Below are 57,671 nucleotides of genomic sequence, written 5' to 3' on the forward strand. Positions count from 1 at the left end.
GAAAACAATATTTTATTGGCATGAAATTGGTACAAAGAGTGCCTCATATTTCTTATTTACCGATTTCATTTTATTTTTAGGTTAGGTTCACGGATTCAGGTTCCTCGTCAATCGCAAGAAGATAACGGAACCACCCGGCAATCGCAACCGGGATACCGTTCAGGCGTGCCGCGTCCCCGAACTTCGCCACATAGGATTTGATCGTCTCTCCGAAACGGATCCCGATTCCCTGGGACACATCCACCGAAAGTCTCTGGGTGGTATCGCCCAGGTAAGGGTTGGGAAAACGTTCGTTGATCACCTCGTCCAGAAATGCTTTCGGGGAAAGGATGCCCGGATCCGAAACCACCTCCATGCCTTCCACGTACCCGACCTGCCGCGCCAGCTCCAGCATGTCGGGATCTTTCATTTCATCGGAAAACAATTCATACCCCAACACACATCCATAGGGCCCCAATGCGGTGTGGATGGGATTGAGACAGGCCGTCACCTTCATTTTCTCGGACTTGTTGACCGTATCCCGATCTGTCATGTATACCCCTGCCTTCTCCAATGCCGGGCGGCCGTTTGGAAAGCTGTCCTCTACCACCAGATACTGGGGCCCCTCCGCATTGACAAAGGGTGCGATATAAGTTTTTCCGGACGTGATCACCGGCTGCATATTTTCCACTCCGATCTCATCCAGCTCGTTCGCGATCTTCTCGCTGGGCCGGGGCGTAATCTTGTCGATCATTGTCCACGGGAATGAAACTTGGCTTTCGTCTCGAATATAATGAAGAAATCCCTCCTCCACAAGACCTCGTTTCTTCCATTCCTCTGCGATTTCCAATACAGAATTTCGGAATTTCTGCCCGTTTTGAGAACAGTTATCCATGGATACCAGGGCAAGCGGAAGTTTGCCGCCGTGGTAACGCTCCAGCAGCATGGCCGTTACAACTGCCATGGCACTCGACGCTTTCTCCGGCCCGTTTTCAATGTCTGCTCTTATAAAGTCAAAATAGGTTCCGTCCGCTCTGGTCAGCGCATATCCCTTTTCCGTGATCGTAAATGAGATCATCTGCAGGCCTGGGGCGCGGAAAATTTCTTTTAACCGATTCCACTGTTCAGGATTGGAATGCTGTGCTTTCACTGCTTCTGTCACAGAGCCCAGCACCTTTCGGTCCGTTGTGCCGTCTCCGTGAAGCGTAATGGACAGGATCAGGTTATCAAAGGGCTTGTATATCTGCTCCACCACATCATAATCAAAGGTCTCAGCACCGATGATTCCCCGGTCCATCAGGCCTTCTGAAATCAGCTGATCCGCAATCCCGCCGATGAAGATCCGGAAAATATTTCCCACACCGAAATGTACCCATACCGGGGCTGTTCTGGTTCTGGCCGCAAGTGCCCCGGCATCATAGGACGGGAGCCCGATTCCGGCCTGCTCCCAATCCTGTCTGTCTTTTATACCATTCAAAGTCAGTTTCATGGTCATTCCTCCTGCTCTCTTTTTAGCGGATAAAATTAGTCCTGCAGGCCGTTTCCTTCTCCGGCAGGCCGTACCGTTCTTTTCCGAGGGCGATGCTCTTCATCAGAAATGCCATATTCACCGCCAGCGTCCGCATGATCTGCAAACCCTCCGCATCCTGCGCGGCCTCGTCCGCGTTATTTCCATGAATGCTGTTCCAATACTGGCCGGATGCCACCGGCATTCCGCAGATTGTAAAATATTTATTCAGTTCATCAAAGGTCGCTGACAGCCCGCCTCTTCTGGCAGACGCCACAGCCGCTCCGACCTTCATCGTTTTGTCAAAGTGCGTGCTGTAAAACAGACGATCCAGAAACGCAACCAATGTGGCATTGGCGGACGCATAGTAGACCGGGCTTCCGACTACCAGTCCGTCGCAGGCTTCAAACTTTTGCGCGGCTTCATTTACCACATCGTTAAAGGCGCATCTGCCGTGCCCTCCGCAGAATCCGCAGGCAACGCAGCCTCTGATGTCCTGATTGCCGATGTGCAGGATCTCCGTCTCCATTCCTTCCCCGGCAAAAACCTGCTCCATCTCATGCAGCGCCGTATATGTACTTCCCTTTGCATGCGGGCTCCCGTTAATCAGTAATACCTTCATCCTTTTTCCTCCGTTGATATTCTATTTTTATTAAAGATGATACCACTTTTCAGCAGAGGAAACAACTGTTAGTACTACGTATCTATCGATTTATGTTTCTTTCCGGCTCTTTATATCTTTCAACAGTCCCATCTATACAAAACCCGGTATGCTGCTTTTCCGTACCGAACTCTTTATAAACAAATTGTTCGGCAACAATCAGTTACATGTTTGTTACTTTTTTCAAGTACTCCCGGATGCTTCGGTTTGGAGCATTGCCGCAAAATTCCGCAAGCCACTGCCACTGCTTGTGTATATCCTCTTCATATTCTGATGAATGGAACGGAGTACTCTTTGATTCAAAGGAGAAATTGAAGTACTCTAACTGCTTCTGAAACTGTGTGGAATATTGATTCCATATTTTCAAATTATAATGGATTAATCCGAAAAAGGCAGTAATATATATCAGCCTTTCAAAATCTGAAAAAGTCATTTTCTCCCTTCCTGACAGCAGTCTACGATCCCTTGCTCCGCATAAATATAAAAAAGCAAACTGCTCTATTTCTTCACGATGCATATGAACTCCTTCTTTCTCTTGCCGGACAAAGTCCGTTCCACAGGTACATACGCTGTGGTATGCCCCTTAGGTCCAGGATTTTGCACTTACGAAACCTTATATTTATGCCATTGATCTCGATATGTAAGTGTCTGTATCATTTTTACAACCAATTTTACACACATATTCAGAAGAATGCAACAACAATTTGCCAAATATACATCCAGAAACATTTTGTTTATTTTTGTACTGACCAGAGAACTATAAAAACTCTATATCACCAGCTTCATCGCCCATCCCGGGACATCCGCATCCCTGTAATCCTCTTGCATGAATACAAATGCCGTCTGATATCCCGGCGCCTTCCTCGGATAGATTCCGTATCCATCCGTAAAATAGATCAACCCCCGGAGCTCTGTAAACTCCCCCTGCCTGATCTTCTCATTCACATATTCAAATGCCGGACGGAAGTCGGTCCCGCCTTCTCCGTACAATGTCAGATTGTCCATATACGCTTTCAGCTCCTTCTCGCTGCTGATCTTCACATCAGACCTCACATCCTCATCACACTGAATGATATGCACATTGATCTTTCGGAAGAAGCTTTCGTTTTGGCTCAATACATCATAGGTTTCTTCCAGGAATCTGCGCACCAGCTCCCCAGAGCATGACATGGAGGTGTCCACCACCACTGCAAATTCTTCCACTTTTTTGACTTCCCTTGTCTCCTGCGGCTCGATCAGCGGCATATTTCCATATAAGGACAGTCCATAGCTGTAAAATGTGTAATCAAAGGTGTCTGTATCGACTCCCAGTTCTTCTCTCAATACGGAAAACTTTCTCAGGAAAGAGCGGTAATCGTGTCTCTCCCTGTTCTCGATCTTCATCTGGCCCAGCAGGTCTCCATTCTGCTCGGATGCCTCTTTGGAAAAGCTCTCCAGATCTGTTTCCATCTGCTCATCGATATCCTGCCACTTCTTCTGCATACAGGAATCCGCATCAGGCTTCCTGTCCGGCTGGTGAGCCGCCCAGTATTGATGGTCGTCTACGTAAAATTCCTGTTCCAGCTTTGCCAGCCTCTTTTCGTCCAGTTCCCAATCCAGCAGCAGCTTAAAAATCCGTTCGGCATGCAGTGTTTTCCCTTCCTGTTCCAGTTTCCGATAAGTTTCCCTTCTAAGGAGGCTTCTGGAATATCGGACCGAACGGTGATAGCTTCCATCAATCAGATGTTCCGCGGCAATGTCGCAGCTCAGGTTCCATAGCCTAGCACCGGGATCTGTCTCCTGGCGTTTTGCCTCCGGAATATCCTCCTTGGATCCTGCCCGATATTCCTTCCATATATGCCGGAAAATACAGTGATACACCATATGCAGATACCCTCGGTTCACCAAGATCCGATTCTGCCGGTACAATCCGCCAAGCTGCTGAGGATGAAAGTACAGCACAGCCCCGTCGGTTCCGAATGGGCTGACTTTGGTATCCATCTGATGCACAAAGCTGTTCAGCGCAACATCCAGAAAACGCATTCCAAGATACAATTCATCCCTGGATGCATTCCATATTTTTTCTCCGAGCAGCTCCAGACGCCCGGCCGCTTCTCTTTTTTCCATACTATAGTTTCCCCGCTTCCTGCCAATTCACCGTTTTTATCTATCCATTTACTTTAATCAAAACTGTGACTTCCTATTCTGAATACGTCTATCTTATCATACTTTTGCCGCAAATTATGACAGTTTTCTACATTCTAAACTTTTTCTTTATAATTTTTCTACTTCTTTTATAAAATGAAAACACTTTGGACACATTTTTCTTTTATACTAAATGTCAGATAGTTGATAAAACAACTATCTCCCCCCTCATAAAGTTAAGACATCCGGGGAGAGATTCCTGGATGTCACACTTTACTCTCATTCCTTTTTAGATAACTATAACAAGAAATCCGCTAACCGTGAGGTTAGCGGATTTCTTTGTCTTTTTTATTATTACGGTTCTACCGTAAAAACCTCCTCAATCGTAACCTGAAATACCTTTGCGATATTCCATGCCAGAACCAGCGAAGGATTGTATTTTCCTTTTTCCAGATTCCCGATCGTTTCCCTCCGCACACCGACCAGCTTTGCCAGTTCCTCCTGCTTCATATCATATCTGGCCCGGTATTCTTTTATTCTGTTTTTGATCATTCCTTCGCTCCTCTTCGCTCTCTCCACTCCAATCCTGTCAGCACAAATGTAAACGCAAGTGTTGATACCACAAAGCTCAGTGCAAACGCCATAGGGATTGCCGCAGAGATATTGTAGAATACAGAGCAGGAAAACATAAGCGGGACAAGGGAAACCATGCTCAGCATAAATGCGATGGTCGCGGATTTCTGCACATTCAATAGAAACATTTCATCCGGAATCATCCAAAAATAGCGGAGAAAATAGATAAATCCAAAAAATCCATACAGTCCTGTGTTGCCGCTCTTCCATCCCAATATGGAAATCAGGGAGAGCAGAGATAAAAATCCCAGATAATTAATCTTTTTCATTCGTAATCCTCCTTTTTATATGTGGTGTTTTTCGCTCTTTATGTTATAAATATACCGCATTCCAAGATGAATGTCAAGAATATATTGTGCTTTTTGAAGCACCGGGGTTACTATTCACAGTCAGATAAAAAATGGCAGTCAGATTCGTCAAGAGAAGCTTGTAAGAAGCCGATTGACAGTTTTTATCTGACTGGTAGAAAATTTAGTTTTTTCATAATAGAATTTCATTTTCATCCTACACGCCTATAAATTGTATTGCCAAATCACATAATATATGTAAAAATAGATTACATCATGCCGTGTCTTTACTGCACGGCTGCATAAAATCAGAAAGGAACAACACTATGATTCTAAAAAACGGCTTGATTATGGATCCAGGTACCAACGCATCGTACAAAGCTGATCTTCACATCCGAGACGGCGTCATTGCCAAGATCGGCCCGGACCTGAGTGCCGCTCCCGGTGAGGAATGTCTGGACGCGGAAGGCTTCATCATTGCTCCGGGGCTGATCGACACCCATACACATTTCCGGGATCCCGGCTTTCCCCACAAGGAGACACTCCACACCGGCGCACTCGCGGCGGCAAGAGGCGGATTCACCTCTGTAATCTGCATGGCAAATACGTCCCCTGCGGTGGATTCGGTTCCCGTACTGCAGGATATCCTGGAGCGGGCAAAGCAGGAAGATATCCGCGTCTTCCAGGCCGGAACCGTATCTCAGGGGCTGAAAGGCCAGGTGATGACAGACATGCCGGCGCTTAAGGAAGCGGGCGCCTGCGGGTTTACGGATGACGGGATTCCCATCACCAATGCCGCATTCTGCTATGAGGCCATGAAGGCCGCAGGGGCGCTTGGCGTTCCTATCAGCCTTCACGAAGAGGATCCTGCCTTGATCCGGAATAATGGAATCAATCACGGAGAGGTCTCCCGACAGATGGGGCTCTATGGCTCTCCGTCCATCGCCGAGGAGTCTCTTGTGGCGAGGGATTGTATGCTGGCGCTGCGCTCCGGCGCCCATGTGGTCATTCAGCATATCAGCTCTGGATATTCCGTAGAGCTTGTACGGTCCTTCCGGGCGATGGGCGCGAAGCTCCATGCCGAGGCGACTCCGCATCATTTTACCCTGACGGAGGATGCTGTACTCACCCATGGCACCCTGGCAAAAATGAACCCTCCTCTGCGCACAGAAAAGGACCGGCAGGCCATTATCCGGGGACTGTCCGACGGCACCATCGACATCATTGCAACGGATCATGCCCCCCACAGCGCTGCGGAAAAAGCGAAGCCGTTCCCGGATGCACCCAGCGGCATCATCGGGCTGGAGACTGCCCTTGCTCTTGGGATCACGTCGCTTGTCCGCCCCGGCCATCTCACACTGATGCAGCTATTGGAAAAAATGACCATAAATCCGGCCCGGCTCTACCATCTGCCTTATGGAAACATAAAGCAGGACAGCCCGGCGGACCTAGTAATTTTTGATCCGGATGAGTCCTGGATCCCGGACAGCTATCATTCCATGTCCTCCAATTCTCCGTTTACAGGCAGGAAATTATATGGAAAGGTGAAATATACCCTGTGCAATGGACGGATCGTATATGCAGATTCCGCAGAGTGAAAAGCTAAGACTCTATGAAGTCTTTTGATTTCCTTTTTGATTTGTTTATAATTTTTCGAGTTCTTTTATGAAATGAAAACACTTTGGACACATTTTTCTATTATACTAAATGTCAGATAGTTGAAAAACAACTATCTCCCCCCTCATAAAGTTTTGGACATCCGGGGCGGTAACCCCGGATTCCGCACTTTTACTCTCATTCCTTTTTAGATAACTATACGGAAGAAGCTCCTGACGGAGCTTCTTTCTATGTGTATAGGAAAAATTCCCCTATTGATATATCTGCGCTCTGAACCCACTTCACACAATAGACATCAGGAAGTTAAAATTGCCGTTAACTGATTTCCTGAACCTTTACTTCAATCCTGTATTGAGCAGTTCTTCCACATCATCCATCTCCCGCACGATCGACTGATGGCGTTCCTGGAAGAGAAGCCCCTTGTTATAACGATAATACTGGTCGCAGCCGTATTCGTTGATAAACCATACACTGTAATAATTGGCATTCAGCTCCGTGATCAGAGCCACCATTTCCTGGCTCTCCCCGAACGCATCCTCCATAAAATCAAATACATGAGTCAGTGTTTCCGAAGTCTGTTCAATCAGCGCCTCCCGGGCATCCACTTCTTTTTGGAACAATGCCTTGACCGCTTCAAATTCTGTATTTTCCGCAGCCAGTGTCCCCTTGACGCTTATTGTAAACCGTTCCAATGCGGCGATCACCCTTTTCAGGATGATCTCCTCCTGCCGGGTCAGCAGTTCCTTTTGTTCCAGCTCTTCCAAGTCCTTCTCCGCACGATGGAGCTCATCTCCGATCGATACCGGAATCCTGACACTGCCGCTTACTTCGGGAACCTGCCCGGTTCCGTTTCCTTCCGCTGCCTGCTCCCCTGCGGTTCTTTCTGTTTCCGCAATCCGGCTTTTGTCAATCTCTTCCGCCGCCTGCCTGTCTCCGGCTCTTTTCTCCTGCCCCTCCCGGTAATGGAGCAGATATTCATACAGCCTGGTTACATAGGCATCGGACAGGAAGCATTCCGTAAAGAGCTGGCTCAGTTTCCCGTTAAACAGGCTGACGATCTTCAAATGCTCGTCAAACGCTGCTGCCTTCACCTTCTGCAGAACCGCCGTATTCCACTTCCCATGCAGGATCTCCTCCACGCCGTAATCTGCTTTATATTTATGATAGAGCTCCAGATAATTCGCAAAATCCCTGGCAATCTTCTGATGCTGGATATACTGGGATATGACCTCCCGGTCCGTCTTTTTTCCCAGGCTTTCATAAACCTGGATGAGCTGGGACAGATCCTCCCAGCCCCTGGCCGTGGCAAAGCATTTTCCATCTACCGTTGTCTCCACCTTATAAAAATTCTGCTTCCGCAGTTCCAGGTAAGAAATGACTGCCGGGTGAATCCCTTGCCTGTATGCATACTCCTTCCACACGCCGAAGTTCTCCTCCACATCAATCTTTTTCAGCCTGTCCAGCGTCACCACGTCAAAGTCCCGCACAGACCTGTTGTATTCCGGAGGGTTTCCCGCAGCAACAATGATCCAGCCCTCCGGCACCTGCTGATTGCCGAAAGTCTTTCCCTGGAGGAACTGCAGCATGGTGGGTGCCAGCGTTTCCGACACACAGTTGATCTCGTCAATAAACAAAATCCCCTCCCGGATGCCGGTCTGCTCGATCTTGTCATACACGGAGGCTATGATCTCGCTCATCGTATATTCTGTGATGGAAAATGTCTTTCCGCCATAATTTTTTTCCCGAATAAACGGAAGCCCCACCGCACTCTGTCTGGTATGGTGAGTGATCGTATATGCCACCAGGCCGATGCGGCATTCCTTCGCGATCTGGTCCATGACCTGCGTTTTACCGATTCCCGGCGGTCCCATCAGAAGGATCGGCCTCTGACGAATAGCCGGGATCCGGTACGCGCCGAACTCATCCTTAGCCAGATATGCCTCTATGGAATCCTTGATCTCCTGCTTAGCCCTTTTAATATCCATCTGTCTCAGCTCCTTTATCCTCTATTGCCGGTAGTCCGAATTGCAGATCTCATCGACCGTGAGTATATTATATGTGAATCTTCAAAAAATAGCAAACCCGATAAAATGATTGACTCTACCTTTTATTTTCTGTTATAATATCAAAGGTTAAAGTATCTTTAATATCTTATATCAACTTTAAAGAGGTTTTGTCTATGTATTATACGATCGGAGAAATGGCGAAAAAGCTGCATGTAGCGCCTTCCAAGCTGCGCTATTATGACAAGGAGGGGCTTCTCCCCTTTGTGGAGCGTTCCAAGGGCGGAATCCGCATGTTCAGTGATAATGATTTTGAATGGCTGTCCATCATCGAATGCCTGAAAAAGACAGGCATGTCGATCAAGGATATCCGGACCTTCATCGGCTGGTGTATGGAAGGAGATTCGACCATTGAACAGCGGCTGGAGCTGATCGAACGCCAGAGAGACGCGGTGCTCCTGCAGATGGAGCAGGTTCAGGAGACACTGGATACACTGAATTATAAAAAATGGTATTATGAGACCGCCCGGGATGCCGGCACCTGCTCCGTACACGATACACTCACAATGGAGGAGATTCCGGAAAAATATCGGACGATCAAGGAACGGCTGGAGGGATAGTCCCTTCCAGCCTGGGCCGTCTACAGTTCAAACCGCTTTTTCCTTTTTTCCGGAAAACGCTGATGCTTCTCATTCATCAGGAGGCTGAGCACTTCCGCTTTTCCTTTTTCCGCGGCCTCCCTGATCGCTTCCTCCAGCCCTTCCCGGCTCCAAAGTCCCCGCTCGGACATGCATTGAAAATATTTCGGATTTTCCCGGCTTACCAGATACTGCGCCGCATCCCTGGGATGCTCCCGCACATAGGCTTCGTATATCGCCCGATGCTCCGCCGTCAGCCCGCATGGACCTGTCAAACGTGAGAACGCCATGTCCGCCAGCACCTCCGGCTTCTCCTGGGCTGCTGCCAGCGGAAATAAGCTGTCATATTTCCGGAAATCCATCTCCCGGCTGTAAAAACACTGGCGATAGTTGTTCCCGGTCCCATGATGCTGGGTAAATAAGATCCGGGCAGGCGTATTTTCCACAGCCTCCTCATAATGCTCGGGAAAAACCAGTCTTACCGCCTGTACTTCTTCCTGCGCATTGGAGCCTTCGTGAAGAAAAAGCACATCCATCCGCTGCCACAGATCACCCAGGATCTCCTTCACACAGGATTTCCTTCCGCGCTTCAAATGAACCTTCAAGGTGTCAAGATTCCCGCATCCGGTAAACGCGCCGCTCCCAAGATATACCAGGGAATCCGTAAATTCCAGCTTTTTCAGCATTTTGCAGTTATAAAAAATGTAGTTTCCAATCTCTTCTACCGTGTCAGGAAAAACAACTTCCTCAACCGCGTCCCCCGCTAAAAGCCTTTCATTTTCTTCAAACAAAACCTCCTCCGGACTCTCATAGACAAGTACGTCCGGATCCTCCTCCCCCTTTTTTGCGGAAAATGCATAGGCAGCAATCTTTTTTACCGGATATCCGGCGATCTGCTCCGGCAGCACGATCTTTGAGACCGACCCCCGGCAGCGGATGATCTCCGCAAAATTGTCCCGGATCTTATACTCTATTTTCATAATATAGATTCCTTTCCCACGAAAACTGTTTTTTTATCTGCAAGACAGTGTCAATTATATTACACTGAACGCCAGATAAATCGGCCGTAAGTATAGTTTACCAGTAAATGCTCAATTTGTCTGTGAAAATTTTATTTTGTCACCTTCCTGTCACTTTCATTTGTTACTATAACCGCAGTCACAGGTCACACCCCGATTAGACGTAATCGGCTACAGACCATGGCCACCAGTCTGACAAATTTTCAGGCCAACAGCATTAGCAACTGCAGAAAGGAGAGTTACATTTTATGGAAATACTGCGCTGCAGCCATTTAACAAAAACATACAAAACCGGTTCGAATCAGGTCGTCGCATTAGACAATGTAGACCTGGCGCTGGAAAAGGGGAGCTTTACCGCCATTGTCGGCGCGTCCGGCTCCGGGAAATCCACACTGCTCCACCTGCTGGGCGGGGTGGACCGTCCCACCAGCGGAAATATTTATATCGAGGATACCGATATTTCCACGCTGAATATGGAAGAGCTGGCGGTCTTCCGCCGGCGCAAGGTGGGTCTGGTGTATCAGTTCTACAACCTGATCCCCACCCTGAATGTCCGGAAAAATATCCTTCTTCCCATACTCCTGGACGGACGGAAACCGGACGAGGCCCGTTTTGAACAGATCGTAAACACCTTAGGGCTCTCGGACCGCCTGTCCCATCTTCCAAGGGAGCTCTCCGGCGGTCAGCAGCAGAGGGTGGCCATTGCCCGCAGCCTCATTTACCAGCCTGCCATCCTTCTGGCCGATGAGCCCACGGGTAATCTGGACCGTCGCAATTCCGAGGAGACCATCGAGCTTTTAAAGCTGTCCAACCAGAGATACGGCCAGACCGTGCTCCTGATTACCCATGACGAAAAGACGGCGCTTATGGCGGAACGGATCCTGACTTTGGAGGACGGGAAAATTGTCAGAGATGAGGTGATGTCCTGATGCAGGTGATACGTGAATATGCGTTCGAAAGTCTCCGCAGAAATAAATACACCAGCGCTGCCATCCTGGTGGCTCTGTTTTTGATGACCACCCTGATGTCCTGCTTCTGCGGCATGGTCTATACGATGTGGGCGGACGATGTATTTCTGAATCAATGGTATGACGGAAACTGGCACGGCGAGCTGTTTGATAACAGCTATGGAAGGGATCTGGAAAAGATTGAAAACTACGCTTCTGTTTCCGCCGTTATGATCAAGGGCTCCTGGGAGGTGGCAAAGATCAGCGACAGCGGACGGCGCAGGTACATCATCCAGCGGCCCGCCACACAAGAATACTGGGATTCCATGCCGGAGAAGCACAGCATTCTGGAAGGTCGTCTGCCAGAAAAAGATTCGGAGCTGGTTCTGTCCAAACAATATTTTGAAGATCATCCTGATGTCAACGTCGGGGATACACTGACGCTTCCTGTCGGGGAACGCATTTATAACGGAGAGGTCTGTATGGAAACGGATACCTGGCGGGAAGGGGAAACCTTCCGTCCGACCGGCACCAAAACCTATACGCTGGTGGGGATCATGGATGTCACCACTTCCTCCGCGGTTCCGGCTTATACCGGCATGAGCTATATGAGCCGGGAATCCATCGCGCCGGAGGATTCCATCACCGTCTATCTGCGGTTTGATCCGATGCGCGGCACTTACCGGGAGCTTCCCGCGCTGGCCGAATCCATAGGTTATAAAAAGGATGAATACGGAAATTATCTTCTGCGGTACAATAGCAGGCTTTTGGCCGACTATATGATCCTGCCGCCGGATCAGTCCTTTTCCCTGGAAATGCTGGCGGTTCCGCTGATGATTCTGGTGTTAGCCTTGCTGATCGTAGGGGTATTCGTCCTGATCATCCACAATGCTTTTGCCCTGTCGCTGAATGAAAAAATGGCCCAGTTCGGCACCCTGTCCTGTGTCGGGGCGTCGCCTGGGCAGATCCTGACAGCTGCCGTCTCGGAGGCTCTGATCCTGGTGATCCCGGTCCTGCCCTTCGGTCTGGCCGCAGGGTGGTTTGTCAATATCCAGTTGTTTGCAAATATCAATGCCCACAATGACATCGGACGGGCCGCGCCGGATATCATACCGGTATTCGGGCTGCCCGCCGTTCTTCCCGCCCTCCTGCTCTCTCTGCTCACAGCCTGCCTGTCAGCGAGGATTCCGGCAAAGAAGCTTGCCAAGGCGCTGCCCATCGAGATCATAAAGCAGGAGGAAGGGCTTCGAAGCTCCGGGAAGAAAAAGGAACGGAAGCATAAAGGGGAAGCTATGAGCATATCCCGCTCCCGGAGGTTTTTTTGCCGTCTGAAAGCAACGGTTCCCAAGCCTTCGCGTACCTCATCCGCATCGCCGTTTGGAGGGATCATCGGGGAACTGTCGGCGCTTTCTCTGTCCCAGAGAAAGCGCTCCTACCGGACTGCTGTCATTTCCCTCTGCCTGTCCTTTCTTTTGCTGACCACCTTCCTGTATGGTTTTTCCATCAATGACGCATCCAGTACCATGCTGCGGGATCAGTCCATGCAGGAGGAACACATCCAGTTGTCCGTCAGTGACGGACGGGAACCGGATCCGGAATTTCTGGAAGCGCTGGTTGAGGTTCCAGATCTCGGGCAGGCTGCGGTTTATAACACTCTGACCTGTGCGGTCTGGGTTTCGGCCAAGGATGCCTCCCCGGATATCCAGGAGCGTTTCGGTGGCTTTGACGGAGTGGTCAGCCGAAATAAATATTCCCTCATTGAGCGGGACGGACGCTACCGGATGCAGACCGAACTGATCGGTCTGGAAGCGCACTGCTTCCGTGAATACTGCGAGAGACTTGGCATTGACCCGGAGCCCTATTTTGAAGATCCGGGCCAGGCGCTGATCTACAATTTTGCCCGGGATCCGGACGCAAGCACACGGAGGCATCCGGTAGACTGCGGACTTTTGGATCTAAAGCAGGGGCAGACACTGGAATTTACGGAGCATGCCTACGACGAAGATACCGGAGATTATACGTTTTCCCTGCGGGCCGGGGATCTGGTGGATACCCTTCCCTGCACAGGCCTTTATGACAAATCACATTTTACGCTGACTGCCGTCATGCCCATGCGGCATGTCCTAGATCTCAGCACACACTGCAGTGAGAGGCGGCATAACAGCACGCAGAATCTCAACGGAAGATTTCAGGTCAGCAGTGAGGGCGGCCTGTCGGATTCCCGGATCGAGAAGGTCTCCCGGCAGATGAAGGAGATTGTTTCCTACTATTACGGAAGCGGAGATTATGTGTTTACAGATGTCATCGACTACAAAAAAATGATTGCGGATATGAAGGAATCCTGGAATCTGATCATCGCCTTCCTGACCGCGTTTCTGGCGGTGATCGGCCTGTCCAATGTGTGGGCGGCCATTTCCGGAAATCTGAGGCAGCGCAGCCGGGAGTTCGCCATGCTGAAATCCGTCGGGCTGTCCAGCCGGCAGCTTAAGAGTCTGCTCTTCCTGGAAGGGGTAACACTGGGACTCAAGCCGTTGCTGTTAAGCCTCCCTTTCCAGATCGTATTCGTGGCCGTATTCCTGCGGCTCAGTGAAGTAACGCTGCTGGAATACCTGCCCTTTGCGCCGCTGGGAATCATCCTGGGATATACGGCACTGATCCTTCTGGCGGTCCTTGGGGCGTACCTGGTCGGGGGACGGAGAATCCGAAAGGAGAATATCATCACCGCAATCAAAAATGATACCTTGTGAAACAGCCGTATGGCCATAACGGGATGCCTTTGGGTATACCTTGCGAAATGACCGCATGGCCATGATGGGATAGAAAATCGAAGGAATCCGTGCGTCTGCGATTTTTACCGCGGCGTCCGAATTCCTTCTGTTTCCTGTCATAATTACCGAAAGAAGCGCAGGATAAAGCAGGCATGTCCATCCCTTGTATTTTCCGCATAGATATGCCCCTCCTGCTGTTCCACCACCAGCTTTGCAAGGGCAAGCCCGATCCCTGCACTGTCCTTTTGAGCGTTTTCTCCCCGGTAGAAGCGTTCAAAAAGATGGGGCAGGTCTTTTTTGCTGAATCCCTTTCCGCTGTCTGTGAAACGGATTTCCGTGTAAAGGGGATTTTTCTCCCACCGGATCTGAATCTGCCCGCCCTCCGGCGTATGCTCCGCACAGTTTTTAATTACATTGAGTATGGCTTCCTCCGTCCACTGCCTGTCCGCCCTGACCGACACCGGATCTCCGGAATATTCCAGCCAAATCTGCCGATTCTGCAGCAGTTCCCGAAGAGGCTCTGCCGCACTCTCTATCAGATCCTCCAGATCCAGGGTTTCCCTTTCGTACCGGATCGTATGGGATTCCAGCTTTGCCAGGGACAGCAGGGCATGGACCAGATTCTGCAGCCGATGGATCTGCAGAGTCAGACGCCGCAGGCATTCTTTTCCCTCCTTCGTCTCCTGCTCCCCCAGAAGCTCTGTCATCAGAGACATGGAGGTGATAGGAGTTTTGAGCTGATGGGCCACATCCGCAATCCTCTGAGAAAGGACCTCATGGCTGCGTACTGCCTCTTCCTTCGTGCCTTTCAGCTCCATGACCGCTTTGTAGACCGCATCCTCCAGATGGGAGAAGGCATCCTCCCTGCGCAGCAGTACCGCAGCTTCGCCGCGTTCTGCCGCCAGGAGATAACGGGTCAGCTCTTCCATACGCTGCTCCTGCTTTTTCCGCTCCCGTTCCTCTTTTCGGAATACACACCAGCCGGCAATCTCTGACAGCAGGATACAGATCCCCAGCGTAAAGGGAAGAAGTGTCCCCAGACGCCCCCATGTGTGATAACCGTATTCATGAAGAAATGCTTCTCCGGATTCCCTGTTCCCGCGGCTGCGGCTCTTTGCCGCGGCCGCAAGGATTTTTTTCGCTGTACGTTTCTGAGCGTCTCCCTCCTGTTTTTCCCGCGAAGATATCTCCGCGTCCCGGTCCCCCTGGTCCGTCTGTTCCCATACGCTCACATCCTGGTCCAGAACCGCGCCTGTAAATTCCGCGAAACAATGGTACTCCTGATATGTCACAGCCAGCGCAATGAAAAAACCGGCTGCCAGTCCGGGCAGAAGCCAGCATATCCATGTCCTGTGTCCCCATATTCCGCCGGCAGCCGCATGCTGACCGTCCCCTGCGGCAGCCGTCACGCCTGAATAGTCCGGATTCCGGTCCGCCGCCTTAAGGGAATCGCTTTCTCTGTCATCATATCCCATCTCCCGCCTCCTCCATCCGGTAGCCGATCCCGCGGACTGTTGTGATGCAGCGGGTATGATCCAGCTTTTCCCGAAGACGCTTGACCGTCACGGTCAGCGTATTGTCATTGACAAAATTCCCTTCCGAGTCCCACAGCTTTTCCAGGATCAGACTGCGGGGCAGAGTGCGTCCTTTATTTTCCATCAGGATCAGCAGCATGCGGTATTCCAGGGCAGTAAGCGTGATCTCCCGGCCACCCAGAAGAACCTGCATTTTTTCTTTGTTCAGGCGGATATTTCCGCAGGCAGCAGATCCGTCCGGCTCTTCCGGCACCCTCCGGAGCACTGCCGCGATCCGTGACTCCAGGACCGCAATGTGGAAGGGCTTTGTCACATAATCATCAGCGCCCATATCCAGTCCTCTCGTAATGTCACTCACTTCGTCGCTTACTGTCAGAAAGATAATGGGCGTATCACATCTGGCTTTTACCCAGGTACACAATTCATATCCCGTTCCGTCCGGCAGATTCAGGTCCAGAAGTACCAGCGCAAATGCATCTGAAAACAATTTTTTTGCACCTGCGAGACAGGTGCAGGCCGTGATCTCATATCCTTTTTTCTCCAATGAGGCACGGATCCCAAATGAGATCGTATCGTCATCCTCTACCAATAATATTTTTGCCATCTGCTTTTCCTCCTGACTTTCACTATAGCACGCGGCCGAAAATTACACAAGGAAAAGCTGCCTTTGGTGCTTTCACCGCAAGCCCAAAAATATATTATAAAATCTTTCCAATTTTCCTGCAAAAAAAATCAACATATGTTATAATGAATTGCGCTGAGCGCAAGCAGGTCATCAATTTTCGTTGAAAGTTGGTGACAAATTATAATAAATTGCATTTAAAGAGAAAAGGAGTGTATTGCAAATGGATATTACGAACGATATCAGATACGTAGGTGTCAATGACCATGAGGTGGATCTATTTGAAGGCCAGTATGTTGTAAAAAACGGCATGGCTTATAATTCTTATGTGATCCTGGATGAGAAGACAGCGGTCATGGACACCGTGGATGCCCGTTTCACCCATGAATGGCTGGACAACGTCGGGGCGGCTCTGGGCTCCCGCAAGCCGGATTACCTGATCATCCAGCATATGGAACCGGACCACTCTGCAAATATTGCCAATTTTATGCAGGTATATAAGGACACCAAGATCGTTTCCTCCGCAAAAGCCTTTGTCATGATGAAGCAGTTTTTCGGTACCGATTTTGAGGACAGGCAGATCGTTGTAAAGGAAGGAGATACTCTTTCTCTCGGAAAGCATGAGCTTTCTTTTGTTGCAGCGCCCATGGTACACTGGCCGGAGGTGATCGTGACCTACGACAGTTATGACAAGGTACTGTTCTCAGCAGACGGCTTCGGTAAGTTCGGCGCCCTGGATGTGGAAGAAGACTGGGCATGTGAAGCACGCCGTTATTACATCGGAATCGTCGGAAAATACGGCGCGCAGGTGCAGAATCTGCTGAAAAAGGCATCCGGACTGGATATTCAGACCATCTGTCCGCTGCACGGCCCCGTCCTGAAGGAAAACCTGGGCTATTATCTGGGACTGTACCAGACCTGGTCCTCCTACTCCGCGGAGACCGAAGGCATCATGATCGCCTATACTTCCATTTATGGAAATACAAAGAAGGCTGTAGAAGCTCTGGCTGCAAAGCTTACCGCAAAAGGCTGTCCAAAGGTGGTCGTTACTGATCTCGCCCGGGAAGACATGGCGGAGGCTGTAGAGGACGCGTTCCGTTACGGCAAGCTGGTGCTCGCTACTACAACCTACAACGCAGGAATCTTCCCATTCATGCGTGAATTTATCAATCATTTGACCGAACGGAATTTCCAGAACCGGATCGTCGGACTGATCGAGAATGGATCCTGGGCTCCGCTGGCTGCAAAGACCATGAAGTCCATGCTGGAAGGCTGCAAAAAGCTGACCTTTACTAAAACAACCGTACAGATCAAGTCTGCATTGAATGATGACAGCAACGCACAGCTGGAAGCTCTGGCAGAGGAGCTTTGCCAGGACTATCTGGCACAGCAGGACGAGACTGCGGATAAGAACGACCTGACCGCTCTGTTCAAGATCGGATACGGCTTATATGTGGTCACCTCCAACGACGGCAAGAAGGATAACGGCCTGATCGTGAATACGGTTTCCCAGGTGACCAACACACCGAACCGGGTTGCTGTGACGATCAATAAGGATAACTACTCCCACCATGTGATCAAGCAGACCGGCATCATGAACCTGAACTGCCTGTCTACGGACGCGCCGTTCAAGGTGTTTGAGACCTTTGGATTCCAGAGCGGAAGAACCGCGGATAAATTCGCGGACCTGAAACCGCTGCACTCCGACAATGGACTTGCATTCCTGCCGAGATACATCAACTCCTTCATGTCGCTGAAGGTCGAACAGTATGTGGATCTGGATACACACGGAATGTTCATCTGCACCATTACAGAGGCACGCGTGATTTCAAATGTTGATACGATGACTTATACCTATTATCAGAATAATGTGAAGCCAAAGCCGCAGACCGAAGGCAAGAAAGGCTTTGTGTGCGTTGTATGCGGTTACATCTACGAAGGCGACGAGCTGCCTGAGGATTTCGTATGCCCGCTCTGCAAGCATGGAGCTGCGGATTTTGAACCTATTGAATAATGCTGTTGCTTTGAGCGCCCGGTCAGGGTGTGAGTATTTCCATACGGTTCCTTAACATGGGGCAGGAACTTTGCATTTTTTGAGCAGGTTCCTGCTCTCGTTTTATCCCGCGGTTCTGGTACAAAACGATCAATCTGAATACAGATAGAGAATAACTGAGGTATACCTATGAAAAAAGAAACGCAACTCGCGAATCAGATTACGGAGGGGATCATCTGGAAACAGCTTCTGATCTTTTTCTTTCCGATTGTATTCGGTACTTTCTTTCAGCAATTATACAATACGATCGATACGATCATAGTAGGTCATTTTATCGGAAAGAGCGCCCTCGCCAGCGTGGGCGGCTCCTCTACTCAGATCGTGAATCTGGTAGTCGGATTTTTTACCGGGCTTTCCTCCGGTGCTTCCGTCATCATTGCACAGTTTTACGGCGCCCGGGATGAACGCTCGGTGCAGGAAAGCCTGCACACGGCCTATGCATTTTCCATTTTAGGAAGCATTGCCATCTCAATTCCCGGCATCCTGCTGGCTCCCCATCTGCTGAGATGGATGAACACGCCGGCTGAACTGGTCCGGGATTCGGCTTTGTATCTGCGGATCTATTTTGCTGGAATCCTGTTTGTCTTTATTTTTAACGTTGGATCGAGTATCCTGCGTGCCATCGGTGACTCCAAGCACCCGCTGTATTACCTGATGGTCTGCTGTCTGCTGAATATCATCCTGGATATTCTGTGTGTCGTCTGGCTTGATATGGGGGTTGCAGGTGCTGCCATCGCCACATTTTTTTCACAGGCGGCCAGCGCGGCGCTGGTGACGAGAAAGCTGATGGTATCCGGGGGGATCTTGAAATTATCCCTGAAACAGCTCCGTTTTCATGCAAATGTACTGAGATCACTGCTGCGCATCGGGATGCCTGCCGGATTTCAGTCCATCATGTACAGCCTTTCCAACGTCATCATCCAATCCGCATTGAACAGTTTCGGAACGGATACCGTCGCCGCATGGTCTGTATATGGTAAACTGGACGCGGTGTTCTGGATGATCAGCGGAGCGATCGGGATCTCCATCACCACATTTGTCGGGCAGAACTTCGGCGCCCGCAAATATGGCCGGGTGAAGAAAAGTGTCCGGGTCTGCCTGGGGATCGATGCTCTGATATCGGGTGTTTTAGTGATCTTCTTTTTGCTGCTGCGCAATCCGCTGTTCCGGATCTTTACGAATGACGCCGACGTCATCCGGATCGGATGTGAAATGATGGCATTGATCACGCCCTGCTATATGTTCTTCATTTGTATTGAAGTGCTGTCCGGTGCGCTGCGCGGGATCGGCGATGTGATCATTCCTACACTGATCACACTGGGCGGGGTCTGCCTTTTCCGGATCCTGTGGCTGTTCGGCGCGCTTCAGATCCGGCCGACAGTGAATGCGATCATTCTCAGCTATCCGGTGACCTGGCTGACCACCTCCATATTATTTATTCTTTATTATCTGTACCGTAAGAGGAGAACACTGGCTAGTACAACGAATAATAAATAACTAGCCATATCACTTGTCTGATTTTCCAGCTACTGCGTTAGATTTTCTAGCCGTAGCCACCGCTACGCCGTCGAAAATCTGCCTTGTATCTGAAAAATCATCCTGCGCGATATAGCCAGATACTTATTATTCGTTGTACTAGTTAGATAAAAATCCCATTTCACTGACACACGACTTAAATGATTGCCTGTTTCATGGAATTTTGCTTTTCGAGTTTTATTCGAGTGATTTTCAAATCTTTGATTTTTTCATTCGAATAAAACTCAATCATCAGCAAAATCCTCATCGTAAATTCTCTTATATCTATCATTACCCTAAACAATCGCTTCAATCACTGTTTTACCATCAATCACAATTTCCTGTATGCCGACCTGTTTTTTCTTATTAAAACAAAAACTCAGCATGTATCCCTTATTTTTGTGGTAATCGTTCAGATAGCCGATAATTTGCTGCTCCCCTCTGTTATGGTATTCCTTGCCCCTCCATATTTTTAACTCTATAAGGTATTGCTCTCCCCTATAATCAACAATCACATCTGTGCGTCCCATGTTTCTTGTCCGAGACTCTATATAATAATTTCCGCTCCCGTTTATAATTGGGCGAAGATATAGCAGAAATAATTTTCGGCCGGATTCTTCCACAAATTTTTCATCGCTGTCCCCATAAACATCAGTAAAATGCTGTACAAATCGTTTTAGTATCAGCCGCATATCTAGATGCCCGCCGACAATAAATTGATTCCTGTCCCAGAGAGACGCTTTATAAATATCATTTTCCTGCAGATCTTCCACTGAAAGGAATCGATTGTAAAGACGTGTTTCGAATATACGGTTGGAAATTGCGACATTTCCATCTCTATTTTTCACAAAGCCAAACATTGAGGCAAGACTAATGACTTCGGAATCTGCATTGTACGGAACCTCTTTTCCTACAAACAATAGTGTGTGGAGGATGCGTTCCAATTCTGGGTAGTTGTCCAGCTTTTCTGTCAAAGATTCAAACAGCGAGTTGCGTTCCGCAATCAGCATACGGACGGCGAGCAGAACCCCATCTTTCGTCCACGCCGCGGTTTTTCCCTCAAACTCCCTGCCTGATGAGATTTCTTCATCAACCAGCTTACAGATACGTGAAATCAGAAATGGATATCCTGATGTATAATCATAGATCAGCCGGGCAATAGCCTGTACATTCATACCTGTATGATAATCCTTTTCATAGTCCGTGAGCATTTGTCCGATTCCCTCAGCAGACAGGCTCATATCAATATTAAAATCTGCCGCAATATTCCATGGACTGTTGAATCTGTGCTCGCTTTCCGGTCGGAGTTTCATTTTCAATCTCCTGATATCATATACTCCGGCAAGAATTACAGAGTGAAATGTCGGCATATTCCTCTTTTCTCTTTCCAAATAATAGTATCTCAATTGAGCAAGAAAATCCAAAAAAACCTGATTGTTCGAAGCTCCGTCTATCTCATCGATCATCAATACGATCGGTCTTGGCGCAGTCCGGCAAATCGCGGTAAGATGTCCAAACAACTGAAATAAGACAAATTTATCATCTTTGCTCTGTATGGCAGAGTTTAATAAATCGCACTGCGCTTTTAGCTGCGGGGGATTCCCACAATCTGCCAACTGCAGTTCCCTGAAAAAATATTCTGCAAATGTAAGCGAAAAAATATTTTCATTTTGGAAGGACGCATTTCCCAATGCCTGAAAATCAAGGCTGATCACCAGATACTCTTTCTCCAGATGACGGGACAGCGCATGTAATGTGGTGGTTTTGCCATACTGCCTTGCACAGTAAATGGAAAAATAATTTCCTTCATTCACATATTCTTTTATCTTATGAAGGTGTTCGGATATGTCTGCCATATAATGCTTTTCCGGCATACATAAGCCGGTAGTATTAAATTTTTTCCTCATCTTGCTCCACTGTCCTTTCCTTACTTTTCATGTTCAATTATAAACCATATAGGAGGAAGGTGTCCAGATGAAACGGCACATTCGTAAATGTCCGGATGAAAAAAAGACTTCGGGTAAAGTACCCGAAGCCCTTATAAAATCCAATTTTTTTATCTCATCTTGAAGATTGGACGGATCTTCTTATAAATAATAAATACGATCAAGGATACCAGTGCCCCTTTCAGCAGGTTAAACGGAGCAACCGCAAATATCACGAATGTTGTCAGGCTGGTGATATTGGGGTTTACAGCCGTTCCCATCCCGACCAGGGCATCAATCGGCATTCCGAATGCCGCGCCGTAAGCCGGAAGCAGGATGAATGCATTGATAAAGCAGCCTGCCACTGCCATGATGATCGTTCCCGTGATCATTCCGATCAGAGCGCCCTTTCTTGTATGTTTCCTCTTATAGATGATCCCTGCCGGAACGCACAGCGCACATCCGATCACAAAGTTAGCCGCCTCGCCGACTCCTGCAGTTGCAGTTCCGTTGATGACCAGGTTCAGCAGGATCTTGACAAGCTCGATCACAGCCCCCGCCAGCGGTCCCATCACAAAGCATCCGACCATGACCGGCACTTCGCTGAAATCAATCTCATAAAATGAGGGAGCGAATGGGAGCGGAATCTCAAAGAGCATCAATACGATCGCAATTGCGGAAAGCATACCGATCTGCACAATCATACGGATATCTGTCTTTGATTCTTTTCTTACTGCTACGTTTGTCTGTGTACTCATGTTACTTCTCTCCTTTAAAATAATGATAGTCTGTGGTCATTCGGCCGGCCTGCCGTACCGATTGCCGCGATATTTTAAAAAGAAAGAACCTCTTCACGGAAATCCTGTCACGTTTTGCGGCATATAAAAACCCCGGAAAACAATCCGGGGTCTGATTCTATCCACGCTTTTATGGCATAAATTTCTTCTCTCATCCAGACTTTACTGTCGGTACTGGAATTCTCTGTTGATAAGAGTCACCAGTTCAGCCGCCTAAGCGGGTCGCGGACTATACCGCCGGTTGGGAATTACACCCGACCCCGAAGAATTCATTCTTTTTACAGAAAATATTATAACGCATTGGGAGATTGATTTCAAGACTTATTCACTTAAAAAATCCCGAATATTTTCTCCCGGAATGATTCATACAGTGAATCATAATCCGTATATCCGATCGCGCTGTCCTTAAATCTGCTCTTCCATTCAGCGCAGATCCGGTCTGCGAGCAGCCGGCAGTCTGCATGCTCTGTCTTAAGAATTGCCGGGAAGATATAGTAGATCATGAAAAAATTGATATCAGCCTGCATCCGGGAAGAGATCTTTTTCTTTTCTCCCTTTGCAAATCGACCTTCCACACAATCCGCCAATACCGCCGCAATCTCATCGGCCGCCTTTTCTTTATCCTGCGCCGCCTCCATATGATCCGTCATTTCCCGAAAATAGTGCTGGTTTTTTCCAAGGAATTGACGCATATTCTCTTCATACGATTTTTTCTTTAATTTTTTCAACATCAGATCCATATTATCAAACATTGTTTCCGCATTATCAAGCATATGATCCCTCCCACTGCCCTGATCCTGAAAAACTGCCGTAGCTACAGATCAGCAGATGGTCCACAGCATACATAAGCTTCTCGGCGCAGCCAGTCTTTTTATTTTTTTCTCACAGCCGATATCTTCCGGCGTTCCATATAACTATACAACAAAAGGCCTGCTGCTGACAAGCTTTCTTTAAAAAAAGGAATCGGAGTAGATCCGATTCCTTTTTTGCGCCTGCACACTTGCAGTCACCTTTACTAGCTGATCATAATCTGATCCTTTTACTTTTTGCGCCAGATATTCATGCCGACATATCTGCCCCATTCGAATCACAATTAGTCGTAAAGGTTAGGAGCGATGTTATCGTCTTCCATATTGTCCTTGCCATACCAGTAACCATCCATCGGGATATCAGCTACTTCTTCGCCGTCGCAGATCTTGGTCAGAGTCACAACTGCTTCATAACCCATCATCAGCGGAGACTGTGTTACAGAGCCGATGAGCTGATCGTTCATGATAGCTTCCTTCTGCGGTCTACCAGCGTCAAAGCCTGCGCCGATGATACCCTTTTCCGGATCTGTTGACAGCTTGTTCAGTGTCTGGTTCGCTGTTACAACACCTTCTGCTGTTGTCTGGTTGGAGCCGAAGATTGCGATCGTGTCGTCCTTGGACATGATCTTCTGAGCCTCTGTGGAAGCCAGGTCTACTGTTGTCTGAGCCGGAACGCCGACTTCGATGATCACTTCTGCTTCTTTCTCATCAACCTTGCCTTCTGTTCCGTTTACATAAAATTCGTTGCCAACTACTGCAACCTTCTTGTCAACGCCATTGCAAAGCTCAATCATCTTGTCGATGAATCCCTGTCCACGCTGCTGGATATTCAGCGCAGTTGCATCCTGGTTCACTTCACCGATACGAACCTGCGCGTCGGTTGTTGCAGCCTTGATCTTTTCCTCTATCACCGGGAAGATATTCTCTGCTGCTACAGCGCCAGCTGCTGCGTTGTCGGTTGCTACCGTTGCGTATACAGAACCTTCCGGAGCCTCATCAACGCCGGTATCGAAACATACAACCGGGATGCCGGCTTCCAGAGCCTTTGCAAGTGAATCCACTACAGACTTTGTATCACATGCTGCCAAAGCGATTCCGTCGGGTTTCTTCTGGATTGCACTGTCCAGCATCTGAACCTGGTCAGCGATATCGGACTCATTCGCCGGTCCGTTTGCTTCTACTTCCACGCCCAGTTCTGCTTTAGCCTGCTCAACGCCCTGGATTGCTGCCTGCCAGTATGTAGACTGGAAGCTCTTAACGATCATCTGGAAAGAATATCCTTTGCTTCCGCCTTCGGAACTTCCTGCGTCATCTGCTGCATCCCCAGCATCTTCCGTAGCTGCACCGCTGTCCGCGCTTCCGCTGTCGCCGCTGTCATTTCCACCGCTGCCGCATGCCGCCATGGAGATCACCATTGCTGCGCTGAGTAAAATAGCTAAAACCTTCTTTTTCATTTTTTTTCCTCCTTTTAATGAGATTTTTTTATATATGAAGTTCTTGCTCGAACAACATATTCTTGCTGTTTTAAAACAGATTCTTTTTCGTTTACCGTTTCTTATAAACTAAAGTTTTGGTTTCTTCTCAGTCTTTTTTCTTCTTCAATACATCTACCAATACTGCCGCGATCAGCACGATACCGGTAAAGATCTGCTGCCAGTTTGCCTGCAGGCCGATAAACGGAAGTCCGACCTTCATCAGACAGATGACGATAACTCCGAGGAAGGAACCCAGGATCGTTCCTACACCGCCGGATGCAGATACGCCGCCTACGATCGCTCCGCCGATGGCATCCAGCTCAAATCCCGCGCCGGCGCCCGGATAGATCGTTGCATAAGTCGCAGCGTATGCAACCCCTGCCATACCTGCAAATAATCCGGAGATCACATATGCCAGTACATGATAGAACTTGATGTTTACACCTGCAAGTCTTGTTGCCTCTTTATTACTTCCAATGGCAATCGTATAACGCCCTACCCTGGTATGATCTAATACAAAGGACATGATCGCTACCAGGATGATCATAAACACGATCCCGATCGGTATGACCGTTCCCTCCGCAGTCACGAACTTGAAGATCTTCCGGAAGCCTCCGTCCGCTGATATGGATGACGGCCAGGATACGCCGAAACCGCCGCAGAGCGCAGGTCCGAGTCCACGCGTGATCATGCAGGTACACAGTGTCGCCAGGAACGGCGGCAGGTCCATGATCGCAACCAGTACACCGTTAAATACACCGATCAATACTCCAAAGCCGATACATACGGCAATCGCAACCCCAACCGGCATTCCCTTCTGGAAGATCAGGAATCCTCCGATCAGCGCGTAAGAAACCAGTCCTGTACCTATGGAAAGGTCTACACCGCCTGTGATCAGCGGGAACGTAACTCCCAGTGCCATCAGCGTGATATAATAGGTATTATCCAAAACACTCACCAGAGTCGGATAGGTTCTGAACGTGGGGCTGAGAATACTGAACAGAGCGATCATCGCAACGATGATTGCCAATACCATGGCCTCTCGCCCTTTTAATTTACCAAAAGCTTTCTTGTTTGCCATTCTCCCGCCCTCCTCTATTCAATCTCTCTTGTCGCAAGATTCATAATTGTTTCCTGTTTTGCTTCAGAAATATCCAACTCGCCTGTCTTTTTTCCTTCGCACATTACCACGATCCGATCGCTCATACGCAGGATCTCCGTCATCTCCGAGGAGATCATGATAATGGATTTACCTTCTGCTACCAGCCTGTTCATCAGCTTGTAGATCTCGTTCTTCGCTCCGACGTCAATACCTCTCGTTGGCTCGTCGAAAATGAGGATGTCACTGTTTCGTGTCAGCCATTTTGCGATTACGACCTTCTGCTGGTTACCGCCGGAGAGGTTTACAACCAGTTCGTCCACACCCGGAGTCTTGGTTGCAAGCGCTTCTACATACTGGTTGGCAACATCAGTCTCTTTCTTCTTGTCAATAAAGATCCCATTCATGAAATCCTTCATGGAAGCCATCGTTGTATTTTCCGCAATGGTCTTCTGTACAACGATACCAAACCGCTTTCTATCCTCGGACAGATATCCGATCCCGCAGTTAACCGCATCCTGCGGATTGTTGATAGTGACCTTCTGTCCATTGATGTAGATGTCTCCGCTTTCCTTCGGATCAGCTCCGAACAGGGCTCTCGCCGTCTCGGTACGTCCCGCGCCCATCAAGCCTGAAAATCCGAGGATCTCGCCCTTGCGCAGTTCAAAGCTGACATCCTGTACCATCCTGCCCGCATTCAGGTGTTCTACCTTTAATACAACCGGCGCGTCCTTCGGAACCGCGCTTTCGGTCTTCGGATCCTCATAAATAACACGGCCTACCATCATGTTGATGATATCTTCCTTTGTACACTCTTCTGTGATCAATGTTCCTACATAGGTACCGTCACGCATGACTGTAACGCGGTCCGTGATTACCTTGATCTCATCCATACGGTGAGAGATATAGACCATGGCAATGTCTTTTTTCTTCAGGTCACGGATGATCTTGAACATCTCTTCGATCTCAGACTCCGTGAGGGCCGCGGACGGCTCGTCAAAGATGATGACCTTGGCGTCAAAGGAAACGGCCTTGGCGATCTCGCACATCTGCTGTTTTCCTACCGTCAGGTTGGACATGGTCTCTGTCGGATCAATATGCACGTTCAGTCTTTCAAAAAGCTTCGCCGCTTCTTCATTCATCTTCTTATCGTCGATCCGAATCCCTTTTTTGAATTCTCTGCCGATGAACAGGTTCTGCGCAACGGTCAGATGACCAAGCATGTTCAGCTCCTGATGCACGATTACGATACCCGCGTCCTGAGCTTCTCTTGTATTTTTAAATTCGACTTCTTTTCCTTCATATGTGATCGTACCGGAATCCTTTTTATAGATTCCCGTCAATACCTTCATCAGAGTTGACTTTCCCGCTCCATTTTCGCCCATGAGCGCGAGGACTTCTCCCTTTCTCACCTCTAAATCAACATGATCCAGTGCATGAACACCAGGGAAAGACTTGTCAATACCCTTCATTGTCAAAATAATTTCGCCCATTTTCTCACCTCTCCTTTCTTTTATACTATCACTAATTCCTTCTGCGTCTTGCGGAAACGTCCGAGTAAACTGCCGCAATAACGATCAAACCGGTGATAATATACTGATATTCTTTTGTAAATCCCAGCGCAAGAATACCTTGCTGTAAAAGAGAAATGATAAATACACCAATTACAGTACCACTGATGGATGCAAGCCCGCCGGCCATGGATGTACCGCCCATCACGCATCCTGCGATCGCTTCATTGTTATACTGGTCTCCATATCCGGGCTGTACGGTCGTGTATGCGGCTACGAAGAAGATTGATGCCACGCCGACCAGAGTTCCACAGATGATGTAAGCCAGCATTTTCCACTTTTTCACATTCACGCCTGAAAGCCTGACAGCCTCTTCATTGCTTCCAAGGCAGAGTATGTAACGTCCCCATTTTGTCTTATTCAATACGATCGCGCAGATGACTGAAATCCCCAAAAAGATAAACAGGCCGACCGGAATGCCGTTCATGTTGATAAAATTCCTGTACCATCCGTCATCTGTCGTTGACTGCGGCCAGCTTACGGACTGAGTCTTTGTAAATACGGCCGCGATTCCTTTTGCAATGTTCATGCTTGCCATAGACACGATAAACGGAGGTACCTTCCAGTATGCTACCAGATATCCATTGAAAACGCCGAACAAAACACCAATCAGGATACTCATGATCAGGCTGGGCGCCATGGGCACACCGTAGGTAGTCAGGCAATACCCTGACACCAGTGAACAGCAGAACATCACCGGCCCGATGGAGAAATCAATTCCTCCTGTCGCGATCACGAATGTTACCCCCAGCGAAAGAAATCCCAGAAAGTAAACGTAATTCAGGGTGTTCATGATACGCGAAAAGCCGAAAAAGCTTCCGCCGGTCAATGCCCCGAATGCCAGGTACATTAAAAGCAGTACAAAGATCAGGACAATTCTGTTAAACCCCACCTTCTTTACAAATGCATTTTGTTTGATTTTTTCCACTTTCATTCCTCCTCCATGAATGATTCCTCCGGAATACGTCCGTTTTTCCGTACAAGATACCGCTCTCGCGAACGCATCCAGCTCGCCACGCGTAACGCTTCGCTCTCATTCACCCCAAACGCTTTTGAAATGTTTTGAACATATTTCATGATACCCCGCGACGCTTTCTCGTTTCTATAGGGCATATTATACTATCTAACCTCCTTTAAGTCAACATATTTTTATATTATTTTTACAAACAGAATCCCGTTTCAGCTTTCTCTTTTCCCGAAGCGTTTTATCGAAAGCGAAACGCTTCGCTTCTTATGTCCGCACGCTTTCCCCTGCAGCGTTTCCGCATCCCTTCATATACTGCCTCGCAAATCCATGCGCCTGCGTTCAGGACAGGATGTCTTCCTCCAGTCTGCGGATAGATTCTCCTTTCTGTATCTTTGTTCCCAGGCAGATTTTTACAGGCGAATCTTCCTCTTCCTTTTTTTCCATCCGGTTCCACAGCAGTTCTACCGCTTTCATGCACATCCTTTCCATCGGCTGCTCCACCATGTACCAGCTCGGATTGATCAGTCCGGAAAGCATCAGGTTGTCAAACCCGATCAGGGAGATGTCCTCCGGACAGGAAAATTCAGACTGGTTGACCGCCAGCACTCCGCCCAGCATCGTATCATAATTCCCCATCAGGACCGCTGTCGGACGATCCGGTTCCGCCAGCAGCTCCTTCATCTTCTCATAACCGACCTCCATAGAATGGCGTCCCCGCTTGATATACTCCTCCCGGATCTCCAGCCCCGCCTGGCGCATGGCGTCTTCATAGCCCTTGATCCGTTCGATCCCGGTATACTCCACATCAGAAGCAATCACCGCGATCTTTTTATGATTATGCTTCTGCAGCAGGTCCACCGCCCGGTATGCCGCAATTTTATTATCAATCCCCACACAGTCGAACTCTTCGTCCTGAAACGCCCGGTCCACCAGAACGATGGGGATCTTATTCTGCTTCGCAGGCTTCAAAAAGGTTCCTCTCATGCTGACAGGGAGCGCAATAATCCCGTCTACCTTCCTGCTGACCAGGAACTTCAGATTCTGCGCCTCAATCTCTTCATCATTGCAGGAGTCGCAGCTCATCATCCCATATCCCCGCTTTCTCAGCTCCTGTCCTATGTAATGCAGCAGCATCCCCGAAAAATAGCATGCAATATCATGAACCATGACGCCTACGATCTTTGTCTTATTTTTCACAAGTCCTCTTGCAATCTCATTGACCTCATAGTGCAGCTCATGGATTGCCTCTTCGATCAAAATCTTATTCTCCGGCAGTACGTTTCCTCCATTCAAGTACTTGGAAATCGTCGCCATTGATAAACCTGTCCTGTTTTTGACATCGCGCATTGTTGCCGGCACGACTCTCACCTTCCTTTCTGTCAAACGAACCGCTTAGTTTCAATACTTTTTCTAGTAAAACACATTTTTCTCGGTCAAGTCAATAGAAAATTCCAAATTTTCTAATAATTCCTATATTTTGACGGAAAATTCGACATTTTATTTACATTCCATCTGTTGTATAATAGGAACTATGCTGATGCACAAACAGGTCTTCAATTTTTTGCGAAACGATTATGGAGGTTCTATTTTACTATGAAAAAACTGCACAAACTTTTCACTCTGCTTTTCGCTCTGGTTTTTTGCATTTTATTTACTTGGGGATGCGGGAAGAAGGCGGCGGAGTGTCCATTCACAACGATCACATGGGAGCATACGCTGGAGGATATTCAGGAGCTGGAAGGCACCGACAGTGAAGCCTACGATTCCACCGTATACGGCGGCCCGGTTTATTCTTATCCGAAGGAATATGATGGTTTGAACGGAACCGTCAAGTATTCTTTTGATGAAAATGACAGGCTTGTCAGTATGGCCTGGATGTACGAAACCGACGATTCCGACGATCTCCTGGCGGTTTATGATCAGATCCACAAGGAGGCGGAGGATATGCTTGGCAAAAGCGGGTTCAAGTACAATTCGGATCGATTTTCCGATCTGGCATCCCCCGGCGACGTCTGGTATCTGGAGACCGGCAATGTGATCTTAAATACCGTTGACGCCGAGGATATCAAAATTCTTCAATACAGCTTCCTGCACCCGGATGTCTCCGAAGGGAATCCGCAGGACAGTAAGAAATAATCGTCCACGGATCCTCCGGCGGTGCGGTGTAAAGGATTGCGGCCGCGGCGGTTTTCTGCTCAGGATCTCCATCGGCTCCACAGCTCCGAAGCCGGACAGACGCTTGCATTTTATAATACATTCAGGAGGTTTCCATATGACAAAAGAACAGATTTTGAACACCCGTCTGACGGAAGAGCAGATCGCAATGTTTTATCTGGGGCAGGAAGGATTTTTGATCCGATACCGTGACCACTTTTATCTCATCGACCCTTATCTGTCGGATTCCATCGACCGCCATCACGGAATGCAGGACGCGGATTGGACACGCAGGTATGACATCCCCATCCTGCCGGAGGAGCTGGATTTTGTAGACTATGTATTTTGTACCCATGACCATACGGACCATGCGGATCCGGACACGCTGCGCGCTCTTGCCGCGCGCAACACCAAAGCGGTATTCATTGTTCCGGCGCCGGTCCGTGAAAATATCCGCTCCTACGGGGTGGACGATTCCCGTATCATGAGCGCTGCCGCCGGGCAGAAGCTGTCTCTCGGCCCCTGCAGTGTCACACCTGTCGCAGCGGCCCACGAAGAGCTGCATACCGATGAATCTGGAAATTATAAAGAACTGGGTTACCGGATGACCTTCGGCAGCACCACCCTGTTCCACTCCGGGGACTGCTGCATCTACGACGGCCTTGCAGAGCAGATCGACGGGGTGGATATCCTGATGGTTCCGGTCAACGGAAGAGACTACTATAAACTGCAAAATGACATTATCGGAAATATGAACGCGGAAGAGGCCGTACTGCTGGCACAGGAAATCCATGCACGGCTGCTTGTGCCCATGCATTTTGACCTGTATGCGGGCAACGGACTCAGCCCGGCCTACTTCGTGGACTGCTTATACCGGTTCAGCCCCGGACAGGCTTTCCACATGTTTGCTCCCGGTGAGAGATATATCTTTTAGCAGAAGGCGGGCAGTTCCTTATTCCACATTCCTCAGAAATCCTACATAGGTCGCCGTAAAGTAGATCGCATAGATCCCGAAGAACAGCAGAAATGCCGTCATGAAATACTGCAGTACAAAGGTATGCACCCCGGTGGAAGCGACAAACATCGCACTGGCAAAGATGATGACGACTCCGCTGAGCACCGCGGCAAACAGCGCCGGACACAGGAAATACATGAACAGCTGCTTCCATACCACGGCCGCAAGCTTCTTTTTCTTGATCCCGATCTTCTGCAGCACCCCGTACCGGAACCGGTATTTCGCGGAGTCGCTGAGCTGCTGTACGGACAGCACGGTCAGGGCCACGCACAGGAACACCAGACCGATATAAAACAGCGGGAAGATGATAGAGGAAAGCATATACTTCACCTCCGGGATCAGGTTGTCGCGGACCAGATATTTCGTATAGTAGACCACCATCGTATCCGTTCCGCATCCCATACTTGTTTCGTCCAGGTACACATGCCCCATCATGTCCTGAATCTCATCCTCCGACAATTCTGCCAGATCATCCAGACGTTTTCCCAGATCCTTCGGAGCCTCCCCCTCAATATCCACGGCAAGCTCTCTGTAAAATACGTCCATTGCCTCCGTCTCGCTGTCCGGGACCACGATCAGGTAATCCGCCCCATTGTGCCCGTCCTGGGAAAATGGTTCCGTCCGGTATCCGGCGCAGAAAAGCTCCCCATCCTTCCCTCTGACAGAGAGCTCCCCGGAAAAATCTCCTGTCTCCTGATAAATCCGTTCCTTGAGGTGGATCAGGTATTCCCCTTCTTTTAATGAGACCGCAGGATAGCCCAGCATCCCGCGCAGATGGTTGTATGTCGAAAGACCTATATAGGTATCATAGGTTCCGTAACAGCCGCCAGCCTCTTCCTTGATCTTTTTCAGATCCGGCGTTCCGTCGGCCTTGCGGAAGGAATCATCAAAGATACGCAGATGCGTACTCAGCCATATATTCATCTCCATGGTACCGTTCTGGTAGATCGGATATGGGTATGCGTCATGGATCTGTGTTTCCTGCTCCAGCACTTCCAGCTCCTTTGCAAAATCCTCATCCGTCCTCTCACTGAATACCTGCACATCAAAAGGAAATTTCTGCTCCAGCATCTGGTTCTGGTAATCCGAAAACATCATGGCAAATGCACAGCCGAGAAGCGCGATGGCAAACAATGCGGTCAGCGTCCCCATCGTAAACTGCATGGTCTTTACCTTGGAGGAAAACTGCCGCAGGAGAAACAGGTTTTCCCCTTTGTAAACGGCACTGCCTTTTTTTCTCACATAGCAGACGATCCAGGAGGACAGTCCCATATAAAACAGGTAGATCGCGAAAACCAGAGACACCAGGAACAGCAGAATATCCCCCGTACTCCACGTTTCTCCGAAAAACAGCTTGTATCCCAGGAGAAACAACAGCAGGATGGATGCCGGAAACAGCCATTTTTTCAGCGCTTCATGGGATTCCCTGATCTCTTCATTCTGCTGCCCCGCGTACATCAGCTCCCGGATGTTCATTTTCCGGAATTTCCGGGAGCAGCGGAGCAATGCCAGGATATAGCAGCCCCCATAGCAGGATGCCGTCATCAGAAGGCACCGGAGATCCAGAACGATCTGCAGGTGATACGTTTCCTGGAGCATGCCGTACAGGATGGACAATAAAATCTGCTGCAGAAGGATTCCCAGCACCAGGCCGCAGAAAAATGCCCCCATGCCGAGAGCCGCATTTTCCCGCATGTACAGGCGGGCGATCGTTTTTTTGCGCATGCCCAGCAGCAGATAGGTTCCAAACTCCCGGCTTCTTTTGCCGAGCATGAACCGCACCATATAGTTGATCAGCCAGGCAATGATGATCACCACGAATACGGTTGCCAGGATGATCAGCATCTGCATCATATCCACATCGCTGACTCTGCCCTGCAGGTCTTTGGAAAAAATGACGGTGTTGAAGGCAAACATCAGCGCGGTCACAAAGGTCATGGTCAGAAAATAGACCAGGTAGTCCCTGGCGGATCGTTTGACATTGCGGAAGGCGAGCTTAGCAAGCATCGGAGACTTCACCTCCTGTCAGGGACAGTACATCCAGGATCTGGTTCAGGAAGCCGCGCCGGTCCTGCTCCCCCCGAACCAGTTCATGGAAAATGCGTCCGTCCTTCAAAAATAAGATCCGGGAACAGTAGCTGGCGGAAAACGCGTCGTGAGTCACCATGAAAATAGTGGCCGAAAGCGCCCGGTTCATCTTCGTAAAGGTCTCCAAAAGGGTCTGGGACGACCTGGAATCCAGGGCCCCGGTAGGCTCATCCGCCAACAGGAGCCGGGGATGGTTGATCAGTGCCCTGGCACAGGCGCACCGCTGCTTCTGCCCGCCGGATACCTGATAGGGGAACTGTCCGCGGACGTCCGCAATGCCCAGGAGGTTCAGCATGTTCTCACACTCTTCCTGGATCTCCCGGCGGCCTTTGTGCTGGAGCGTCATGGCCAGCATGATATTTTCCTCAATGGTCAGCGTATCCAGGAGGTTGTAGTCCTGGAATACAAAGCCCAGATTCTCCTTGCGGAAATCCGCCAGCTGATCCTCTTTGAGTTCCGTAATGTCAGTATCCCCGTAGTAGATATGCCCGGCTGTTACGCTGTCAATGGTGGACAGCATGTTGAGCAGGGTTGTTTTCCCGCTGCCGGAGGCCCCCATCACACCGACAAATTCGCCTTTTTCCACCGTAAAGCTGACACGGTCCACCGCCTTTGTCACATTTGCGCCGTTTCCATAATACTTCTCCACATCACAGATCCGGATGTAGTCTTTCATTGTCTGTCACTCTCCCTTCGAAACCATATGGTATACTGAGCGCCAGATAAATCCGCAGCTCAGTATCATATGACGCGCACAGCCGTATGAGGAAATATATTGCTTTGCAGCTACGGCTGGCGCGATACTCACAGCAGATTTCGTCAGCCGTGAGTATAACTTGATCGTAACAGATTCTGGTGATGGATTGTATCAGGTTCGCTTACAATTATCTTACATTTTCGAAAGATTTCCAACCGTACAGGTGGGAAGTTTTCTGTGACATGGCGGTCAGTCTTTCAATTCCTCCATCTTAAATGTGGTATACCCTTCATAGTAATAGCTGGTATCGATCCCCTTCATATAGATATCCCTGTCATGGATCTCTGATGTCAGAGCGGCCTTCAATACATGCTTGATCTCGATATCCCGGATCGGGCTCCGTTCCATGGCGAGAAGGTAGTCCTCCTTGTCCACCCTGCTCCAGTCGATCACCTGGCGCAGCTCTTTTTTCAAGATCTGGTCCAGCCAGATCCTGGCGCTCCGTCCATTTCCTTCCCGGAAAGGATGCGCGATATTCATCTCCACATATTTTTCGATAATCTCGTCAAACGTGGACTGTGGCATTTTATCTATATTTTCCAATGCGGCCCGCAGATACATCAAGGGCGCAAAACGGAAGTTTCCTTTCGCAAGATTTACAGATCTCACTTTTCCCGCGAAATCGTAAATCTCGTCGAACAAGTATCTGTGAATCTCCGCAAGGGCCGCAAAGGTTCCGGCATCAAGCTCGTCAAGCATACCTGATTCGAATAATTCCAGAGCTTTTTTCTTGCTGATTTTCTCCTCTTCCCGTGCCAGCTCTGCTGAATTTGTGATCCCAAGTTTATTTTCCAATGCCATCGTTATCATCCCTTCTAAACAGACTCATAATTCAATCGTCAAGCATCCATTCTCACTGCCAAATAAGTTTATGAAAATTTCGTGCCGTTATGCCGAAGCAATGCGGCATGTTCTTTTCTTCTATGCTTCGTTTATGACATAGCTGCTAATCGGAAATTCCAGCACAATGCATGTGCCGTTTCCGTACTCTGAGCGTGCGTCAATCTCTATTCCTAATTTCCCGCACAGCTTCCGGCAGAGGTACAGTCCCATCCCCGTAGCCCGGTCATTCTTACGCCCATTGGTCCCGGTAAAACCTTTTTCAAAGATACGCGGCAGTTCTTCCTTTTTGATCCCCGCGCCGTTATCCTCTACAAGCAGATGAACACCATTCGGAAGGGCTTCCGCAGTGATCCGGATGCGGGCGTTTTCCTTTGCTCTATATTTTGTACAGTTCAGGATCAGCTGATTCAGAATGAACAGGATCCATTTCCGGTCTGTATATACCTTTTCTTCTCCGCACCGGACTTCTACCTGGATCTGATTCTGGATCAGGTAATATTTATTTTTCAGCACTGCCTCCTCCGCGGTTGTCTGCAGATTGGTCTCCCGAATCACATAATCCTTGTATACCTCATCCGAACGGGCATAGTAGAGCGCCATATCTACATAATTCTCTACCTTCTGATTTTCCAGCGCGATCTGCCGGATTGCCGCGTTCTGGTTTTCCGGCGCCCCCGTCTCCGGGCAGTCCGCCTGTGCCCAACCTGCATCGTTTTCATTCATTCTGTCAGCCCTGCCCGCCTTTTCGCTGAGGGACTCCGGATATCTCCGTTCCGCTCTTCGGTTCTCGCACATCAGGGATATGCTGGTGATCGGGGCCTTGATCTCGTGAACCCAGCTTTCGATGTACTCCCGGTATTCCCGCTGTTCCTCCTCCACCCGGCGGATCCGTTCGATGACGGACTTATTGGACCGGCGGATCATCTCCCGGTACAGCCTGTCCTCGATACGCGGAGATCCCGGCATCAGTTCACCCAGCAGGAATCTCTGATCCACCTTGTCCAGCACATGCCCTATCTTCGAGAAATATGTTTTTCGGTCATGATAATCATACAGTGTCCAGGCGGTCAGGATCAGAAGCCAGCAGATCAGAATGAGGGCGCAGGAATCCCATGGGTATCCTGTGAGAAGGAGGTAGCCGGTGAGCACCAGCATGCAGGTGATATGCAGGAGAAAAAGAAGGAGCCTATCCTTCAGGAAAGCGCCGAAAGGCAGAGAACCCTCTTCCCTATGCAGTTCCTTTTTCATTGCCCCGCGGATCATATCGAATACCCCATCCCTCTCTTGGTCCTGATAAAATCACGCATCCCGGCCTGCTCCAGTTTTGCGCGGATCCGGGTCATATTAACGCTCAGGGTATTATCATCAATAAAGACCTGATTATCCCAGAGGTACTCGATCAGGTTCGCCCGGGAAACGATTTTTTCTTTGTTCAGGAACAGATAATGCATGATCTTTAATTCATTTTTGGTCAATTCTACCACCTGCCCGCAGAAAGAAAGGCTGCCCCGCGCGATATCCAGCTCTGCCCCTTTGTGGGTAAGCTTTGTCACTTCTGTACCCTCCCGCGCGGCGCGCTTCAGGACCGCCGCGATATGCGCCAGCAGGATCGGCGCCTGGAAGGGCTTGGTGATATAGTCGTCCCCGCCCTTCATCAGGCCGGTCAGTTCATCCATGGAATCGGTCCTGCTGGTCACAAAGATGATCGGAACCTCCGATGAAGCGCGGATCCTGGTACAGATGTCAAATCCGGATTCTCCCGGCAGGTTCAGATCCAGCAGCACCAGGTCCGGGCCGCAGGACAGCACCTGTTCCGGCACGTCTGTAAAATCATCCAGGGCAGTCACCCGGTACAGGGCATTTTCAAGAAGGAGCCTCAGCTCCTGACGGATAGCAGATTCATCTTCTACGATTAAAATGTGCATGGCATGTTCACCTCTGCTTCTATTATATTTTGTCGTTCACTATAATAGTGGTGTCATGTAAACCGGCAGGTATACGACGCCCTCCTCTTCCTTCAGATCCAGCGTATGGATTACATATGGGGTATAGAGCTGTTCATGGTATTTTTTCATAAACTTCCGAAGCGATGACAGCGTATAGTTCTTTCCGGACTTCACCTCAATCGGTGATATATTGTGCCTGCTGCTGATCTTACTCTTAGCAAGCAGAAAATCGATCTCCATCCGGGAATCTGCGTCGTTTCTGTCGGGGTTGGAATAAAAATACAGCCTATGGCCGGATGCGGCAAGCATCTGCGCGACAATATTTTCCATGATCATGCCCTTGTTGACCTCCAGCTTATCAAAAAGCAGCTTTTTGTATATTTCCTCGGATACCAGACCGTTTTCATCAAAGGCATGGCTGATCAGCAGCCCGGTATCTGCCATATAGCACTTCAATGTCAGCCGGTCCATATTCAGCTTCAATCCAATATTGGGTTCTGCAGAGCAAAAACAGGTGTTTACGATCATCGCGTCATTCAGCCAGAAAAGCGCGTCCTCGTAGTCCCTGAAACGGGCATCCTTTTTGATAGCGGAGAGGCGGAACTTTTTTTCATGCTTCTGCAATTGCGCCGGGATTTCATCAAAAATGCTGCTGACCTTCTGCACATATCCTTCCGCGCGCTTTGCGATATCCGCCCGATAAAGCGTCAGGATATCCCGCTTCACTGCGTCCGCCCGGTCAAAATCACGGGAGGATACGTACTCTCCGACTGCCTGGGGCATTCCCCCGACGATCAGATATTGGCGAAAATAATCCATCGCCTTTCTATGCAGAAGCTGCCCCATCATCTTCCTGGTATCAAAGCATTTTCGGATCATATCCATCAAAACTTCATTCCCCATCGCCCACAGAAATTCCTCAAAATCCATCGGGTACATTTTGATATGCCGCTCCTCCGACGGAATTACAATATCCGTTACATTTTTCCGGATGGACATCAGAGATCCGGTCTCCATATAATCAAACCTGCCGTCGGCAACCAGATATTTCAAGGCAGCCCGCGCCCTTGGAAGCTGCTGAACCTCATCAAAAATGATCAGGGACTCCCCGGGATATAATTTCACATTATAATACCCTGACAAATACATAAAAAATGTATCCAGGTCATTCAGATAATTGTAAAACAGATCCTTTACATCGCTGCTGACATTGTTGAAGTCGATCATAAGATATGACCTGTATTCATTTTTTGCAAATGCTTCCGCGATATAGCTTTTTCCGACACGGTACGCGCCGTCGATCAAAAGGGCGGTTTTTCGGGCGCTCTCCTGCTTCCATTTCAGCATTTCCGCATATATTTTTCGTTTCATAACGGTATCAGTCCTTTCCTTATGCCGCACCGATTCACGAAATCAAGATTTTTATAAGCGTATTATATCACGAAAACAAGATTTTTATAAGCCTCAACCTACACATTTTCAAATTTTGCGCAAAAATACCACCTCTCCTGCCACTGCAGCCGCTGTCCACTGCAGTGCTCCCGCAAATTCCTTCATCATCGGAATATCCGGTATCCTCTTCTCAGACCGGATCAAAACCTGGCACGCTGCTCCCAGCCTCTTCCCATATTCCGTCCAGAAATCAAAATCCGACCATTTTGCAGGAATCATATCTTCCGGAATCCGCACCATTTTAATCAGCAACAGGATCCCTCCTGCCAGCAGCAGATACAGCAGTGATCTCCAGATCCTTTTTTCTATCTTGTCGATCCGTTCCGCTCTCCTTCCGGCCATCCGTGACATTTTTGCACAGTAACGCATCAGGAATATCCACAAAATCCCGGGGACCAAAAAACAAAGCCCCTGCGAGATCCAGACAAGCACCCTGCTCTCCATCCGTTCCCAGCTGCCGCATAACTGCCGATACCCTTCTTCGGTTTTACCGATCTCTCCCGAGACACAGTTCACCGCCGCGCGGTCGAAGGCGCACGAGTCCTGTTCCCCGGCTTCATAGGCCAGAAATACCTCCTCGCTGTCTACTACGTCCAGAACTTCCAGCTTTCTGCCCTGTATCTCGACCATGAGTCCCCGCGTGTCTTTCCCACCGAACAGCTTCCCCGACAATGCGCTGCTGAGCAGGCATCCGTACTGAGTCTCCGCGTCCAGCACGGCATAACCCGGAAACAGCAGATCCGAGCGGCCGCAGAGGATCAATGCGTCACTTTCTTCCGATGTTCCAAGAGCGGACGCAGAGACCTGCACCCCGTCCGCCTGTGTCCAGTTCACGTATTCCAGCGGATGATCCCGCTTCTGATTCTCTTCCCATGCAGACTTAGCCCCTGCGTAATCCAATGCCCCCTGCTCTCCGGATGCCGCAAAGTCCAATTTGGAAGCATGTGCTTTTACAAGCTCCGCATGGCGGACTCCCTTCGCAAAACACAGCAGAGTTACGGCTCCCAGGAGGAAAAGCAGACACCGCTCTCTCCATTTTTTCCTGTCCACAACTTCAATCCATTTCATGGTTCACCTTCACCCGGCTTCCCTCCTCCAAGGTACGGGAGGATTCCGTTACAACCTCCTGCTCAGATGAAATTCCTTCCACCGCCGCATATTTTTCGTTCTTTTCCAGCAATTCCACACTGACCTGGCGCACCACCCATTCTTCCCCCAGGATCGTAGACTTTTTCTCGGCCACATTGACATAATACTGGTCTCCTGACATCAGATGGAGGGCCTCTGTCGGAACACAGGCCGCATAATCGCTTACCTGTGCTTCCACCTTCAAGGCTGCCGCCTCCCCTGCCGAAAAATGATCCGAGGATACATGAACCGTCACCGTAAAGCTGCCTCCCGACTGTGCTTCAGATGCCGCGCCTGCCTCCATGCCGGATGCCCCATTGCCGGAAATACCGCTGTCCGCTATGGTCCGAATCGTCACCCGCTCTGTTGCGGCCTGCTGTCCGGGCAGAGGGTTCTCTGCTGTAACCACGGCCTGAGTCCCCTCCCGGATATATTTTCTCATTTCCTCGGGGAAGGTCACAGTCAGGCTTGCCCCGCCGGAAAGATCCGACAGCAGGATATCTCCCCCGCCCGTCGTCGTACTTCCCGCTTTTATGCCGACTTCCGTCACCATTCCTTTTGCCGGAGCCGCCACTTGTCCCTGCGTATCGATTAGCGCCTGCAGCCTGGCAATCTCCTCCTCCTTCTGCCCCCGGGTAATCTGGCTCTGTTCCACGGAATAATCCTTTGCCGTTCCCAGATTCGCCAAATCCAGTGCTTTCTGTGCCTGGTATAAGGACTCGTCCCGTTTTTTCACCGCCTGGTCATATGCCGCCTGCTTCTCCTGTATCGCGGCAAGGAGCCCCTCCGCTGTCTGGTCGGAAGCCGTCTGATCAACGCCTGACTGATCCTGACCCGTTTGCCCGATATCCGGCTGTGAGAAATCCGGCTGACCTCCGCCTGACTGGCCGGAAGCCATTTGGTCTCCGCCCTGCTCAATGGAATTCGTCTGGCCCATCGGCTGGCTGAAATCCATCCGGCCCACGTCTGACTGGCCGGAAGCCGCCTGTCCCGCCCCTGCCCCGGAGCCTGCGATAAATTTCTGATATGCTTCCTGCGCCTGCTGCAGCTCGGCCAGTGCCGCATTCACCGTCTCATTTTCTCTGGCTGCGGTCCGGTTATAATCCTCCTGCGCCTGGGACAGTGTCAGCTGCCGACTTTTCTCTGAAATCGCCGCCGACTCCGCCGCCCCGCGGATCTGCAAGTCAAGAGAGTACAATTCCTGCTGCTTCTCTTTCATCTTTTCCATCAGATCCTGCAGGTCCACTTCAAACAGGATCTGTCCGGCCTCCACCGCCTGCCCTTCCATGACATGCACAGAGCCCACCCGCAGGCTCTCCACCGTAGAGACGGCGATCTCCTCCCGGCCGGCCACAGTCCCCCTGGCCGAGACATCCGGGGTAAATGTCTGAGGCTCCGGTTTTTTCGTAGAAACCTCGGCGGTACTTATGTTATAGGCAGTTCTGGAAATCATGGTAAATACGATCATCAATCCCAAGAGTAAAATTCCTGCCTTCATCATCCTCTGTTTCATCTCTCCACCTCACACATTCCCGCAATACGCCTGTATCCCCTGCTCTAAAAATTCGTGCCCTGCCAAAAATACCCAGATGGCCGGAAGCAGCGCAAATACCGATGCCGCAAACGCGGCCCCCGCCGTCTCCGCCGTGATCTGGGGCTGGAACATGGACAGCGGCCACAGCGACGGTGTCTTTAAAAATGCCATCGGCTGTTCCAGCATATTCCAGCATTCCAGGAACTGCAGCACCAGGGCCGAGATGATCCCGGCCTTGCCGAGGGGAAGCCCGATCCGGAAAAAAATATCCCCTTCTCTCGCGCCGTCAATCCGCGCCGCTTCCAGCAATTCCTCCGGTATTTCCTTAAAAAACTGACAGATGATGAACACCGGAAGGGTCGAAAAAATTCCCGGAAGGATGATTGCCGCCATTGTATCCATAAGCCCCATCCACCGGATCACCAGATAATCCGAAAGCATCATCACCTGAAACGGCATCATCATCATGACGATATATAAAAAGAACAGGCCCCGCCGAAAACGGAATCGGTATCTGGCAAAGCCCCAGGCCGCCGGGATGCCGAATACCGCCTGGCCAAGCAGGATCCCGCCCGTGATCTTCATGGAATTCCAGAACATCACAAAGAAATCCGGCGTATCAAAAATCAGCTCCACATAGGAGCGAAGTGTGGGCTCAAACGGAATCACCGACCAGGACGCGAAGTCCTCCGCGCCTGAGAATACCGGCCTGAGATTTTCCGCCGCCTCCCCCTGTCCCATCAATGACCCTGTCACTAAAAACAGAATCGGATAACAGCACATAAAAGCCAGCGCCCCCATAAAAAATGGCAAAACCACATTTCTTTTCCGCTTTACTCCCGCACGCCCTACTCCTGCACATTTTCCAAGCTTTTGCATCTGATCCATTTCCCTCCCGGTCTTCTCTAAAAAAGCATCCCTCTCACGCATCCGCTCCGCTTCTCCTTCATCTTCTCCAGAACGGGCACGTCTGAAAAATATGTACTCTCACATATCCGCTCCGTTTCCTTCCCATCTTCTCCAGAACAGGCACACCAGCACAAGCAGCACCGTACCGCTGAGTACCGCGCCTGCTGCCATCTTATCCACATCCAGGTTCCGGTACCAGTTGTTGAACAGATGCTGCAGCATATAGATGCTCTCGTCCGGATAGTCTCCTGCCACCAGGTACGCCTCCCGGAATACCTTGAAGGAATTGATCAGCGACAGCACCGTGATCGTAAAAAATGCGGAAAACAGGTTGGGAACCGTGATCCGTAAGAATATGACCCATTCCCCCGCCCCGTCGATCTGCGCCGCCTCGTTGATCTCCGCCGGAATCCCCTCCAGGGCGGCAATCCACAGGATGACGCTGTATCCCAGGTTCTTCCACACATAGCTGAATACCAGAACGCCGAAGGCATACTCCGTATTCATCCAGTCCGTCCCCGGAATCCCGAACAGATTCAAAAGCCCGTTCAGAAATCCCTGCTTCGCGAAGATACACTGCCAGAGCAGCACCACCGACGCTACCGGAACGGCCATGGGGATCAGCAGCCCGCTCTTAAACCACCGTCCCCCCTGGATTCCTTTCTGCAGAGGCACTGCCAGCATCAGCGAGCATACAACTAAGATCGGGACACTGACCCCCATCATTTTCGCCGTATTTGCCGACGCAAGACGGAACGCCGGATTCTCCAGCACCTGGCAAAAGTTCGATAACCCTGCAAATTCCCCGGTCAATGTCCGGGCAAAGGCCCTGCGGACCACATCCAGATAAGGGATCACATAAAACGCCAGCACTCCCGCCAGGCTGGGAAGAACAAAGAGCAGGCCCCAGCGGTCCCGGCTTCTTCCGGGCTTCTGATATTTACAATACATTTTTAATCGTTCCCGCGTCCATCTCATATACACAATCGCAAAGGCAGCTGATGTCTTCCTTGTTATGACTTGCCAGTAGGATCGTCTTGCCTTCCTCCCTCAATTCCAGAAACAGCTTCCGCATGTCCTCTACCCCGGCATTGTCCAGGCCGTTCATCGGTTCATCCAGCAGCAACACTTCCTGGTCTTCCATAATAGCCTGGGCGATCGCCAGGCGCTGCTTCATGCCCATCGAATACTTCCCGACCCTCTTTTTCGCCTCTGCGTCCAGCCCCACTTTCTCCAATATCATATTGATATGCTCCCTGTCCTTTCTGTTCCTGACCGAATACAGCAATTCCAAATTCTTTCTCCCGCTGTATCGGTCAAGAAACGCAGGCTCTTCGATGATCGCCCCCAGGCCGTTCCCGGAACGGATATAATCCGTGTTGCTCTGTCCCTTGATCGTCACCGTGCCGATGTCCTGCAGGATCAGCCCGCAGATGCATTTAAACAGCACGGACTTTCCCGATCCGTTCCGGCCTGTAATTCCTACAATGCATTTTTCTCCGCATTCGATGCTGACATCGTTCAGCACCAGCTGAGGTCCTAATATTTTTGAAACATGATCTACTACAATCGCAGCCATCCTTAACATCCTTCCTCATCACATAAACTCGTATCTGTTCCCTTCCCGCAGATCCGACCACAGTCTAGACTGAACCGTTACTGAAAATCCACTTGCCTAATCCGGCGATGTCCCGCAATCACGATTACCAGCAATAATACCGTAAAGGCTCCGATGCTGACGGAGGCAGGCCATGCTACCCGAAATCCGTTTTCTGTAAATCCAAGCCTTGTGATCCGCATCCAGGAGACAGGTGAAACCTCAAAAAAAGATTTTTCTAATGGAAATCCCACATTGGCAACCACGGAAGAATATGCTACCAGGGCCAAGGCAATTCCTACACTGTATGCTTTCGGCAGGTAAAGTCGGATCAGCATCATCAGCATTCCGAGAAAGCAGGTTCCAAGACTGATAATTAATATGGAAGTAAGCATTGCCTCCAAAGGTGTATGATTGTTCAAATACCAGTTTGAAATATTCCAGAATAACCCTGTCATATCCCCTGCATTGGTTTTCGCCAGCGTAAAGATTACTTTTCCCCACTCACTCCCGAATTTCAACATTGGAATCAGAGGCAGACAACTCGCCAGCACACTGATTCCTGTCATCAGGAAAGAGCTTATAAAAATATCATTTGCCTGTTCTGAAAACCACCGTTGCCGTTCCTCACGGATCAGATAATATCTTTCTTTTCTTTCCATAAAGAGCGCGCCGGAAAAAAAGCAAATGACTCCTGCCATATATACCATCAAAAAGTTTGCATCGGAGATCAAAAGCGGAAAGATCCAGGGGGTCGCTTTACACCCTGAAAGTTCGGCAAATCTTTTAACCGGTTCCAGAAAAACATCCATCAAAAACAGTAATAAAAGAAATATCGTGATATTCCTCTTGCATAAAAACCGTTCTTCCAGCATTGCACACAATCTTATTGCTCTATAATCAATTTCTTTCGCCGTCATACAGCCTCCTCAGCTTTTTATAAATGCCTGTCCCCACCAATACAACTGTAACCAGACTGACGATCAGCGGCCATAAAAGAGAATACAGCGGATCATTCCATACATTATAGGAAACATTAAATATCTGCTCTATATTCAACCATATGACATCTATGAACAGCCCGTTTTTGTAATATACCATCAAGTAATATGCCAAAAAAGGGAATGCGACAGCCAGAAGCTCTTCCTGCCAGAACAATGACACATATGCCGACAGTATCGTTAGATTTCCCGCCATTAAGCCCATAAAGAAGGAATGTATCGCGAAGAAAAGCAGATGATGTCCGTTTTTCCAGAAAACTGTTGTCAGGATATCGGCATACAAATATTCATCTTCTAATACCCAGGGCGCCCGCAAACGAACAAATGCCGCAAAAAGCATCACCCCACAAACCATTGCGGCAACTGATGATATGTATATCATAGCAATTTTTGACAACGTATATTTTTTCAAGCTTCCCCGCATAATCAAAAGCTGTATGTACTTATGTTTTATATCCTCTAAAAAGCTTGCGGCAAATGGGACGGCGCAAAACATCAATGTCAGAGAAAATGGAATAAAGTAAAGCGCGCTCATATAGGCCGTATAGACAGATGGATAATCTGACATACGGTGAAGCGAGTAAAACAGCGCAAACATGACTCCCAGTCCCCCTATGAGAAACCGGATAGAAAAGAACGCCCTTTTCAAATCTCCATTAAAATAATCCTGTTTCTGAAGGTTCATCCTCTCACCTCCACGCATCTTCCTGTCTCTGCATGAATCATTTCCTGATATTCTCTATAATCTTCCTCTTTTCCCTCCCGATATTCATGCAATGTAAAAATCCAGACAGGTTCCATCTTATATTCTGATTCTTCTTGATTCACATCAATCCAAAAATAAAGCTCCGCCCCCACTACATCATGTTTCTTGTCTGTCAGTATCATTGCATATTCCTGCTCCAGAGATTTCGCAATTTCATCAAATGGAAGCAGTTCTATCTTTTCTTTTTTCTGCTCAAACCGGAAGCAATACAAGATACTCGCCAATTCCGCGCCTCCCGAGGTATTCAAAACCTGAACCGGCATCCACTCTTCATTCATTCCTTCATAAAATATTGTCGTAAATACCGGCATTCCCTGCCATTCTTGAAGTCCCATCCAATAAGTACATTCATCCTGATCATAACATTTTTGAAAAACAAGATTTTCAACTCCCAATTTGCTGAATTGCTCTTCCAAAATCTCTTTTTCTGACTGCAGTGAAGCTTCTGAAAAGTCTGTATATATGGAAATAGCGTCTATATCTTTACTATTCCTCCACGCAGGAATATTCTCTGTTACATAAACCTGTAATTCAGAACCAGACCTGTATGCCACGTAATCTTGCTTTAGAAGAAAGGAATGGTTTTTATGGATCAGATAAATAATCCCATTTTTATCCTTATGTATTTCTTCCTGAAAACCTTCCCCCAAAAAATATTGGGTCAGTACCTTCGGATTAAATTCTACTCTTTCGGCATAGCTCTGATATAAATCTTCACTTGTACCCGTCTCTATATGATCAATATCAAATTTCAGGTATTCCAGTTCCTTCCTATACCGAACTGGAATATCTGAAATTTTTACTCCAGCCTTACTTGCATTTTTATGGTCAGTCCCACATGCAATTACTGTCAGAAACAGAATAACACATAAACATAACATCAAAGAATATTTCCGTTTCATTTTATTTTTCCACATCCCATCTGTTACCGTCTGCAGCGACTGTTGTATATAAACACTGTACTATTCACTCAGGTAAAGATTCACTTCACTGCATGCATCCTTTGCCGCTTTTTCTGGATCTTTGCCATCAAACAGACATGCATCCGCCTGTTCCATCACTTTTTGCATAACAATCGAATCATCCTTAACCGGAGTATCAAGCCCTTCTATAAACGAAATAAACTCCTGCAGTTCGGCAGGTGTTAAATCATACATATTCATTACCTTGTCCGGAGAATCTTTTCTGGATGTGGCAGTCCTCAAATCACCATTTTCTGAAACATGCATAATCGTTTCCATACCATCCCGAACAACCGAAAAACCGCCTGGCATAGTGCTCTGCACTTCTTCTGACAGATAAAATTCAAGGAACCGTTTTGCCCTATCCGCATTTTTTCCGGTTTGATTGATTCCAAGGGCATTCTTTACAATAAAATAATTTCCTTTTTCTCTGTTCAGATATTGATATGACATGCCTTTCTCTTTACATAAGGTAAGAATCTGCATATAGGTTTCACATACCGAAATAATATCGATTCCCACCTGTGCCTCATCAAAATATAAATCCAGTTCAGGTTCAAACGATATATTGGGATAGTGTTCTGTCCAATATGTCAATTTGTGACCGGCATCCATTTCCTGACGTTCCCCATCCGGAAAGCTTTGTCTGGCAATCCGATCCAGACTGCGATAATACTCTGCCAGCTTTTCCTCATCTACAGTCTCCCCGAGAATATCTGAGGTAATGAAAAGCCCTCCTGCAAAGCCTGAGAAATTCCTTGTAGTTACAATCGGGATTCCTGTATTCGACTTTTCTTCCAATGTCTCAAACAGATCTTCACTGTTTTTTGCAGCCATAACTTCCTCGTCTCCCAAAATAACAGGTATACTGAAAGTAGTAGGAACCTTATATACACTTTCTCCTCTATTATATGCTGAAATGATGTTATAAAAAATCCTGTCTTTCTCCGGTTCCACAATCTCTGTCACATCTTCCAGGATTCCCTTTTCTGCATAGCTGTCTGCCGGCAGGCCGTCCAGTACTAAAATGTCCGGGCCCTCCCCTGCCATCAATTGAGTATTCAGCGTCCGGATTGCATCCGACAAAGTCACACTATCCTCTCCTGTGTACCCCACCTCAAGGCTTACCTCCAGTTCTGGATGTTTTTCCTGAAAAAGCGAAGCAACCTGTCTGACAAAAGGATTATCTTTCAGACTGTAAATCCGCAGCTTATCCTTTGAGACCTGCTTTTCTTCCTCCCATACCCCCCACTCGCACTTATAGAGCTTTGACTGTTTTTTCGTTGGATTCATAATACAGAGAATCACACTGTCATTGGAATCATCAACAACAAATGAAGACAGAATTCCAACCTCGCTGCTCAAATTATTTTCCTGCTTTGAGTTGATCAGTTTATAATAGTCTCCCTGTTCCATCACATAGCTGAACTCATTACTGTTCAGATCGTACCGTCCGATTCCTGCCCCCGCGATGTAAAGAATTGTCCCTGTGCTATCCAGCGCAATCTGTCCTCCCGTATCTGATACGGAAGTCATAAATGCCGAAAACTGTGCATTGTCTAACTGCCGGCAGTTCATTGTCTCCAGATCATAGATATCCACCCGGAACTGCCAGCTATCCATATTGGCAACCAGGATTGCCAATGTATTTGCTGATGCATCCGCACTATAAAAGGATTCTCCTTCATTTGCATTCACTGTTTTCGATTCTGTGCCATCGCCTGAAGAAAATGCCAACTTTGTGTTGTTGTAAACATACAGGCCGCCTTCAGCAGAATACTGATATCCATATCCATTCTCCAATGTCAGGCTCATATCTGCATCTGCAGTCTCCCAATGCTCTCCATTGTCCCTGCTGTCCCAAACTGTCGTATTTTGGAACTCCGGATCCGAAGCAGATATACGCATCGTATCATCTGCCATGTATTTTAATGATCGGATATATTCCACCCCTTCTGGTTTTGAAATTTCCGTTTTCTTCCAGGAGGGTTCTCCTGATGGCTTTTCTCTTGACGACATATTTTCAGTTTCTTCTTTATTTTGTATTGCGTCAACTTCCTTTACCCTTTTATCTGCCGAACATGAACATATTGCAAACACAATGATAAAGTAAAATACCAGATTCATTATTTTTTTTCTCATCACAGATTCTTTCACTCCTCTGTTCAAAAGGGGCAAATTCAACATCTGCCCCCCACTGTAATTTATGGGCAATAGACGCCTTGTACTCTCCATCCATTCGTAGTCCCATATGTTTTAAGCCAATACATATTGCCACTCTGCACTGCAATGCCATAGCGATAATCTGTCGTACCTTGTGTATTCCTTAACGGACGATATGGATACGCATCAGCGTAAGTCAAATAAGGGATTGATATTCCATATGCAGTACCAACATATGAAGTTGGTCTAAAATAATAATGGTCATCATTGTCGTCCTTAATTCCTGCTGGGGAATAAACGTCTCCTGCTTGAACATCAACGCCATAGACATTTCCAGCTAATACTGGCATGCTCATACTCGCAACACAGGCTGCTACTGCTAAAAGCAGACTTAATTTTTTTCTCATCTTTCATCTCTCCTTTGTTAGTATTAGTTACTGTTTGTTTTCGAAAACCTCAGTCAAGTCATATTGTAATTTCCCTCGTTTACTTTGTCAATATTTTTTTATTATATATAACCAGAAAATACTTTATAGGCATCAAAACAACTTATGCTTGAATAATTATTTTTATCAATTTTGATTATTGACATAATTCTAATACAATGCTATACTGCCTTATGTAGGATAAAAAGTAATGCGGCCGAAAGCTCAATGAATTGGGATTCTATAAGCATACTAATATTGAAAGGAAGGAGGTTGTCATGAAGAATTTGAAGTTAAGCAATAAGGAGATGGATGTTATGCTTGTATTCTGGAATACGGATGAAGCGCTGGCATCCAGTGATATTCCGAAAATGGAAAGCGCTTTGAATATCAATACCGTTCGTGTGGCCATCAAGAACCTGCTGAAAAAATCTGTAATCGAGGTTGCCGATATCGCCCAGCGCGGAACCGTATTAACCCGCACTTACCGTCCGACGATTTCATTTGAAGATTATCTCAGCGGTCAGCTTCAACATGTGAATTTTAACTCGCTGAACCTGATGAGTGCCCTGGTCAGGCAGGAGACAAGCAATGAAAATCTGGATGAACTGGAAAAGATCATCCATGAGCACAGGCACAATATAAAGTAATCCTACAAAAGCACAAATCAATATGAGGTGAAAATAAAATGCACTTTTCAGCGACATCTTATATCATGGCTGTTTTGGGTGGAAACTGTTTAATCTGCTTTTTATGTATCATCATGAGAGACGGACGTATTGCGCAAAAGCTAAATATCCGCTTTCTGAAATACTTTTCATTTTTCATCCTGTTGAGACTGATTCTGCCTTTTGAGTTTTTCCACACCATAACAGTTTTTTCAGAAAAAATCCTGCCTGCAGTTATGGATTTTTGTAACGAACATGTTTTGTTTGCAGTCAGAAATATTGCCGTCACCCCATCCATGCTGTTTTTGTCCATCTGGATCAGCGGAGTGATTTATATTGTTTGCAGTACCGTCAGAAAATATATAGAATTATATCGCATTATCCCCTGCTTTCCCAATTTGGCCGATGACCCTGACAGTAAGGTATCCGCAATGTTGAGGGCTATTTATAACACAAATCCTGTCCATTATCCGGTAAAAAAGGTGATCCGCACAAAATTTGTAAGCACCCCCTGCGTCATAGGATTTTTTTCGCCCATCATTTTTCTTCCTGATTTTGATTTCACACAGGAAGAATTATACTGCATCCTTTTCCATGAATTAAGCCATCTACGGCATGTGGATTTTGTCTGGATGCTTTTTGCAGAAATCTTATGCACCCTGAATTGGTGGAATCCTTTTGTCAGGTTGTTCAGGTCACGGCTGGAAGATATCCTGGAATTCCATGCTGACAATACGACCTTTGTCCATCTGCCGCCCATGCACCGGGAGTTATATCTGGAGTGCATGCTAAAGGTCGCCCGCAGCCAGCAGAGAAAACAACTTCTGCCGACAATGACTCTGCCTTTTTCAAAGGCTTCTCCAGGGCCTGTTACATGCCGGGTAATGCGGCTTATAAACTCGGAATCGAACATGTCATTTACAAATTATTTTGTCATGGGTATTGCAGTCCTGCTGCTGTTTGTTTCTACATTATTTATTTTTGAGCCCTCCTGGCCGATAGAAAATGGTGCTGATAATGAATATTATGTAACCGAAAACAGTTATCTGCGGATGCGTACAGATGGTACTTATGAATTCTATATTGATGATGAACACTTTTTGGGAATTATAAAGAATCCAGATATTGAAGAAATTCGTGATCTTCCCATTTATTATGCGGAATAATCATAATGAAAGTCAGAAAGGAGCGTGACCACGCATGAAAAAGAAATTTATCATACTTTTATCTGTTTTTTCCATACTTTCTCCATCAACTGCATTTGCAGAAGATACGTGTACAGTAGAGGTTCCAACTGCAATTACTGAATCTGGTGAAAATAACAAAGCTATCATGCCTATGGCAGATAACATTATCTGGAAGTATAAGATAATTGGGAACAAATTGTATCGGCGTAGATATAATAAAACGAAAAAACAGTATATCGGTGAATGGGAATTAGTGCCATAATATTGTATCGACATATACAGAGTATCTGTCACTGACAACTCACATTACATAAAACCCATCATTGCCGGATTATTTACATCCTTCAAGTCCAGAATCCAGTTACGGAAACAATTCCCCCTTCCGTACCTGGTTTTATTTCTATCCTGCACTATTTTATCCCGAAATTGCTCTTGCATTTCCATCCAAACTCTGTTATCCTGACATCAGTCTCGGCGGCAGTTTTCTTGCCGTCAGACAATTCCCGCCGCAAAGCGTTCATTGTCGGCTCTTTTGATGTCTCCATGATACAGAAGAACTTCCCCTGATGAAACATAAGAGGTAACACAGATGCAGGAAAGCAGATTATTTAAGATCCTATACCATTTACTTGATAAGGGCCAGGCTACCGCCCCGGAATTGGCGGAAAGATTCGAGGTATCGGTCCGAACGATCTACAGGGATATCGACGCCCTGAGCGGAGCAGGCATCCCCGTTTATACGGAAGCAGGCAGAAACGGCGGGATTCATTTACTGAATGATTTTGTCCTGGACAAGGCCGTTCTATCCGAGGCTGAAAAGCAGGAAATCCTTGCGGCATTGCAGAGCATCCATATCACCCGGAACATGGACGGCAGCCGGACCTTACAGAAGCTGTCCGCATTGTTTCAGCTCCATTCGGAGAATTGGCTTGAAGTGGATTTTTCCAGATGGGGAAATCCCGGATATGACAATGAAACCTTCGAGCTTCTGAAATCAGCCGTGATCCGCCACAGAAATGTGAAGCTCCGTTACGCAGGCTCTTACGAAGAGATCCGCGAAAGAACCGTACAGCCCTATAAGCTTGTCTACAAAGCAAAGGCATGGTATCTGCAGGCATTTTGCACGGAAAAGCAGGACTGGCGGATTTTCAAATTAAACCGTATTTTAGAACTGGAGGTGCTGGAGGAAGGGTTTTCGCAGCTGAATCCTCCGGGACCGATCGAGACCTTCGAAGGGGAATATCCGAAGGTCACGCTTCGTTTTCCGAAAGAAATGTCATACCGCGTCTATGATGAGTTCAATAAGGCACAGATCCAGCGGCAGGAGAACGGGGATTTGATCGTCTCCGCGAACATGCCGGAGGATCCGTGGCTGATCGGGTTTCTGCTGTCCTTCGGAACCCGGGTGGATATCCTTTCACCTGCCCATCTGAAAGAAGCGGTAGCGGAACAGGCAAAGTTAATCTACGAAAAAAACAGGACATGATTTTTTATTTGCCGTTTTGCCGGCTGGCAAGTATTTTTCGTTTTTCTTCGAGCATAGGAGCCAGACTTTCACGTATAATGGCTCTGGCTTTTTCATTTTTGTCCAGACGCTTTTTTTGCTCCCTGCCCCATTCTGCTGCTTCTTGATACAATTCAGGTGATTCCCCCAGCACCGCATGACCATATTTCATAACACACACCTCCTATCTGTCTTCATAAACTATACCTGCTTTAGAACAGTTTTTCAAAAAATGTTCTGAAGCTTTTTGCAAAGCCTTTAAACCTATAGCTTCGTTGTTCATAGATACCGCTTCATTAAAAATCTCAATCGCTTTTCCCCAATTGAATTTATTGTTCTTAACTAAATAGTATATATTGCCCAGATTTGTAACAACCGTCAACAGTTTAATAGCCGGATGCTCAAGAAAAAAACGAACATCTACCAAAGATATTTTAGATAATGACGGATGATTGTGTAATGAAATAACAGCACATTTTTTACTTTCGCATATCAGATGAAATGAATAACTATCACGCATTGGATCGGCAGAATGGTCATCTCCAAAATCTACACCAAAACATTGCTCTGCCTCTCTTTCATCTTCTGTATTGTCCATACTGTACGTAATAGCTACTTCATTAGATTCATTTTCATCCTTTGACAGCTGCAATACTTTTTTTGCAAGCATTTGGATAATTGGATATTCTTCTTCCGGAATCTCTTTATATCGGATAAATGGAACCTTTTCAATTGCCTCATCCGTGATCATAACTTTATGATTACGTTTATTAGACATTTCCAATGTTTCCAAATCCATCAATTTTTCTGAAAACGCCATTATTTCACCTCCTCATACGAAAAGTCTCTTCTCCCCTATACATATTATATCGTTAAAATTTTATTCTTACAACAAAAATCTGCTTCTGCCGCCTTTTTCTAATAGCAAGATTATATTAAGAATTTGTCTATGGAATCCGACTACTGATTCACCTGATGCTTCCGGAACATCCCATACCCCGCCGCGGAAAATATCACCGCCGCTGCCCCATTGACGATCAGATCCATGGACAGACAGCTTATCATCTTTCCGCCGACAGCATAAGCCGTATAATTCGTAAAGTCAAAGCTCATGATATTCGACGGCAGCAGGGCCAGGATATGCTGCAGCAGATATCCGCCGAACCCCGCCTGCAGAAACGACGGAACGATCAGCAGCAGAAGCGCCACTACGATCACCCCATACGCATTCTTGAAGATCGAGGACATCCACAATGTCATTGCCATGATCCCCAGTGTCAGTACATATCCCAGCAGGAGCACCAGAAGGCAGGCCTGACCTACCGTCACAGGATAGCTCACCGGCACGGTCGGATACAAAAACTGCACAGACGTATCCCAGCCTTCCGCCCCCGCCGACAGCAAGATCCATACGGAATTGAGGATCGTAAGTCCAAAATAGACCACGCTCGCAAACAGCCAGACCGCAGCGATCTTCGCGGCCGGCAGCCTGCTCCTGCCGTATTTCATGCACAGGAACAGGGAATCGCATTTTGACTGGTATTCTCCTGCAAAGACCGGAGCGATCCCGACACAGGTGATCATCATGATCAGAATGCTCCACTTCATGCCTTGTAAGACAGACTTCCATCCCGTGCAATATCCATATACATATTCCGAAACCGTAGCATTTCGGTCATTCCAATATTCGGCCTCCTTCGCGGATATAACGCCGCCGCTCCTCAAACGCGCTGTATATTCCCGAACCTTTTCCATTCGCGCCTGGTAAAAATCCCTTCCCATGTTCTGCCGAAATACATTCTCCGCAGGGAGGTCGCTTACCCACTCCTCGTAAGTATCCTTGATCAAACCATACAGTTCCCCCTGCGACAGCCGAACCGTCCGCCAGAATTTGTCTAAGGCATCCTCCGGATTTTCCTCCGCTTCCGCAATCTCCTCTGCCTTCTCCAGATATTCCTCCATGATTTCTTCCACAGATTCCTGGTCCAGTTCCTGCCTTAACTGCGTCTGTTTTAAAATCTCCTTTGCCGCAGTCCCGGAATGCTGATTTCCCTGGCTGTCCCATGCGGAGATTTGCCTTAATTCCGCCCATGTACAGAACAGCAAAAACAACGTACATCCCAGCACAGAAAGCTGAGTCAGCCTGCTTGACCATATTTTTTTCCATTCATACCGGATCATTCCGCCCATAGCATTTCTCCTCCATTTATCATTCCCGGTCATAGTTCTTCTATTTTTTCACAGATGCGCCTGCATTCAGCGGCCTGAACATCTACAGATCACAACGCTTCAAGCCAAAATGCATAAGTTATTTTCATACAGTTCCTTATGATCCCTCTTCATAATTCATCCCAGAAGCATTCCAGGTACAGGTCTTCCAGTGTCGGTTCCACCGTCTCCGCCCCTTCATACGGCCTCTTCGGGGAGACCACCCTGGCTTCCACCATATGCTCCCGGTTGTGAGCATTGGCAATGCAGCGCTCCTGCTCGAACTCGGGCCATTCCTTCTGGGGCACCCTGCATTCCCAGACCATGCCGTCTACTTCTCTCACCAGCTCTTCCGCCGGACCGTCCAGAATGAATCTGCCTTTTTTCATGACCAGGATCCTGTCGGAAATGTATTCGATATCCGATACGATGTGGGTGGAAATGATGATGATCTTGTCTCTTGACATCCCCGAGATCAGATTCCGGAAATACACCCGTTCCTTGGGGTCCAGCCCTGCCGTGGGTTCATCCAGGATCAGGAGCTTCGGGTCATTGAGGAGCGCCTGAGCGATCCCCAGCCGCCGCTTCATCCCCCCGGAAAAGGTCCGGATCTTTGCGCCTGCCTCATCCTCCAGATTCACAAGCTGCAGAAGCTCCTTTGTCCTCCGTTTCGCAAACTTCGGTTCCAGTCCTTTGATCGAAGCGATATACAGCAGAAAGTCCTTTGCCGTGAATCCGGGGGTATAGCCGAATTCCTGGGGCAGATATCCCAAAAGATCCCGGTAGTCCTCTCCCATGCCGGCCGTATTTTTTCCGTCCAGCTTCACCTCTCCCGCCGTGGGGTTTATGATCCCGCAGATCATCTGGATCAGCGTGGTCTTTCCCGCGCCGTTTGCTCCCAGAAATCCATAGATCCCTTCGGTCAATACCGTGTTCACCTCCTCCACGGCAATCTTGTTTTTAAAATGTTTAGACAAACGTTCCAACTCTAATTTCATCCGTGTTTCCTCCTCCGAATTTTAAAAGCTTTTTGATCTCCCACATCACCCCCAGAGCTGACAGAACTCCGGAAAGCAGCCAGCTTTCCCGATACTCCATCGTATAGATCGGGAATCCCCCCGCCTTTAAGAGCCACGCCGCAAAGGTCAGAAAAGCTCCCCAGGTCATGCAGTAGAGCATGCTGTTTTCCTCGCTCCTTCGGTTCAGGATTGCGAGGCACCCAAGGCACATCAGGTTGTAGGGAACCAGCGTATACAGCAATGTCTGCCGCAGATATACGCCCTGCCCCAGGGTAAAGATAGCGGCACAGCAGGCAAGGATCAGAAAATCCAGCACCCCGGACAGCAGCAGGCGGAAAGCCAGGATCTTCCGGAGGGAGTGCCTCGTCGTCATCTGCAGCTCCAGCATTCCGGGCTGAAAAATATCGCATAGTATCTTTGCATTTGCCAGACACAGCAACGGACCGGATATGGCCGAGAAGGTCCAGATCCAGCTGTCCGGCTCTGCCGGTTCAGATAAGATCAGGCAGAGGAACAGTCCGGTAAACAGCAATTTCAATCCCCAGAACTCCTTCCGGATAAAATAAAGCTGGTTTCGGAAAAATTGGAGATTGGTCATCCTCTGCTTTTCCGGATGAAAACGGATTTTCTTTGCTTGGGATATGGTCTCCTGTAAGCCCTGGGAGCTGTATTCCGGGACCTGAACGGATGCCAGATATTTTTTTAATTTTCGTTTTTCCATAGACTCGCTCCTTTCTGTCACAGCTCCAGCGTGCTCTTTAACTTCTTTTCTGCGTTTTTCAGCTTATACCGCACAGTCGATGCCGGAATCCCCAGTATCCTTGATATATCCCGGATTCTCTGATCCTGATAATACCTTAAGATCACAATATCCTTTTCCGTCTGATCCAGAGCGGACAGCGCATCCATGACCATCAGCCTGTCCAGGATATCCCCTGCATGGTCCGGAACCGTTTCCTCCCGGTTTCCCCCATCCTCAATGCAGACCTCCTTCGGCTTCTTAAAATAATTCCGGATCAGATTTCCGGCGATCACATAGAGGTAATTCTTTATTTTTCCATAATCCCGGTAATGGTCCAGATTGTTCAGAAATTTCAAGAACACCTCCTGCGTGAGATCCTCCGCTGCATGACGCTGGTTCAGATGATAACAGCAGTATTTGTAAATGGATTCATAGTTGTCTGTGATTAATTTTTCCAGATATCCATCCTTGTATAAAATGTGGTTCAGCAAATTGCCGGCAGACACGCGTGATCCACTTCCTCTCTTCTTGTGATGCATCTATGATATATAACAATCCATATACGAAAAAAAACAACTTTTATAGAAATTTAGTATAAAATGGTCTAAAAAAATGCCTATCCTGCGGACAAACGGGATAGGCATTCTTTATTCTATTTTTCCTGTTTATTCTGTCGTCTCATACAGCCCGGACCGCAGCACAACTCTCACCAGCCTGGTGATGCATCTCCTCAGATCTTCCTCTTTCAGAGTCCCCTGCTTCAGTTCCTTTCTCATATTGTCATGGTCTGAAAACTGTCCCGGCATGACAAGGTCATTTCCCGCACGCATACAGCCGGACGCCGTGCAGTCCTCCCCGTGCTCTGTGGTCGTCCAGTCGGTCATGATCACGCCGTCAAATCCCCATTCCTGTCTCGCGGCAGCCGTACAGGTATCCCTGCAGTTGGCGGCATGGATGCCGTTGATCAGATTGTAGCTGGTCATAATGGACATAGGGCGGGATTCCCGGATGGCGATCTCGAAGCCTTTCAGGTAGATCTCCCGCAGGGCCCG

At 48.3% G+C, this 57,671-nt stretch carries 52 protein-coding genes and 1 riboswitch (1 of these 53 running past the window's edge); of the genes, 12 read left to right on the forward strand and 40 right to left on the reverse strand.

Annotated elements, in window-relative coordinates; genetic code table 11:
* Positions 1–76 precede the first annotated feature (76 nt).
* The 5 genes from ACTOY7_RS08565 to ACTOY7_RS08585 all read right to left on the reverse strand — a co-directional run bounded on the left by ACTOY7_RS08565 (position 77) and on the right by ACTOY7_RS08585 (position 5,173).
* Positions 77–1,468 (reverse strand): mannitol dehydrogenase family protein, encoded by a 1,392-nt coding sequence (locus tag ACTOY7_RS08565; RefSeq protein WP_482671926.1) that lies wholly within the window; start codon positions 1,466–1,468, stop codon positions 77–79.
* Positions 1,469–1,490: 22 nt separating this feature from the next.
* Positions 1,491–2,108 (reverse strand): flavodoxin family protein, encoded by a 618-nt coding sequence (locus ACTOY7_RS08570; protein WP_160284629.1) that lies wholly within the window; start codon positions 2,106–2,108, stop codon positions 1,491–1,493.
* Between the two features lie 807 nt (positions 2,109–2,915).
* Positions 2,916–4,253 carry a vWA domain-containing protein gene (locus ACTOY7_RS08575; RefSeq protein ID WP_160282968.1) on the reverse strand — a complete coding sequence of 446 codons (1,338 nt, stop codon included), beginning with the start codon at positions 4,251–4,253 and terminating at the stop codon, positions 2,916–2,918.
* Between the two features lie 372 nt (positions 4,254–4,625).
* Positions 4,626–4,823: a helix-turn-helix transcriptional regulator gene (locus ACTOY7_RS08580; protein WP_160282969.1), complete on the reverse strand. Its 198-nt coding sequence runs from the start codon at positions 4,821–4,823 to the stop codon at positions 4,626–4,628.
* Positions 4,820–5,173: a DUF3796 domain-containing protein gene (locus tag ACTOY7_RS08585; RefSeq protein WP_160282970.1), complete on the reverse strand. Its 354-nt coding sequence runs from the start codon at positions 5,171–5,173 to the stop codon at positions 4,820–4,822. The genes ACTOY7_RS08580 and ACTOY7_RS08585 overlap by 4 nt, the downstream gene beginning before the upstream one ends.
* 344 nt (positions 5,174–5,517) lie before the next feature.
* Here ACTOY7_RS08585 and ACTOY7_RS08590 point away from each other — a divergent pair, with 344 nt between their 5' ends.
* Entirely contained in the window at positions 5,518–6,789 is a 1,272-nt protein-coding gene (locus tag ACTOY7_RS08590; RefSeq protein ID WP_482672147.1) for a dihydroorotase, read from the forward strand.
* Positions 6,790–7,143: 354 nt separating this feature from the next.
* Here the strand turns inward: ACTOY7_RS08590 and ACTOY7_RS08595 are convergent, their stop codons facing one another.
* Positions 7,144–8,793: an ATP-binding protein gene (locus ACTOY7_RS08595; protein WP_482671572.1), complete on the reverse strand. Its 1,650-nt coding sequence runs from the start codon at positions 8,791–8,793 to the stop codon at positions 7,144–7,146.
* 194 nt (positions 8,794–8,987) lie between these two features.
* Between ACTOY7_RS08595 and ACTOY7_RS08600 the strand changes: the two genes are divergently transcribed.
* Entirely contained in the window at positions 8,988–9,431 is a 444-nt protein-coding gene (locus ACTOY7_RS08600; RefSeq protein WP_394682575.1) for a MerR family transcriptional regulator, read from the forward strand.
* Between the two features lie 20 nt (positions 9,432–9,451).
* On the opposite strand, the gene ACTOY7_RS08605 is transcribed toward ACTOY7_RS08600, so the two are convergent.
* Positions 9,452–10,429 carry a leucine-rich repeat domain-containing protein gene (locus ACTOY7_RS08605; protein WP_482671573.1) on the reverse strand — a complete coding sequence of 326 codons (978 nt, stop codon included), beginning with the start codon at positions 10,427–10,429 and terminating at the stop codon, positions 9,452–9,454.
* Positions 10,430–10,716: 287 nt separating this feature from the next.
* Here ACTOY7_RS08605 and ACTOY7_RS08610 point away from each other — a divergent pair, with 287 nt between their 5' ends.
* Together ACTOY7_RS08610 and ACTOY7_RS08615 are read left to right on the forward strand one after the other, a co-directional pair.
* Positions 10,717–11,397, forward strand: coding sequence for an ABC transporter ATP-binding protein (locus ACTOY7_RS08610; protein ID WP_160282975.1), 681 nt, complete (start codon positions 10,717–10,719; stop codon positions 11,395–11,397).
* Positions 11,397–14,162 (forward strand): ABC transporter permease, encoded by a 2,766-nt coding sequence (locus ACTOY7_RS08615; RefSeq protein WP_482671574.1) that lies wholly within the window; start codon positions 11,397–11,399, stop codon positions 14,160–14,162. Before ACTOY7_RS08610 ends, ACTOY7_RS08615 begins: the two co-directional genes overlap by 1 nt.
* A 143-nt stretch (positions 14,163–14,305) precedes the next feature.
* On the opposite strand, the gene ACTOY7_RS08620 is transcribed toward ACTOY7_RS08615, so the two are convergent.
* Together ACTOY7_RS08620 and ACTOY7_RS08625 are read right to left on the reverse strand one after the other, a co-directional pair.
* The gene (locus ACTOY7_RS08620) at positions 14,306–15,658 is read right to left on the reverse strand and encodes a sensor histidine kinase (protein ID WP_394684366.1); all 1,353 of its coding nucleotides are present in this window, start codon (positions 15,656–15,658) and stop codon (positions 14,306–14,308) included.
* Positions 15,648–16,322 (reverse strand): response regulator transcription factor, encoded by a 675-nt coding sequence (locus ACTOY7_RS08625; RefSeq protein ID WP_482671575.1) that lies wholly within the window; start codon positions 16,320–16,322, stop codon positions 15,648–15,650. Before ACTOY7_RS08625 ends, ACTOY7_RS08620 begins: the two co-directional genes overlap by 11 nt.
* 241 nt (positions 16,323–16,563) lie before the next feature.
* On the opposite strand from ACTOY7_RS08625, the gene ACTOY7_RS08630 reads away from it, so the two are divergent.
* Positions 16,564–18,354 (forward strand): flavin reductase, encoded by a 1,791-nt coding sequence (locus ACTOY7_RS08630; protein ID WP_160282979.1) that lies wholly within the window; start codon positions 16,564–16,566, stop codon positions 18,352–18,354.
* Between the two features lie 168 nt (positions 18,355–18,522).
* Entirely contained in the window at positions 18,523–19,890 is a 1,368-nt protein-coding gene (locus ACTOY7_RS08635) for an MATE family efflux transporter (RefSeq protein WP_482671576.1), read from the forward strand.
* 314 nt (positions 19,891–20,204) lie between these two features.
* Here ACTOY7_RS08635 and ACTOY7_RS08640 read toward each other — a convergent pair whose 3' ends face one another.
* The 8 genes from ACTOY7_RS08640 to ACTOY7_RS08675 form a co-directional block, all read right to left on the reverse strand.
* On the reverse strand, positions 20,205–21,815 hold the full coding sequence (locus ACTOY7_RS08640; RefSeq protein ID WP_482671282.1) for an AAA-like domain-containing protein: 1,611 nt from the start codon (positions 21,813–21,815) through the stop codon (positions 20,205–20,207).
* Between the two features lie 149 nt (positions 21,816–21,964).
* Positions 21,965–22,591: an ECF transporter S component gene (locus ACTOY7_RS08645; RefSeq protein ID WP_482671283.1), complete on the reverse strand. Its 627-nt coding sequence runs from the start codon at positions 22,589–22,591 to the stop codon at positions 21,965–21,967.
* Between the two features lie 178 nt (positions 22,592–22,769).
* A riboswitch (FMN riboswitch) is annotated at positions 22,770–22,902 on the reverse strand.
* 57 nt (positions 22,903–22,959) lie between these two features.
* Positions 22,960–23,403 carry a hypothetical protein gene (locus tag ACTOY7_RS08650; RefSeq protein WP_160282983.1) on the reverse strand — a complete coding sequence of 148 codons (444 nt, stop codon included), beginning with the start codon at positions 23,401–23,403 and terminating at the stop codon, positions 22,960–22,962.
* Between the two features lie 320 nt (positions 23,404–23,723).
* Positions 23,724–24,893: a substrate-binding domain-containing protein gene (locus ACTOY7_RS08655; protein WP_482671284.1), complete on the reverse strand. Its 1,170-nt coding sequence runs from the start codon at positions 24,891–24,893 to the stop codon at positions 23,724–23,726.
* 127 nt (positions 24,894–25,020) lie between these two features.
* Positions 25,021–25,995 (reverse strand): ABC transporter permease, encoded by a 975-nt coding sequence (locus ACTOY7_RS08660; RefSeq protein ID WP_160282985.1) that lies wholly within the window; start codon positions 25,993–25,995, stop codon positions 25,021–25,023.
* 14 nt (positions 25,996–26,009) lie between these two features.
* On the reverse strand, positions 26,010–27,506 hold the full coding sequence (locus ACTOY7_RS08665; RefSeq protein WP_160282986.1) for a sugar ABC transporter ATP-binding protein: 1,497 nt from the start codon (positions 27,504–27,506) through the stop codon (positions 26,010–26,012).
* Between the two features lie 31 nt (positions 27,507–27,537).
* A complete protein-coding gene (locus ACTOY7_RS08670; protein WP_160282987.1) occupies positions 27,538–28,518 on the reverse strand; it encodes an ABC transporter permease in 981 nt (326 codons plus the stop codon).
* 372 nt (positions 28,519–28,890) lie between these two features.
* A complete protein-coding gene (locus ACTOY7_RS08675) occupies positions 28,891–29,865 on the reverse strand; it encodes a LacI family DNA-binding transcriptional regulator (protein ID WP_482671285.1) in 975 nt (324 codons plus the stop codon).
* A 279-nt stretch (positions 29,866–30,144) separates the two neighbouring features.
* Between ACTOY7_RS08675 and ACTOY7_RS08680 the strand changes: the two genes are divergently transcribed.
* Positions 30,145–30,687, forward strand: coding sequence for a hypothetical protein (locus ACTOY7_RS08680; protein ID WP_300823266.1), 543 nt, complete (start codon positions 30,145–30,147; stop codon positions 30,685–30,687).
* Positions 30,688–30,823: 136 nt separating this feature from the next.
* The gene (locus tag ACTOY7_RS08685; RefSeq protein WP_482671286.1) at positions 30,824–31,639 is read left to right on the forward strand and encodes an MBL fold metallo-hydrolase; all 816 of its coding nucleotides are present in this window, start codon (positions 30,824–30,826) and stop codon (positions 31,637–31,639) included.
* An 18-nt stretch (positions 31,640–31,657) separates the two neighbouring features.
* Here the strand turns inward: ACTOY7_RS08685 and ACTOY7_RS08690 are convergent, their stop codons facing one another.
* From ACTOY7_RS08690 to ACTOY7_RS08765, 16 genes are all read right to left on the reverse strand, one after another.
* Positions 31,658–33,727: an FtsX-like permease family protein gene (locus ACTOY7_RS08690; protein ID WP_160282991.1), complete on the reverse strand. Its 2,070-nt coding sequence runs from the start codon at positions 33,725–33,727 to the stop codon at positions 31,658–31,660.
* Positions 33,717–34,484 carry an ABC transporter ATP-binding protein gene (locus ACTOY7_RS08695; RefSeq protein WP_304969683.1) on the reverse strand — a complete coding sequence of 256 codons (768 nt, stop codon included), beginning with the start codon at positions 34,482–34,484 and terminating at the stop codon, positions 33,717–33,719. The genes ACTOY7_RS08690 and ACTOY7_RS08695 overlap by 11 nt, the downstream gene beginning before the upstream one ends.
* A gap of 270 nt (positions 34,485–34,754) precedes the next feature.
* Positions 34,755–35,366 (reverse strand): protein adenylyltransferase Fic, encoded by a 612-nt coding sequence (gene fic, locus ACTOY7_RS08700; protein ID WP_160282993.1) that lies wholly within the window; start codon positions 35,364–35,366, stop codon positions 34,755–34,757.
* Between the two features lie 120 nt (positions 35,367–35,486).
* Positions 35,487–36,671: a sensor histidine kinase gene (locus tag ACTOY7_RS08705; protein ID WP_482671287.1), complete on the reverse strand. Its 1,185-nt coding sequence runs from the start codon at positions 36,669–36,671 to the stop codon at positions 35,487–35,489.
* Positions 36,668–37,333, reverse strand: coding sequence for a response regulator transcription factor (locus tag ACTOY7_RS08710; protein WP_482671288.1), 666 nt, complete (start codon positions 37,331–37,333; stop codon positions 36,668–36,670). The genes ACTOY7_RS08705 and ACTOY7_RS08710 overlap by 4 nt, the downstream gene beginning before the upstream one ends.
* A gap of 39 nt (positions 37,334–37,372) precedes the next feature.
* Entirely contained in the window at positions 37,373–38,725 is a 1,353-nt protein-coding gene (locus tag ACTOY7_RS08715; RefSeq protein ID WP_300884694.1) for an ATP-binding protein, read from the reverse strand.
* Between the two features lie 108 nt (positions 38,726–38,833).
* Positions 38,834–39,874, reverse strand: a complete 1,041-nt coding sequence (locus ACTOY7_RS08720) for a hypothetical protein (RefSeq protein ID WP_482671289.1) — start codon at positions 39,872–39,874, stop codon at positions 38,834–38,836.
* Positions 39,861–41,447, reverse strand: a complete 1,587-nt coding sequence (locus ACTOY7_RS08725; RefSeq protein WP_482671290.1) for a hypothetical protein — start codon at positions 41,445–41,447, stop codon at positions 39,861–39,863. The genes ACTOY7_RS08720 and ACTOY7_RS08725 overlap by 14 nt, the downstream gene beginning before the upstream one ends.
* Before the next feature lie 9 nt (positions 41,448–41,456).
* A complete protein-coding gene (locus ACTOY7_RS08730) occupies positions 41,457–42,269 on the reverse strand; it encodes a carbohydrate ABC transporter permease (RefSeq protein WP_482671296.1) in 813 nt (270 codons plus the stop codon).
* Positions 42,270–42,455: 186 nt separating this feature from the next.
* Entirely contained in the window at positions 42,456–43,328 is an 873-nt protein-coding gene (locus tag ACTOY7_RS08735) for a carbohydrate ABC transporter permease (protein ID WP_482671291.1), read from the reverse strand.
* Complete coding sequence (locus ACTOY7_RS08740; RefSeq protein ID WP_482671292.1) at positions 43,318–43,956, reverse strand: ATP-binding cassette domain-containing protein; 639 nt, start codon at positions 43,954–43,956, stop codon at positions 43,318–43,320. The genes ACTOY7_RS08735 and ACTOY7_RS08740 overlap by 11 nt, the downstream gene beginning before the upstream one ends.
* 77 nt (positions 43,957–44,033) lie before the next feature.
* Positions 44,034–44,894 (reverse strand): hypothetical protein, encoded by an 861-nt coding sequence (locus tag ACTOY7_RS08745; protein WP_482671293.1) that lies wholly within the window; start codon positions 44,892–44,894, stop codon positions 44,034–44,036.
* Positions 44,875–45,660 carry a hypothetical protein gene (locus ACTOY7_RS08750; protein ID WP_482672146.1) on the reverse strand — a complete coding sequence of 262 codons (786 nt, stop codon included), beginning with the start codon at positions 45,658–45,660 and terminating at the stop codon, positions 44,875–44,877. Before ACTOY7_RS08750 ends, ACTOY7_RS08745 begins: the two co-directional genes overlap by 20 nt.
* Complete coding sequence (locus ACTOY7_RS08755; RefSeq protein ID WP_482671295.1) at positions 45,657–46,643, reverse strand: hypothetical protein; 987 nt, start codon at positions 46,641–46,643, stop codon at positions 45,657–45,659. Before ACTOY7_RS08755 ends, ACTOY7_RS08750 begins: the two co-directional genes overlap by 4 nt.
* Positions 46,644–46,703: 60 nt before the next feature.
* A complete protein-coding gene (locus ACTOY7_RS08760) occupies positions 46,704–48,722 on the reverse strand; it encodes a hypothetical protein (RefSeq protein ID WP_482672144.1) in 2,019 nt (672 codons plus the stop codon).
* A 185-nt stretch (positions 48,723–48,907) separates the two neighbouring features.
* Positions 48,908–49,273 carry a hypothetical protein gene (locus ACTOY7_RS08765; protein WP_482672143.1) on the reverse strand — a complete coding sequence of 122 codons (366 nt, stop codon included), beginning with the start codon at positions 49,271–49,273 and terminating at the stop codon, positions 48,908–48,910.
* A gap of 296 nt (positions 49,274–49,569) precedes the next feature.
* On the opposite strand from ACTOY7_RS08765, the gene ACTOY7_RS08770 reads away from it, so the two are divergent.
* The 4 genes from ACTOY7_RS08770 to ACTOY7_RS08785 all read left to right on the forward strand — a co-directional run bounded on the left by ACTOY7_RS08770 (position 49,570) and on the right by ACTOY7_RS08785 (position 52,632).
* The gene (locus tag ACTOY7_RS08770) at positions 49,570–49,941 is read left to right on the forward strand and encodes a BlaI/MecI/CopY family transcriptional regulator (protein ID WP_482672142.1); all 372 of its coding nucleotides are present in this window, start codon (positions 49,570–49,572) and stop codon (positions 49,939–49,941) included.
* Between the two features lie 182 nt (positions 49,942–50,123).
* Positions 50,124–51,125, forward strand: coding sequence for a M56 family metallopeptidase (locus ACTOY7_RS08775; protein ID WP_482672666.1), 1,002 nt, complete (start codon positions 50,124–50,126; stop codon positions 51,123–51,125).
* A gap of 34 nt (positions 51,126–51,159) precedes the next feature.
* A complete protein-coding gene (locus ACTOY7_RS08780; RefSeq protein WP_482672140.1) occupies positions 51,160–51,408 on the forward strand; it encodes a hypothetical protein in 249 nt (82 codons plus the stop codon).
* Positions 51,409–51,735: 327 nt separating this feature from the next.
* Complete coding sequence (locus ACTOY7_RS08785; protein ID WP_482671841.1) at positions 51,736–52,632, forward strand: helix-turn-helix transcriptional regulator; 897 nt, start codon at positions 51,736–51,738, stop codon at positions 52,630–52,632.
* 4 nt (positions 52,633–52,636) lie between these two features.
* On the opposite strand, the gene ACTOY7_RS08790 is transcribed toward ACTOY7_RS08785, so the two are convergent.
* From ACTOY7_RS08790 to ACTOY7_RS08820, 7 genes are all read right to left on the reverse strand, one after another.
* Positions 52,637–52,822: a hypothetical protein gene (locus ACTOY7_RS08790; RefSeq protein ID WP_160282999.1), complete on the reverse strand. Its 186-nt coding sequence runs from the start codon at positions 52,820–52,822 to the stop codon at positions 52,637–52,639.
* 12 nt (positions 52,823–52,834) lie between these two features.
* Positions 52,835–53,470: a hypothetical protein gene (locus ACTOY7_RS08795; RefSeq protein WP_482671840.1), complete on the reverse strand. Its 636-nt coding sequence runs from the start codon at positions 53,468–53,470 to the stop codon at positions 52,835–52,837.
* 140 nt (positions 53,471–53,610) lie between these two features.
* Positions 53,611–54,840: an ABC transporter permease gene (locus tag ACTOY7_RS08800; RefSeq protein ID WP_482671839.1), complete on the reverse strand. Its 1,230-nt coding sequence runs from the start codon at positions 54,838–54,840 to the stop codon at positions 53,611–53,613.
* A gap of 149 nt (positions 54,841–54,989) precedes the next feature.
* Positions 54,990–55,856, reverse strand: a complete 867-nt coding sequence (locus tag ACTOY7_RS08805) for an ABC transporter ATP-binding protein (protein ID WP_482671838.1) — start codon at positions 55,854–55,856, stop codon at positions 54,990–54,992.
* Positions 55,828–56,598, reverse strand: coding sequence for a hypothetical protein (locus ACTOY7_RS08810; protein WP_160283002.1), 771 nt, complete (start codon positions 56,596–56,598; stop codon positions 55,828–55,830). The genes ACTOY7_RS08805 and ACTOY7_RS08810 overlap by 29 nt, the downstream gene beginning before the upstream one ends.
* Positions 56,599–56,615: 17 nt before the next feature.
* Positions 56,616–57,125 carry an RNA polymerase sigma factor gene (locus ACTOY7_RS08815; RefSeq protein ID WP_482671837.1) on the reverse strand — a complete coding sequence of 170 codons (510 nt, stop codon included), beginning with the start codon at positions 57,123–57,125 and terminating at the stop codon, positions 56,616–56,618.
* Between the two features lie 159 nt (positions 57,126–57,284).
* Positions 57,285–57,671, reverse strand: partial view of a glycoside hydrolase family 3 protein gene (locus ACTOY7_RS08820; RefSeq protein ID WP_482672139.1) — the 3' portion only. It continues 2,103 nt past the right edge of the window; the window shows 387 of its 2,490 coding nt (coding positions 2,104–2,490); its start codon lies beyond the right edge, outside the window; the stop codon is at positions 57,285–57,287.

It is taken from the genome of Schaedlerella sp., from assembly GCF_056796775.1.

Coding starts and splice junctions, on each gene's coding strand:
- ACTOY7_RS08565 (WP_482671926.1), bottom strand. CDS start 1,468: ATGAAACTGACTTTGAATGGTATAAAAGACAGACAGGATTGGGAGCAG.
- ACTOY7_RS08570 (WP_160284629.1), bottom strand. CDS start 2,108: ATGAAGGTATTACTGATTAACGGGAGCCCGCATGCAAAGGGAAGTACA.
- ACTOY7_RS08575 (WP_160282968.1), bottom strand. CDS start 4,253: ATGGAAAAAAGAGAAGCGGCCGGGCGTCTGGAGCTGCTCGGAGAAAAA.
- ACTOY7_RS08580 (WP_160282969.1), bottom strand. CDS start 4,823: ATGATCAAAAACAGAATAAAAGAATACCGGGCCAGATATGATATGAAG.
- ACTOY7_RS08585 (WP_160282970.1), bottom strand. CDS start 5,173: ATGAAAAAGATTAATTATCTGGGATTTTTATCTCTGCTCTCCCTGATT.
- ACTOY7_RS08590 (WP_482672147.1), top strand. CDS start 5,518: ATGATTCTAAAAAACGGCTTGATTATGGATCCAGGTACCAACGCATCG.
- ACTOY7_RS08595 (WP_482671572.1), bottom strand. CDS start 8,793: ATGGATATTAAAAGGGCTAAGCAGGAGATCAAGGATTCCATAGAGGCA.
- ACTOY7_RS08600 (WP_394682575.1), top strand. CDS start 8,988: ATGTATTATACGATCGGAGAAATGGCGAAAAAGCTGCATGTAGCGCCT.
- ACTOY7_RS08605 (WP_482671573.1), bottom strand. CDS start 10,429: ATGAAAATAGAGTATAAGATCCGGGACAATTTTGCGGAGATCATCCGC.
- ACTOY7_RS08610 (WP_160282975.1), top strand. CDS start 10,717: ATGGAAATACTGCGCTGCAGCCATTTAACAAAAACATACAAAACCGGT.
- ACTOY7_RS08615 (WP_482671574.1), top strand. CDS start 11,397: ATGCAGGTGATACGTGAATATGCGTTCGAAAGTCTCCGCAGAAATAAA.
- ACTOY7_RS08620 (WP_394684366.1), bottom strand. CDS start 15,658: ATGGGATATGATGACAGAGAAAGCGATTCCCTTAAGGCGGCGGACCGG.
- ACTOY7_RS08625 (WP_482671575.1), bottom strand. CDS start 16,322: ATGGCAAAAATATTATTGGTAGAGGATGACGATACGATCTCATTTGGG.
- ACTOY7_RS08630 (WP_160282979.1), top strand. CDS start 16,564: ATGGATATTACGAACGATATCAGATACGTAGGTGTCAATGACCATGAG.
- ACTOY7_RS08635 (WP_482671576.1), top strand. CDS start 18,523: ATGAAAAAAGAAACGCAACTCGCGAATCAGATTACGGAGGGGATCATC.
- ACTOY7_RS08640 (WP_482671282.1), bottom strand. CDS start 21,815: ATGAGGAAAAAATTTAATACTACCGGCTTATGTATGCCGGAAAAGCAT.
- ACTOY7_RS08645 (WP_482671283.1), bottom strand. CDS start 22,591: ATGAGTACACAGACAAACGTAGCAGTAAGAAAAGAATCAAAGACAGAT.
- ACTOY7_RS08650 (WP_160282983.1), bottom strand. CDS start 23,403: ATGCTTGATAATGCGGAAACAATGTTTGATAATATGGATCTGATGTTG.
- ACTOY7_RS08655 (WP_482671284.1), bottom strand. CDS start 24,893: ATGAAAAAGAAGGTTTTAGCTATTTTACTCAGCGCAGCAATGGTGATC.
- ACTOY7_RS08660 (WP_160282985.1), bottom strand. CDS start 25,995: ATGGCAAACAAGAAAGCTTTTGGTAAATTAAAAGGGCGAGAGGCCATG.
- ACTOY7_RS08665 (WP_160282986.1), bottom strand. CDS start 27,506: ATGGGCGAAATTATTTTGACAATGAAGGGTATTGACAAGTCTTTCCCT.
- ACTOY7_RS08670 (WP_160282987.1), bottom strand. CDS start 28,518: ATGAAAGTGGAAAAAATCAAACAAAATGCATTTGTAAAGAAGGTGGGG.
- ACTOY7_RS08675 (WP_482671285.1), bottom strand. CDS start 29,865: ATGGCGACGATTTCCAAGTACTTGAATGGAGGAAACGTACTGCCGGAG.
- ACTOY7_RS08680 (WP_300823266.1), top strand. CDS start 30,145: ATGAAAAAACTGCACAAACTTTTCACTCTGCTTTTCGCTCTGGTTTTT.
- ACTOY7_RS08685 (WP_482671286.1), top strand. CDS start 30,824: ATGACAAAAGAACAGATTTTGAACACCCGTCTGACGGAAGAGCAGATC.
- ACTOY7_RS08690 (WP_160282991.1), bottom strand. CDS start 33,727: ATGCTTGCTAAGCTCGCCTTCCGCAATGTCAAACGATCCGCCAGGGAC.
- ACTOY7_RS08695 (WP_304969683.1), bottom strand. CDS start 34,484: ATGAAAGACTACATCCGGATCTGTGATGTGGAGAAGTATTATGGAAAC.
- fic (WP_160282993.1), bottom strand. CDS start 35,366: ATGGCATTGGAAAATAAACTTGGGATCACAAATTCAGCAGAGCTGGCA.
- ACTOY7_RS08705 (WP_482671287.1), bottom strand. CDS start 36,671: ATGATCCGCGGGGCAATGAAAAAGGAACTGCATAGGGAAGAGGGTTCT.
- ACTOY7_RS08710 (WP_482671288.1), bottom strand. CDS start 37,333: ATGCACATTTTAATCGTAGAAGATGAATCTGCTATCCGTCAGGAGCTG.
- ACTOY7_RS08715 (WP_300884694.1), bottom strand. CDS start 38,725: ATGAAACGAAAAATATATGCGGAAATGCTGAAATGGAAGCAGGAGAGC.
- ACTOY7_RS08720 (WP_482671289.1), bottom strand. CDS start 39,874: ATGAAATGGATTGAAGTTGTGGACAGGAAAAAATGGAGAGAGCGGTGT.
- ACTOY7_RS08725 (WP_482671290.1), bottom strand. CDS start 41,447: ATGAAACAGAGGATGATGAAGGCAGGAATTTTACTCTTGGGATTGATG.
- ACTOY7_RS08730 (WP_482671296.1), bottom strand. CDS start 42,269: ATGGGGGCGCTGGCTTTTATGTGCTGTTATCCGATTCTGTTTTTAGTG.
- ACTOY7_RS08735 (WP_482671291.1), bottom strand. CDS start 43,328: ATGTATTGTAAATATCAGAAGCCCGGAAGAAGCCGGGACCGCTGGGGC.
- ACTOY7_RS08740 (WP_482671292.1), bottom strand. CDS start 43,956: ATGGCTGCGATTGTAGTAGATCATGTTTCAAAAATATTAGGACCTCAG.
- ACTOY7_RS08745 (WP_482671293.1), bottom strand. CDS start 44,894: ATGACGGCGAAAGAAATTGATTATAGAGCAATAAGATTGTGTGCAATG.
- ACTOY7_RS08750 (WP_482672146.1), bottom strand. CDS start 45,660: ATGAACCTTCAGAAACAGGATTATTTTAATGGAGATTTGAAAAGGGCG.
- ACTOY7_RS08755 (WP_482671295.1), bottom strand. CDS start 46,643: ATGAAACGGAAATATTCTTTGATGTTATGTTTATGTGTTATTCTGTTT.
- ACTOY7_RS08760 (WP_482672144.1), bottom strand. CDS start 48,722: ATGTCGTCAAGAGAAAAGCCATCAGGAGAACCCTCCTGGAAGAAAACG.
- ACTOY7_RS08765 (WP_482672143.1), bottom strand. CDS start 49,273: ATGAGAAAAAAATTAAGTCTGCTTTTAGCAGTAGCAGCCTGTGTTGCG.
- ACTOY7_RS08770 (WP_482672142.1), top strand. CDS start 49,570: ATGAAGAATTTGAAGTTAAGCAATAAGGAGATGGATGTTATGCTTGTA.
- ACTOY7_RS08780 (WP_482672140.1), top strand. CDS start 51,160: ATGAAAAAGAAATTTATCATACTTTTATCTGTTTTTTCCATACTTTCT.
- ACTOY7_RS08785 (WP_482671841.1), top strand. CDS start 51,736: ATGCAGGAAAGCAGATTATTTAAGATCCTATACCATTTACTTGATAAG.
- ACTOY7_RS08790 (WP_160282999.1), bottom strand. CDS start 52,822: ATGAAATATGGTCATGCGGTGCTGGGGGAATCACCTGAATTGTATCAA.
- ACTOY7_RS08795 (WP_482671840.1), bottom strand. CDS start 53,470: ATGGCGTTTTCAGAAAAATTGATGGATTTGGAAACATTGGAAATGTCT.
- ACTOY7_RS08800 (WP_482671839.1), bottom strand. CDS start 54,840: ATGGGCGGAATGATCCGGTATGAATGGAAAAAAATATGGTCAAGCAGG.
- ACTOY7_RS08805 (WP_482671838.1), bottom strand. CDS start 55,856: ATGAAATTAGAGTTGGAACGTTTGTCTAAACATTTTAAAAACAAGATT.
- ACTOY7_RS08810 (WP_160283002.1), bottom strand. CDS start 56,598: ATGGAAAAACGAAAATTAAAAAAATATCTGGCATCCGTTCAGGTCCCG.